The sequence below is a fragment of the Martinezella lusitana genome (genome assembly GCF_014207095.1).
Taxonomy (GTDB): Bacteria; Pseudomonadota; Alphaproteobacteria; order Rhizobiales; family Rhizobiaceae; genus Rhizobium; species Rhizobium lusitanum_B.
The window spans coordinates 1-57671 of record NZ_JACHBG010000029.1 but is presented as its reverse complement, the minus strand read 5'-3'; the positions used below and the strand labels follow the sequence as shown (position 1 = coordinate 57671).

Genomic DNA, 57671 nt, shown 5'->3' with positions numbered 1-57671 from the left:
GGCGAGCGGTCGATCTTGCCCGGGCGGATGGCAACGGCGTTCTTCCCCCAGAGGACACCATCCTTCATGCGAACCGGATCGGTGATCTGGCAGAAGGAAATATGGTTCCAGTCGTTGGCTGGATGGCTGAAGCCGAGCTGCTCGTTGGCGGCCTGGGTGATCTTGACGCCGAGGCGCGCGATGTCGCGAGCCTGATCCGGCTGCAGGCTAAGGCCGAGCGAAGCAGCGTCCACGAGCACGAAGCTGTCGCCGCCGTAGGCGGTATCCACCGTGATGGTGCCGATGCCTTCCACTTCGAGCTTGGCATCAAGCTTGTCGGCAAAAGACGGTACGTTGCGCACATGAATGCGCTCGGCCTTGCCATTGCTGCATTCGGCTTTGACTTCGATCAGGCCGCCTGGGGCTTCCAGTACCATGCGGGTGATCGGTTCCTGCATGGGAATGATGCCTGTGTCGAGCAGAACGGTCGACACGCAGATCGAGTTCGATCCGGACATGGGCGGCGTATCCGCCGGCTCCATGATGATCCAGGCCATCTGCGCCTTGGGATCTTTCGGAGGAACCAGCAGGTTCACATGGCGGAAGACGCCGCCGCGCGGCTCGTTGAGAACGAAATTCCGCAGGGTTTCGTCTTCAGCGATCCAGCGTGATTGTTCCCACACGGTAGCGCCTGGAGGTGGGGCAACCCCGCCGACGATCACGTCGCCGACTTCTCCCTCGGCGTGACAGCTGACGACATGGACGACTTTCGATGTACGCATTTCTGCTTCAGTCCCTTTCGAATACGGAGAGGGAGGCGCGAATGGCTACTGCCTGAAGAGCCGACAACTAATGTTCCTCCCTTGAACGTCAAGATCGTATACGTTATCTTGAAATTTCGGATAACGTATACGATTTGCGATGGGCGTCAAGCGCTATTGAGGGGGGGAAAATGCCAATAGTTCCGTTGGTTGCGCAGGCGGCATGTGCTCTTGCGTCACAGAACGAGATCACTGTATTTAGGGGGGATTACGATCTCCAATCCCCTGCCAATCCAACGTCTTATCCCGGGAACGACGACTGAATGCCGCTTAATATTGACCAGATCCCCAACCTGGGTAAGGCGCCGAGCACGTCCGATGTGATCCTGAAATTCATCCGAGATTCCATCGCGGACGGTTCCCTGGACGAAGGCGAGCCTATCCGTCAGGACGACGTTGCGCGCCTGTTCAATGTCAGCAAGATTCCGGTGCGCGAGGCGCTGAAGCGGCTTGAAGCTGAAGGTCTGGTCGAGTTCCATCGCAACAGGGGGGCGATCGTCACCACCGTTTCGGAACCGGAAATCGTGCAGATCTTCGAGGTGCGGGCCATTCTGGAGGCCAGCGCTCTGAAGCTCTCGATTCCTTTCATGACCGAAAAGACCTTTGAGAAGGCCCAGGCCTACTGCGACGCATTTGCGCAGGAGGCCGATGTGGCGCGCTGGTCGGAACTGAACTGGCAATTCCACAGCTGTCTTTATGAGGATGCGCAAAGGCCGTATCTCGTCAGCACCATCCGGTCCATCAACGATCGGCTTGAGCGCTACTTGCGAATTCAGCTCACCTTGTCGCGCGGTCTGGAAACGGCCGATCGCGAACATCGCCAGCTATTGGCGCTCTGCAAGGCTGGCGATGTCGAGAAGGCGGCCGATTTTCTGACCGCACATATGATGCGCGCCTGTCAGTCATTGCTGCATCATCTTCCCGGTAGACGGCTCTAAAAGTCCCAATCGAACGGCTCAGATGATGGTCGAGGCTGCGCGATCGGGCTTAGTTGCCGTCCGTGGGGGCATGCCGGACTGTCACTTCTCCGGCACGCCACGCTTGATCAGCGAAATTATACGCCCGCTATTCTTCTGAGATCATCGATCGCACCGGGCGCGGCAGCGAGCACGACCGATCCCTTGGTCAGGCGCTCGCCTTCGGTCGGGAAGGGATGGTACCAGCCGCCGGCTTCCTTGACGAGGCAATAGCCGGCAAGGCAATCCCAGGCATGCATATAGGGTTCGTAATAGCCGACGAGCCGGCCAGCGGCGACGTAGGCGAGCATCAAGGCGCCGGAGCCGTTGCGGACGAAGTTGCCCTCCGCCTCCAGGATCTGCTGGACCATATTGGCAACGAAGGCCGGCGAAACGTGATTGTTGGCCCCGATGCCGGTGAGGGCATTGCGGATGTTGCGCGTCGAATCCAGTTTCAGCGCCTTGCCGTTAAGCGTAGCACCCTTGCCGAGTGCTGCCACATAGAGTTCATCGTGGCAAGGTGCCGAGATGACGCCGATCACCGGAACGCCGTCATGCAGCACGGCAATGGAGACGCACCAGTTTGGCATGCCGTTGACGAAGGGGCTTGTGCCGTCGATGGGATCGACGACCCAAGTAAAGCCTGAGGTTCCTCCTTCCAGGCCGTATTCTTCTCCGAGGATGCTGTCGGCAGGGTGGGCCTGGTGAATGCGGCTGCGGATCAGGTTTTCGACTTCGCGGTCGGCGATCGAAACGACATCCTGGAGGTCGCGCTTGGTCTCGATGATGAGGGTTTCGCGGCGCTTGAAATAGTCGAGCGCGAGCTTTCCGGCTTCGCGACCCATGGCTTCTGCGAGCGCCAGGCGTGCGACGAGGTCGGCAAGAATGGGGGATGTCATGCAATGGTCCTTTGTGGTCGGATGGTTGACGGCGTTCAGCCGCCAATAACGGCGATGCCGCGATCCTTGAACGAGATCGTGACATCCGTATGAGGAGGGAGCGCGGTATCGACGGTTGCGTCGACGACGAAAAGCGAACCGGCCCCGGTTTGCACTTCATATTCGACATGATCGCCGAGATAGGCGGAATGCGTGATCCGGCCGTGGAAAGGGGCGTTCGCCGTCCTCGGAGTCAGCATGATCGCATTCGGCCGGACGGCAAGTTGTGCCGGGCCGGGCTTGGCCGACCGACCGGCAACCCGATGACGGAGGCCTTCGACTGCGATCATGGCGTTATCGCCATCAATGCCGATGACATCGCAGGGCATGACATTGGCTTCGCCCATGAAGTCGGCGATGAAGGCCGAGGCGGGGGTGTCATAGAGTTCGCGCGGCGCACCTTGCTGGGCAATGCCGCCGTCCTTCATGACGATGATACGGTCTGAAACGGCCAATGCCTCGTCCTGATCGTGGGTCACGTAAACGGCGGTAAAGCCGAGACGCTGTTGCAGTTCGCGGATCTCGGTCCTCACACGCCGGCGAAGGCGGGCGTCGAGGTTGGAAAGAGGCTCATCAAGCAGCAGAACCTGAGGCTCGACGACGAGGGCGCGGGCAACGGCGACACGTTGCTGCTGGCCGCCGGACAATTCCGCAGGAAGGCGAGAACCCATTCCCGCCAAGCCGACGAGCTTCAGTGCTTCCTCTGCCTTTTCACGCGCTTCCTTGCGCTTCATGCCGGAGGATTCAAGGCCGTAAGCGACGTTGTCGAGCGAGGTCATGTGCGGGAAAAGCGCGTAGCTCTGGAAAACCATCGAGACATCGCGCTCATTGGCAGGAAGCATCGTGACATCCTTGCCGCCGATGAGAATGCGCCCCGCCGAGGGATGTTCAAGCCCGGCGAGCATCCGAAGCGTCGTGGTCTTGCCGCAACCGGAAGGGCCGAGCAGAGTCACGAGCGTTCCAGGCTCGATGGTGAGCGACAGGTCCGGAATTGCGTTGAAAGCGCCAAAGGTCTTTCGGACATTCTCGAAGACGACGGAACCGGGAGCTTTCAGGTTCATGCGGTTTTCTCCTGAGCAAGGGATGCGGATGCTGGTGTAGAAGTCTGCGTTGCGACGCGGTTCACCCGCCGCAGCCGCCGCTCTCCGACCAGCAGCTGGAAGCCGGCAATGACGGCAATCATCACGACGATGAGGGCGGAGGAATAGGCAATCGCCACCCCATATTCGCCATTCTCGACGAGGCCGACGATATAGGCGGTGGACATGTTGTACTGAGCGCTGACGAGGAAGATGACGGCGCTGATCGAGGTGATGGCGCGCACGAAGGAATAGACCAGCGCGGCGTTGATGGCCGGCCGCAGTAGCGGCAATATCACCTTGCGGATCGTTCGCAGGCTGTCGGCACGCAGCGTCAGGGACGCCTCGTCGAGGCTCTTGTCGAGCTGGCTCATGGCGGCGACACCGCCGCGAACGCCGACCGGCATGTTGCGGAAGACGAAGCAGGCGACGAGGATCAGGGCAGTGCCCGTCATCTCGAGCGGCGGCAGGTTGAAGGCCATGATGTAGCTGATGCCGATGACTGTGCCGGGAATGGCGAAGCTCATCATCAGTGCGAATTCGAACAGGCCGCGACCGACGAATTTCTGCCGCACGATCAGATAGGCTGTCAGCAGGCCGATGGCGGCCGTCAGCGGCGCCGAGATCAGCGCGATTTCCATTGTCGTCCAGAAGGAATTCCAGGCAACACCGGTCCATGCGAGGCCGCCATCATCCCGCAGGCCGATCGAGAAGGCCTTGACGTAGTGTTCGATGGTCAGCGTGTTGTCGAGGCCCCAGGTGCGCACGAAACCGCCGAAGATGATCATAAGGTAGACGACGATGGTGAATATCATCCACGGAATGACGAGCGCATGAACTGCGATCGAAAGGCCACGTGGCAGCGCGATATGAGCTCCGGAATCGCCCTTGCCGGTAACGGTCGCGAAACTCTTGCCCTGCAGCCAGAGGCGCTGTGCGAGGAAGGCGCTCAAGGTGAAGACGAGGAGAACCATTGCGAGGACGGCGGCGCGAGATGGATCGTTCTGTGCGCCGACAACGCTGAAGAATATCTCGGTCGACAGCACGCCATGGCTGCCGCCCAGAACCATCGGATTGCCGAAATCGGCCATGCTCTCGATGAAGCCGATCAGGAATGCGTTTGCCAGGCCCGGCTTCATCAGCGGCAAGGACACGCGCCAGAAGGTGCGCCAGCGGTTGGCGCGTAGCGTCTGTGAAGCCTCCTCCATGGACGGGCTGACGCCTTCGACGACGCCGATCAGAACGAGGAAGGAAATTGGCGTGAAGGACAGCACCTGCGCGATCCAAATCCCCGTCAGCCCATAGAGCCAACGGCCAGGCTCTGTGCCGAAGAGAGAAGCGAAGGCTTCGGTGACGACACCTGCGCGGCCGAAGAGCAGAGTGAGCGCTAGCCCGACCACGAAGGGCGGCGTGATGATCGGCAGGATCGTCAGGAGGCGCAATCCCTTCTTGAAGGGGAATTGCGTGCGGGTCGCGATGAGTGCGAAACACAAGCCGAGCAGTGTCGAACCGCTGGCTGTCATGATGGCAAGCCAGAGCGTGCGCCAGGCAAGGCCGCAACGGTCGCCGCCCACCACGCAGCTGAGGCTCCAAAGCGAGGGATCCTGAATGTTTGCGATGAAGCCGTCCGGATTGAACGATCCGTCGAAGGACTGGAAGGCGCCGACGAACATGCTGCCAACGGGATAGAAGACGAAGATCGCGACGAGGACGATCAGCAGGGTAATGGCGCTGACCACGAAGGCATCGCCCTTCATGACTCCGCGTTCCGCAAGGCCGAAGGAAAAGAGCAGTACGAAGACGATACCGAGCGTGACGGCGCCGGCGCCCATTGCCTGCTGGCCATCCGCAAGTGCGCCGAAAAGCTTTTCGCCGATCGCCCAGGTCCAACCCGAAGAGGTGATTGCAAGCCCCTGCAGCGCGAGAAAGACAAAGCCCAACGCACCTGCCCATGCCATGAGCGCGCCGCGTCGCATAGGATTGTCGATGAAGCGCGCGACGCCGCCGAGCAGGAAAAGCCCGACGGCGATCGCGAGCCACCATCGGCCATAGCTGAATATTTCCAGGATTCCTGGCGCTGTGGAGGGGTCGCTAGGAAAGCTGCTCAACCAGCTAAAGCCGAAGAAGCCGCCTTCGATGCGATACCATGGGAGTAGTATCACGGCGGCTGTGCCGAAGATGAGCGCAAGATCCAGCCGGCGTTTGCTATGAGTCATGGTCGGACAAGCATCCTGTTCAGCAGAGTTCGTGCAAGGCGCGGACCGGGCTCAGTCGATCCCGATCCGCGGAGATGAAGACGGGCGATCAATTGGCCTTTGCGCCGATTTCCTTGTCCCAGCGGGCAAGCAGAGCCTTGCGGACGGTGGGGTCGCCGTATTTCTTGAAGTCGTAGTCGATCAGCTTGATGTCCTCGAACTTCGGCGCTTCCTTCGGGACGGCAGCCGATTTGTTGGAGGGCAGCTGGTAGGACTTGGCATCCTTCATGTGCGATTGCGCATCGGCGCTGAGTGCCCAATCATACCATTTCTTGGCATTCTCGAGGTTCCGTGCGCCCTTGATGATCGACATGGAGCCGATCTCGTAGCCGGTGCCCTCGCAAGGTGCGACCGCCTTGATGGGGAAGCCTTCGACGGTCTGCGCAACGGCGTCATGCATGAAGACGATGCCGATCGTCGATTCCCCGCGAGCAGCCGCCTTTACGGGAGCGGAGCCGGATTTAGTGTATTGCGACACGTTGGCATTCAGCTTGGAGAGATAGTCGAAGGCCTTGTCTTCGCCCATGATCTGCACGAGCGTCGCAAGGGTGTTGTAGGACGTTCCGGATGAATTCGGATTGGCGATCTGGATTTCACCCTTGTAGGACGTATCAAGCAGATCGGCCCAGCATTTGGGTTCCTTCAGTCCCTTCTTCTTCAGGATATCGGTGTTGTAGCCCCAGCCGAGTGCACCGGCATAAACGCCGACGGTGCGAAATTTGGCGCTTTCGGCCTGCTTCTTCGCCCAGTCCTGCAGCTGGTCGAAGAGCGGAGACTTGTATTCAAGGGTAAGGCCCTCGGTTGCCGCCTGCAGGTGGGGATCGCCGGTTCCTGCCCACCAGATGTCCGTCTTCGGATTGCGTGCTTCCGCACGGATCTTGGCATAGGTTTCGCCGGCAGAAAGCCGAACCATGTTGACCTTGATGTCGCTCTGCTTTTCGAAAAGACCTTTCATCAGGTCGCAGACCTCCGGGTCTGCCGAGCAGATTACGTTGAGATCGCCTGCCGCGTGTGCCGACCAGGCAATAGAAGATATCCCCGCGGCAAGGGCTGCCGCGGCCAAATTGACCAATCTCATGATGTCCTCCTGCTTTTGCGGCGCCTCCACGCCGAGCGCTTTTTGCAAGCGTGTGCAAATGCTGCATTGGTTATCCTGGCTTGTCAACCACGGCTGTCATAAAAGATTCACAAAAGTGATATGATAGGCGTATTGCACGCGCTTGCAAATCATGATGAACTCCGGTGCAACAGGGGGAGGAAACTGTGTCGCAGCGAGATTTTGTCAGCGCGGATGAGGTGGCGCGACGGGCAGGCGTTTCACGCTCGGCCGTGTCGCGGGCCTTTACGCCGGGCGCTAGCGTATCGGACACCACCCGGCAAAAAGTTCTGCAGGCGGCGGAAGAGCTTGGATATCAGGTCAATCATCTTGCGCGTGGATTGATGCGCAATGAGAGCGGCATCGTCTGTCTGATCGTCTCTGATGTTGCGACGCCGTATCGGTCGACCTTGTTGCGCGAATTGACCCTGCAGTTGCAGCTCGCGGGAAAAGTCGCGATGCTGATTAATACGGACCGCTCCGACGGCAGTGTCAACAGGGCGCTCGAACAGGCGATCCGATATCGGGCAGACGCGTCCGTGATCCTTTCAGGATTGCCCGACAAGTCGATCACGGAGCTGTGCCTGCGAAGCGGCCAGCGTCTCGTCCTCATCAATCGTGACGAGGATCAATCGGGCGCGTTCCACATCAACCTCGATGATCGTGAAGCTGCCGGGCGGGTCGTAACGGCATTCGTCCGGGCGGGCTGCTCGAGGCTGGCGTTTGCGAATTCCGAGGCCGGAACGCCGAGCCTCATGGCGCGCGAAGCGGGTTTCATCGCTGCGGCGAAGGAACAGGGGCTGGATGTGATCGTGGAGCGGCACGGCTCGACCGGATACGAGGCCGGCCGGGTGGTGGCGCAGCGTTTGCTGACCAGGAAGGAGCGGCCCGATGCCGTCTTCTGTGCCACCGATTTGCTGGCGTGCGGTCTGATGGATGCTGCCCGGCATCAATTTTCGCTCTCCATTCCGCAGCAGCTTTGCATTGTCGGCTTCGATGATATCGAGCAAGCATCCTGGTCGTCTTACCGGCTGACGACGTTTGCTCAGCCGATCGGCGCGATCGCGCGCGAGGCAGTGGCCTGGCTCTCGCAGGGCGGGGTCGCAGATGGGCGATCGTTGACGTTGCAGGCGGACCTGATTTGGCGTGATTCCGTCAGGGGCGGTTAGCGCTCCGCTCTTTATGACAAAGATATGGATCCGCTATCATGTTGCTATCAAAAGGAAATATCATTTTCAAAACGTTTATATGACAATGCCTCTTGCAAAGAGTATCAAGTGAGTAAAACATAGTCGGCTAACAAGTTTGGCGCATTCTGACTGGGTTGCCCGATCAAGATCGGGCAACGAGTGCTGAGGGAGGAGTACATGGCGGCTACCGGAGAACCCCTCATGGTGAGAGGTCATCATCCATCGCCCTTGCGAGACACGATTGGCTGCACAGGCAGCCACGATTGCAAATAGATGACGAAGAAGACTTATCTCAGACATCTGGCGAGTGAGGCAGACACGCTCTTCAATGGCCAGACAATCGAGCAATATGCCGCTATCTGCTATAGGCGGCAGTCCGACAGTCAGGATGTCGAAGTGCTGTTGATCACGTCGCGCGAAAGCGGCCGATGGGTCATTCCGAAGGGCTGGCCGATGGACAGGAAGCTGCCACACCAGGTTGCCGAACGCGAGGCATGGGAGGAGGCCGGAGTCAAAGGGAAGGCCAGCAAGAAGAGCTTCGGCTACTACACCTATCTGAAATCGCTCGATACCGGCACAACCGTGCCGTCCGTCGTGCAGGTTCACCTTTTGGAAGTTGGTTCCGTCAGCGCGCAGTTTCCGGAGAGCGGCCAAAGGCGGCTAAAATGGTTCGCTCCCAACGAGGCGGCCGCACAGGTGCGGGAGCCTGAATTGAAGGGACTTCTGCGCATGGTCGAGGGCGCGCTCGCGAGGAATACAAAGACAAAGGGAACTGCCACGAAATAAGAGGTCGCCAGACAGACAGGTGGCGACGGTCGCTACGGCCTACGTCGCCGCAATCGTCACCGTGCGCCCGTCATCGTCGAGCTGCGGAAAGATGCGCTCACCCCCTCCGAGCCAGCCGTGCCGCCAATGCGGACCTCACATCTTCCTCTGCCTGATCGAGCAAAATAATCAAGGCCTTGCTTGTAGAGTCCGGATCTCGCGCCGTAATGCTCTCCACCACATCGCGATGTAGCGGCAGGGAATGGTGCTGGCCCTGCGGATTGTCGTCGGTGAGACGGAAGCTGATAACCAGTGCCGTTTCGATCAAGGCGGCAAGAGAGCCGATGAGTTCGTTGCCGGACATGCGCAGGATGGCTTGATGGAAGGCGAGATCCGGTATGGCAAAACGTTCGCCGTCGTCACCGGCCTTTTCCATTTCAACGAGCAAAATCCTCAGTTCGGAAACCTGCTGTTCAGTCGCACGCTGCGCCGCCAAGGCGCCTGCGGTCGGTTCGATCGCGCGACGCAACTCGAACAGGGAGCGTGCCTCTTCGATCGTGGTTCTCGACCCATAACGCCACACCAGCACATCAGGATCGAGGAAGTTCCAATCCTTTCGAGGCCGTACGCGGGTTCCGGTTCTCGGCCGCGATTCTACCATGCCCTTGCCGGCGAGAACCTTGATCGCCTCACGAAGGACGGTGCGGCTGACGCCATAGGAGGCGCTCCAATCATCCGCGTTCGGTAATTGGTCGCCCGGTAGAAACTCGCCGCGCACGATGCTTTGACCAATCTCGTTGAGGACTCTCCCGTGGAGACTGATGCCCGCAGATCCTTCGGCGCGGGGAATGCCCATCAATGTTTTCAACAGCACATCCCCATTCTTCATACTATTCATATTATTGTCACTTCACTCTTCTATTTATCCTATTATTGAACATGCGTTTTACGAGCACGTCAATGCGCGAGAAACCTGTGCGTCAACTATATTTTCGTTGGGAATCCAGGATGAGCAATGTTTGAGAAATATTTATACATAGAACAAAGTAAATATGAGTGAATTTCAAAATAATAATTGCCGAATTTTGCGTATATAAAGGTTTTTATCTAAAGATATGGCAAATGGACAGCTAGATAGAACTTGCACCTATTAGCAGGGCAAGACAGAAAAATTCGCCATAGCGCGCCATCAACAGACGTTTTGAGGCGACTGGATTTCGCCTCCCGGCCCGACATTCGACGGGCCGTCTCTCACTATCGCTGTATGTCGTGCCGCCGATCGTTCCTGCATCGGAGGCATTCGTGCGGCTATTCAAAATTCATGAAAAGGAAGCCCAGAAATGCCTCTGAAGATCAAAGAATGCGTATGCAAGGCGAAGCGCCGGACGGCGCGCCCGCGGAAAGCCGTCGCCACGTCGCTCATTCTGTCGTCGAGCCTTGCGTGCTTGGTGTCAGCTCCGGCCCATGCTGCCGAGCCCTGGATCATGGTCGAAAGGCGAAGCTTTACCGACAATCCAATCCCTTATCGCGGCCAAGGGGTAACAACGGACGGGACGAATTGGTATTTTTCCGGCACGAACGCGCTCGATAAAACCAATGCAAATTTCGAGACCAGCCTGAAGACGTCTTCGGCCATTGCCGCAGTGCTGGCAAACCCGTCTGCCGTGGCTCCCAAGGGCCTCAACCATATCGGCGACATCGATTACGCCAATGGCCTGCTCTACATTTCCCTGGACTCCAGCCGACGCGATCCGGTCACAGGCGCCAAATATAACACGCCGGTCTTTGCGATCTACAATGCGAGCGACCTCAGCTTTACGGGGCAGGCCTTTGCGCTGAACCCGCCGCATGGCAAGCAGGATATTGCCAGCTGGGTGGCTGTCGACGCTAAAAACGGCGTCGGCTACGGCATGGCTTACGACAATGCCAAGGAGATTGCGGTCTACAATCTCTCAGACTGGACCTTCAAGAAATATATCCCTCTGTCGCAGACAATCGATCAGGCCCAGGGCGGGAAGATCCTCGATGGCTGGATGTATTTCTCCACCGACAACGACTCGAAGACCATCTATCGCGCCAATCTTGCTACCGGTCAGGTGGAAGTATTGGGGAACCTCAAGATCGAGGGCGAGCAGGAAGTCGAGGGTCTGTCGTTCGGCCAGAGCAAGGACGGATGGTCGCTCTACATCTTGAACAGAGAAGCAATCGGTACAACCGGTACCGACGGAATCGGTTTCTACCGTTACCTGCGCCCCTACGGAAACGCTCTGTCCGGCGAAATTCACGCCAGCGTCAAAGGCACGTTCATAACCGATAGCGCCTACCTGCGCGATGCCGTCAGCAACCGCATCCGCTCTGCTTTCGACAACGTCGGTGCCTCATCGTCTATGGTGACGACCTATGACGAAAAGGGCATGCATCAGGCCGCCGGCAGCACCGAAGGCATCGCCATCTGGAGTGAAGCCTTCGGCTCGAAAAGCAAGGCCGACGGCGAGGGATATGCCGCGGGCATAGATCATTCGACGGGAGGATTTCTCGTTGGCGCCGATGCCGCTGCCGGAACATGGCGGTTCGGCTTGGTCGGCGGATACAGCAACACCAGCTTCGACGTCGACGCCCGTTCCTCGTCCGGCTCCGGCGACAACTATCACTTCGGCCTCTATGGCGGATCGCAGTGGGATGCGATCGGTTTCAGAACCGGCGTTTTCTATTCGGCGCACAGCCTGAACACCAAGCGTCATGTCGTTTTCCCCGCGTTCAACGAGACGCTTTCCGCCGACTACGATGCCCGCACGACCCAAGCCTTTGCGGAACTCGGCTACAAGGTCAATCTCAGCGATGTTGCCTTCGAGCCTTTCGCCAACCTCGCTTATGTTCACCTGAAGAGCGACGGCTTTTCGGAAACGGGGGGGACGATTGCCGCACTGTCGAGCGACGGAAACGCGACCAATGCTACCTTCACGACGCTCGGCCTGCGCGCATCCACTGATATTCCCCTGGCTGACACCAAGGTGAAGGCGCGCGGAATGGTTGGTTGGAAGCATGCTTACGGCGACGTGACGCCAAACTCCGAATTTGCTTTCAAATCGGGTGCCAGCTTCGGCATTGACGGTGCGCCGATCGCCCGAGATTCATTGGCCCTGGAAGCGGGGCTCGATTTTGCTCTTTCGCAGAACGCGGCTATCAGCGCTTCCTATACCGGTCAGGTCGCGCGCAATAGCACCGACCATACCTTCAAGCTCAATGTCGGTATGAAGTTCTAAGCAGAGTGGCAGCCTTCGGCTGAGCTGCTTTCAGGAAGCTCACGGGGAGACGGTCGCTCGATGGCGGCCGTCTTTTTGCCGATGTCACTATCGCCCCCGCGCGAACGAACTCTTCATGCTCTCCCCGAGTGGTCTTGAGCGGGCGTCGGGAACCGGGCCATTGCAATCGATGGCGTTTTGCTCTGAAATGGCATTGGGAGGAGGGCCCAATGACCAGTATCCATCAGACGCTGTATCGCGAACGCCTGCGGTCCGCAAAGGAGGCCGTGGCTTTAATCCCGTCAGGCGCGAAGGTCGCAATGCCGATCGCCGCCGGACAGCCGCCGGCCATTCTCGCGGCACTGGCCGAACACGCGCGGGCGGGAGCCATAGACAAGGTGCGGCTGCATTACCTGCTATGCACCGGTGTTGCGGGTACAAGCGTATTCGATTTCGACCTGCGCGATACCATCATTCCCATAAGCTACTTCCACGGCGGGGTGGAGCGCGCGCTGGATAAGAGGCGACTGGCCGAGGCGCTGCCGGCCGTCGACCTGGTCCCCTGCCACTTCAGCCAGGTTCCGCGTTCGCTGGTCGAGCATGTCGGGGTCGACACCCTGATTGCAACCGTTTCGCCCATGGATACTGAAGGCAATTTCAGCCTCGGCGCCAGCACCGACTACGCGCTGACGGTGTCTCGGAAACCGGGAATCCGGATCATCCTCGAAGTCAATGCCAAGATGCCTTATGTGCGCGGCGACTGCATGATCCCGCTATCGAGCGTGACGGCGGTTGTGGAGAACGATGTCGGCCTGCCAATTCTGCCGGTGGCGCCGCGCAACGAAGTCGACGATGCCATCGGTGCGATCGTTGCTGGTCTCGTGGAGGATGGCGATTGCCTGCAGATGGGTATCGGCGCCTTGCCGGATGCGGTTTGCTCGCGGCTTTCGCACCATCGCCATGTCGGCATCCACACGGAAATGATGACCACCGGCCTTGCCAATCTGGTTAAGGCGGGCGTGGTCGACAACAGCCGCAAGCAGACCCATGTCGGACGTTCGATCTTCACGTTCGCACTGGGGGATCAGGCTCTCTATGATTTTCTGGATAATAATCCGGATATCGAAGCGCACCCCGTCGACTATGTGAACAATCCCTTCGTGATTTCTCGCAATGACCGGGCTGTGTCGGTCAACGCCACCATGCAGATAGACCTCAACGGCGCCTGCAACTCGGAATTCGTCAACGGAAGACAGTTCAGTGCATCCGGTGGCCAGGTGGATTTCGTGCGCGGCGCCTATGCCTCGCGTGGGGGGCGATCGATCATCGCCTGTCATTCGACGGCGGCGAAGGGGACATTGTCCCGCATCGTTCCGGTTCTGTCGGGACCAGTGACGACATCGCGCAACGACACGCACATCGTTGTCACCGAATATGGATGGGCCAATCTCAAAGGAAAGTCCGTGGCCGAGCGCGCAAAGGCGCTTATCTCGCTGGCACATCCGGATTTCCGGGAGGAGCTCGACCGGGCAGCCCATAGGGCGGGACTTTACGCCCCAAGCTGACGACTTGAATGAAGGTCCTGCCGGGCGCATTCGCCAGAGAGTGGAAAGCCCGGCAGATCTTGAAAGACCGCTCTCGCAACTGACAGGATATTGACGGATCATTCCGTTCCCGAGAGGGCGCCCTGTCCGCACGTTCAATTTAAGCGGGGCACGATTGCAGGGAAAATCATTTCTTTAATGCACTAATTTTATAGATAATATCAAAATAACAAATATGCAGTTGCGCTGGCCCTTCGCCTCAAATTGACGATGAGCAGGTGCCCTTGTCTGGAGCTTTTATGGACACTGTTCTCTATCTCGCCTCTCTTGCGACCCGACCTGCCGCGGCAACGGGCCGGCGCCTCTGGCCGACCGTTCAACATTTGCTGGCGGGCCTGATGGTGTTCGTCTCGTTCCTCCTGCTCGTGCATGCCATCTGTGGAGCTTGAGCTTATCGGAGCGTTGCTTTCGGACCGATCCGTTCGACAAGAGGAGAGTTGAATGACGAGAATATACAACAGCTTCTCGGAGCTCATTGGCAATACGCCGCTTCTGGAGCTGCATAACTACCGCAGGAAACGCCGCCTCGACGCTCGCATCCTTGCCAAGGTTGAATATTTCAATCCTGCAGGAAGCGTAAAGGACCGGATTGCCTGGGGAATCATCAAGGAAGCCGAGGACGCGGGCAAGATCCGTCCCGGCGATCTGCTTGTCGATGTCACGAGCGGCAATACGGGAATTGGATTGGCTGCCGTGGCCGCATCGCGCGGCTACCGGACGAAATTCTATCTGAGTGACAATATCAGCGAGGACAAAGTGAAGCTGCTCCGTCTGTTCGGCGCAGAGCTTGTCATCGTGAAGAATGAGTTCTTCCTGGATCCGGAGGCGCTGGACAAGATCACCGCTCGCGTGCGGGATGAGAATCCAACCGCATTCTTCACGGATCAGCTCGCCAATCCGGTCAATCCGCGCACCCATTTCGAGACGACCGGTCCCGAAATCTGGCGCGATACGGAAGGGACCGTGGACATATTTGTTGGTGGCGTCGGCACCGGCGGCACGATCTCTGGTGTCGGCAAGTTTCTGCGATCGAAGAAACCGGATATAAAAATCATTATCGCAGAACCTGCGCTGGAATCGTTGCCGACGGAGGAAAATCCATATCCGGATGAGATCGACGGCGTTCATAAAGTGAGCGAAGTACCGGCCGAACAGCTGCCACGCAATTTCGACACGACAATTGCCGATGAGGTCATCTCGCTCAATACCGCCGACGCGCGGGCAACGGCGCGGGCTCTTGCTGCGGAAGAAGGGATATTTGCCGGAACATCGTCGGGAGCGGTGCTCTGGGTTGCGACGCAGCTCGCCGCGAGACCGGAAAATGCCGGCAAGGTCATCGTTGCTGTCTTGCCCGATACCGGCGAGCGGTATCTGTCAACTGCGGCAACGGGAGAGATTTCGTGAGCGAGATAAACGATCGGCCGAACGCAAATGGCCCCAATACGCAGCTCGTCCGGGCGGGGTATGATCCTTTCGATTATCATGGCTTCATCAATCCGCCCACCGTACATGCTTCGACCGTTCTGTTTCCAGACGCGCAGACGATGGCTCGGCACGGGCAAAAATATACCTATGCGACGCGCGGAACGCCGACCACCGACGCACTCTGCAATGCTATCAACGAGTTGGAGGGAGCGGCTGGCACCATCCTCGTGCCCTCCGGACTTGCTGCGGTCACCATCGCGTTCCTCGCCTATCTCTCGCCGGGCGACCATGCACTCGTCGTCGATTCCGTTTACGGCAACGTCCGGCATTTCTGCGATACGATGCTTGCGCGGTTCGGAATTGAGGCCGAGTACTACGATCCGGCCATCGGCGCTGATATCGAGACTTTGTTCCGCGGCAACACCAGGCTCGTGCATACGGAAGCGCCTGGTTCGAACACGTTCGAGATACAGGATATTCCGGCGATTGCGGAAGTGGCTCACCGGCATGATGCAGTGGTGACAATGGACAATACCTGGGCGACGCCGCTCTATTTCAAGCCTCTGGATTTCGGCGTCGATGTCTCCATTCAGGCTTCGACGAAGTATCCGGCGGGTCATGCGGATGTGTTGATGGGGACCATATCCGCCAATGCCAAACATTGGCGGCAATTGAAGCACGCCAACGGAGCACTCGGCCTTTGCGGAACGCCTGATGATGCCTATCAGGTTCTTCGCGGCCTTCGTACGATGGGCATCCGGCTGGAGCGGCACCAGGCAAATGCATTGGCCGTGGCTAGATGGCTGGAACAACGATGCGATGTCGTACGGGTTCTCTTTCCGGCACTGGAGAGCTTTCCTGGCCATGAAATCTGGAAGCGCGATTTCAAGGGGGCCGGCGGGGTCCTCTCATTCGTGCTTGCCACGGACGGCCGGGAGGATTTCAGCCTGAGAGCGCAGAAGTTTCTCGACGGTCTCTCCCTTTTTGGTCTCGGCTACTCCTGGGGTGGATATCAGAGCCTCGCACTGGTGGTGGATCTTGGCGATCGTCGCGTTCTGCGACCTCCGCAGGAGGGGCCATTGGTGCGGCTGCAGATCGGGCTTGAAGATGTCGGCGATCTCATCGCCGATCTTGACCGCGCTTTTGCCGCAAGCGCGGCGGCTTGAGCGAAAGGCTCGACTGCACGGAGGCGGCTAATGCTGCCCCCCCGTGCCTGCCACCCGGCATCTCATCATGAGAGGGCGCACGTGATGGCCGTACCGCGTTCGGAGGCGGGAAATCACCCATATAAGTACCCGCGAAGCCATTGCCTTCGCTCCGGATTCTTCGATCTGGTCCGGGGAAAGTAAATCGGTTATCCTTTAGCTTGATCGCTGCAACGCGTGCTCAACCGGAACGGAGGCTTGCCGATGACGTTTGACTGCTCCGGTTTGCGCGAGAATGGTCGAGACGGACAGGGCCAGTTTCCTGCAGGCTGGATGATGGAAGATATCCAGCCGGACGAAGATCTTGCTCCGCAATGTCCTTCGTCGCCGCAGCACTTGTCCGCGCGACCCTACCGCTCTACATCGCCTTCGATAGAGACTATTCTCTCCATGCAGAAGACGATCTGTTGGCAGCAAGACATTCGCAGAGGCGTTTTCCCATGATGCGTCGGAGCTAGCGCTATCGAAGTTTCTGTCGATCCATCCCTGAAAAGTTGAGTCCGTCGTCATGATAAAACGCATGATCATCATGCTGATCATCATAGGCCTGATCCTTGGCGGGATCTTCGGCTTCCAGGCATTCAAGAACCGTATGATCGCGGCCTATCTGGCCAATCTCAAGTCGCCGCCCCAGACCATCTCGACAATTACCGCAGCGATGAGCCCATGGCAGACGACGTTGCAATCCATAGGCAGCTTCAATGCCGTCGAAGGCGCCAATCTTTCGGCACAGGTCCAGGGTATCGTCCAGAAGATCGGCTTCGAGGATGGTCAAGACGTCAAGAAGGGCGATCTCATCGTGCAGCTGCTCGCCGACCAGCAGATTGCGACGCTGGAGCAATACAAGGCGACGATGGCGAATACTCAGATTGCCTATGACCGCGATTCCAAGCTGATCAAGGCAAATACCATTGCGCAAAGCCAGGTCGATAGCGATCTGGCGAACTGGAAGGCGGCACAGGCGCAGGTCGCGTCGCAACAGGCATTGGTCGATCAGTATTCAATCCGCGCTCCCTTCGACGGCCACCTCGGCATCAGGCTGGTCAGCCTCGGCCAGTATCTGTCGGCTGGCACCGCCGTCGTGACCCTGCAGTCGCTCGATCCAATCCAGTTCGATTTCTCGATGCCGCAGCAGGCTCTGTCGCAACTGAAGGTCGACCAAGCGGTGACGGCAACGGTTGACGCCTATGGAAACCAGACGTTCGACGGCAAGGTCACGGCGATCAGCCCGCTGGTCGACACCCAGAGCCGCAACATCACCATCCGGGCGACTTTCCCCAATCCTGACCGCAAGTTGCTGCCCGGCATGTTCGGCAATGTTGTCGTGGTGGTCGGCGAGCCGAAGGATTATATTTCCCTTCCGCAGACAGCCGTCACCATCAATCCCTACGGTAACGTCGTGTATGTGGTGACCGACAAGGGCAGCGGGCCGGATGGAAAGCCGCAACTCGTCGCCAATCAGAAGTTCGTCAGCACCGGTCAGGCGAGGGGCGATCAGATCTCGGTGACCAAGGGGTTGAACGCGGGCGAGGTGGTGGTGACCTCCGGCCAGCTGAAACTCAACAATGGTTCGCCTGTCATCATCAACAATGCGGTGCAGCCGTCAAACGATCCCAACGCGGCGCCGGCAAACCCAAATTGAGGTGTGGAGATGAATATCACCGATATTTTCATCCGCCGCCCCGTTCTTGCCCTTGTGGTGAGCGCGCTGATTATCGTGATCGGCTATCAGTCGTTTCGCACGCTGACCGTGCGTCAATATCCGCAGACGCAGAATGCCGTTGTCACGGTGACGACGACTTATCCCGGCGCAGCGCCTGACGTCATCGCAGGCTTCATCACGACGCCGCTGGAAAATGCCATCGCGCAGGCCAACGGCATCGATTACATGACGTCGTCGAGCACCAGCGGTACGTCGATCATCACGGTCAACCTGCGGCTCAACTACAGCGCCGACGCGGCGATGACGGAAATCAACGCGAAGGTATCCTCGGTTCTCAATCAGCTGCCGACCGGCACGCAGCAGCCAATCATGTCGGTTTCGATCGGCCAGTCGATCGATGCCATGTATATCGGCTTCCGCAGCGACGTTCTGGCCAGCAACCAGATCACCGACTATCTGACGCGCGTCGTTCAGCCCAAATTGCAGGCGGTCAACGGGGTTCAGACGGCGGAAATCCTCGGGGCACGAACCTTCGCGCTGAGAGCGTGGTTGGAACCCAACAAGCTCGCCGCCTACGGCTTGACGGCTGGTAATGTTTCGACTGCGCTCGCAAGCAACAACTATATCTCCGGCATCGGCACCACGCGCAGCCAGATGACGCAAACCGTGCTGACGGCCCAGACCGACCTGCATTCGGCTGATGAGTTCAGGGATATGGTCGTCAAGCAGATCGGCAGCACGATCGTCCGCCTTAAGGATGTCGCGACCGTCGCGCTCGGCTCACAGAACCCCGACGTCCAGATCGGCTTCGATGGGCAGGACGGCGTGTTCATGGGTATCCAGATCGCGCCGACGGCCAATCTGCTCGACGTGATCGCGGGCGTACGTGCGGTATTTCCGGGCATTCAGGCACAGCTGCCGCAGGGGCTTGAGGGCTATATCGTCTATGACTCCAGCACCTTCGTAACGACGTCGATCGATGAAGTCGTGAAGAGCCTTGTCGAGGCGCTGGTCATCGTCATCTTCGTGGTGTTCGCCTTTCTCGGCTCGCCGAGGTCGGTTGCCATTCCCATCGTTGCCATTCCGCTCTCGCTGGTGGGCACCTTCGCGATGATGCTGCTCCTCGGCTTCTCGATCAATCTTCTGACATTGCTTGCCCTGGTGCTGGCGATCGGTCTTGTGGTCGACGACGCCATCATCGTGGTGGAGAATGTCAACCGGCATATAGAAGAGGGCTCTGCGCCGATGAGGGCGGCGCTGGATGCCGCACACGAACTGGTCGGGCCTATCCTGGCCATGACCGTCGTGCTGATCGCCGTCTACGTGCCGATAGGCTTCCAGGGTGGCCTGACCGGCGCGCTGTTTACGGAATTCGCCTTCACGCTGGTTGGTGCCGTGACCGTTTCCATGATTATCGCGTTGACGCTGACGCCGATGATGTGTTCGCGCATCCTCAAGCCGCATCTGACCGATCGCAGCGGTTGGGAGGAGCGTGTCTCGGACTTCATCGACCGTCGCTTCTCGGAGATCCATCGACCCTACGTGCGCATGCTGCACGGCAGCCTGAACACGGTGCCCGTGGCGTTGGTCTTTGCCGTTATCGTGCTCGGCAGCATCTATTTCCTCTATACCAGCGCCAAGAATGAGCTGGCGCCCAACGAGGACCAAGGCTTCCTGGCCGCGCAGGTGACGAATCCCCCCAATGCAACGCTTCAGCAAAAGCTCCTGAATTCCGATCAGGTCACAAAGATCTTTCACAGTTTCCCGGAAACGGACAAGACGCTGCAGGTCGAGGTGCCGGGGACCTCTTTCGAGGGCATGGTGCTGAAGCCGTGGGATCAACGTGCGAGAACGGCGGATCAGTTGCAGCCGCTCGTGCAGGCCGACCTGGCGAAGATTGCCGGCGGACAATCCGTGGTGTTCCAGATACCACCGCTGCCTGGCGCCAGCGGCTTGCCGGTGCAGTTCGCCATCGGTAGCACCGGCGGTTTCGATCAGCTGAACGAAGTTTCCAGTTCCTTCCTGCAGGAAGCACAGAAATCCGGCCAGTTTATCTTCCTGATGAAGGATCTCTACGTCGATAATCCGCAGTATTCGATCCAGATCGATCGCAGCAAGGCTTCCGCGCTGGGTCTGTCCATGAACAATGTCGGCTCGGCGCTCGCCTCCATGTTGGGCGGCGGCTATGTCAACTATTTCAGTATCGACAACCGTTCGTATCAGGTCATTCCGCAGGTGGAGCAACGCTCACGCCAGACCATTGACCAGATCCTGAATTATCCGATCGCCAATGTGAACGGCTCGAAAATCCCGCTTTCGGCGATCGCGACGGCGAAGCTCCAGGCAACCCCGCGCTCGGTCGCGCACTTTCAGCAATTGAACTCGGCTACGATCGCCGGCGTGCCGGCACCGGGCGTCGCCGTCGGCAATGCGCTGGAGACTCTCAAGTCGATCGCGGCACGCACCTTGCCGCAGGGGTACTCCGTCGACTATGGCGGTCAGTCGCGTCAGTACGTGCAGGAATCGAGTGGGATGGCGACCACGTTTGCGCTCGCGCTCATCATCGTGTTCCTTGCGCTGTCGGCGCAATTCAACAGCTTCCGCGATCCGCTGATCATCCTCGTATCCGTGCCGATGTCGATCGCGGGTGCGCTCGCCTTCATCAGTCTCGGCATCGGCGGCGCGACGATGAACATCTATACGCAGGTCGGCCTGGTAACGCTGATGGGGCTGATCAGCAAGCACGGCATTCTGATCGTCGAAGTGGCGAACACCTTACAGGCAGAGGGCAAAACCAAACGCGAGGCAATCGAAGGGGCCTGCGGCATCCGCTTGCGCCCGATCCTGATGACGACGGGTGCCATGGTTTTGGGCGTGGTGCCGCTGATCCTGGCAACCGGTGCCGGTGCCGCCGCCCGCTTCAATATGGGTCTGGTGATCGCCGCCGGCCTTGCCATCGGGACGCTGTTTACGCTCTTCGTGGTGCCTGCCGTCTACATGCTGCTGGCTGCAGATCACCACAAGCGGAAGGCGCTGGAAGCGGAACCGGCGCCGGCACGCTGACACGGAACCCGTTGAAACTTTCGCCTCTATGACAGAGAGATGTTGGAGAGACAGGCATGGACTCAACATGTGGGTCTTGTCGACGACTGTGGCCGTAGCTTATGTCCTCTCAAGAGGAACCAAGGGCGGATGCGCCGCGCTTATACTGCCGGCAGTGGGAGAAATGACTTCATGACACAGAACCATCTCGGTAAGTCGATCGCGCAGCTGTCGGTGCTGATCCAGTCCGGCAATCTCGACCCGGTAGAGCTGGTCGAAGAGAGCCTGGATGCGATCCGCGCGCACAGGGATCAGGCAATTTTCACGAGGCTGCTCGATGATCGCGCGAAAGACGAGGCTGCGGCTTCATCAAAAAGGTTGCGGGAGGGGCGTTCGCGAGGGCTGCTCGAAGGCATTCCCGTCGCCTGGAAAGACCTTTTCGACATCGCCGGCCTGCCAACGACGGCAGGATCGGTCGTGCTCGCCGACGCCACGCCCGCACAAGCGGATGCGGATGTCGTCAAGGCGCTGAAGGCCGCGGGCATGATTGCCATCGGTCGGGTCAATATGAGCGAGTTTGCCTTTTCCGGCCTCGGTCTCAACCCGCACTATGGCACGCCGCTCAATCCGAGAGCCTCGGATGAGCCCCGGATACCGGGAGGCTCTTCCTCCGGGTCTGCCGTCGCGGTCGCGTCCGGGCTGGTGCCGGTATCGATCGGCACCGACACTGGCGGTTCGGTGCGCATTCCGTCGGCCTTCAATGGACTCGTCGGCTACAAGGCAAGCCGTGGCCGCTACAGCATGGCCGGCGTCTTTCCCCTGGCGACCAGCCTCGATTCGCTTGGGCCTCTTACCCGCACCGTTCAGGATGCGATTTGGGTCGATGCGGCGATGCGCGGCGGTATAATGTCCGATGTCGCACGGGTCGCCGCCTCCGGGTTCTCACTTGTCGTGCCGACCACGATCGTCATGGATGATGCCGAGGAAGGGGTGATCCGGGCTTTCGAGGCGGCGCTTGCCCGATTGAGCGCTGCGGGCGTCAAGGTGCGGCGCGCAGCTTTTCCGGCTTTCGATGCCCTCTTCCAGGTGATGGCGGAGCATGGACCACTCGTGACGGCTGAGGCTTTTGCGTTGCATCATCGCCGGTTGGCCGGTCCTGAAGCACAAGCCATGGATCGACGGGTTGTCGCCCGCACGCGTCTCGGAGAGAAGATCACGCTGGTTGGCTACCTCGAAATCCTGAAGGTGCGCGAGCAACTGATCAAGGACGTTCAGACCACGCTCGGGCCAAACGAGCTCATCGCCTATCCCTCGGTAGCTCACGTTGCACCGACACTTGCGCCTTTGGAAGCGGATGATGATCTGTTCGTCAAGATCAATTTCAAGACATTGCGCAACACTTTGATCGGCAATTTCCTCGATTGGTGCGGTGTTTCCCTGCCCTGCGGCAACGGCGGCGCCGGCATGCCGGTCGGGTTCCTGCTGTCGGCTCCAAAGGGGCAGGATGAGCGGTTGTTGACGGCTGCGCTGGCTCTTGAGGAGATTGTCGCCGCGTAGCGGTCCGTCTCTCGGTGACTCCAATCGATGCGCGGTTCTGAATGGAACCAAATCCTGGCGCCATTGTTCAACTGCTTGGGGGGCTGTGTCATCGATTGGAGGAGGGTACCGTGCCCACACCGGCGATTGAACTCATGGTTTTGAACCTCAGCTGGCTGGACATCGTATTGCGCCTCCTGCTGGTAACCGCCGCCGGGGCACTGATCGGCATCAATCGGGAGAGAGGCGGTCATGCCGCGGGATTTCGTACCACCATTCTGGTTGGACTTGCCGCCTGTCTGATGATGATCCAGGCCAACTTGTTGCTTCCTACCTTGGGCAAGTCGTCCCAGTCCTTCGCCGTGATGGATACATTGCGTTTTCCGCTCGGTGTGTTGACCGGGGTTGGCTTTATCGGCGGCGGCGCCATTCTCCGGCGCGGCGATCTGGTCACCGGCGTCACCACGGCGGCGACCTTATGGATCATGACGGCGATTGGCCTGTGCATTGGCGGCGGCCAGCTTGTCGTCGGCTGCGCCGGTGCGATCATTACCTTTGTCGTGCTTTCACCCTTCAAAGGGTTCGACCGGCGTATAGCGCGCCGCTGCAAGGCACGCGTGGTCATCGAGGTTCCTCACGATTCCGGCATCGTCGCTCCTGCGATAGAGGTGCCGCGCGACTGGGTAGGTTGCTTTTTCGTATTTGTCGGAAAGGCGGCCGGATCGGCGCCAGCCGTCGACCACATCTCCTACGATGTGCGGTGGCGGCATGCGGGTCATGATAGCGGTGGGGCGCGGCTGCTCGCCTTTCTTCAAGAGCGATACACAGTCGTCTCCTTCGAGGTGGAGATGAACGGGGCCTGACAATGGGCCATTCTTGATCGGCAGAGGGCTGGCGAAAAACCGATCTATGCGATCCTATCATCGATGCGACGGATGATTCTTCCAGAGAACCGTAAGGAACCAGTATGGCCGACGTAGCCTGGCGTGCAGATCCGCTTACCTGGGGGCATGGTCCTCGCACTTTTGAAGTTTTCCTGGAGCCGACTTGCCCCTTCTCGGTCAGGGCGTTCAACAAGCTCGACGCTCTTCTCGATCGGGTTGGTGACGACAAGATTACCATTAAGATCCGGCTGCAGTCGCAGCCTTGGCACATGTATTCGGGCGTCTTGGTGCGATGCATTCTGGCCGCATCGACGCTCGCCGGTGGCAAGGAAACCGCGAAGATGCTGATGGCCGCCATCGCGGCACATCGCGAGGAGTTCGAGTTTACCCATCACGCCGGCGGTCCCAATATGGATGTAACGCCCAATCAATTGATCGAGCGTCTGGAACGCTACAGCGGCGTTGAACTCAAGGGTGCTTTTACGATTCCCGATCTCGATCGCGAGATCAAGTGGCACAGCAAATATGCGCGGCAGAACGGCATTCACGTTTCGCCGACTTTCATGCTCGACGGTCTGGTCCAGGCCGACATGAGCAGCGGCGACGAGGTCGAAGTATGGGCCAAGAAACTGGCCGCCGTCTGACACCACTGCTCGTTTCCGTCTATAAATATCCGCGCTGGTCCAAGTGGCTTTGCCGCTTGATGAGGCTCACTCGGCGGGCTGACGAAAATCCACCTGGCGGGCGGCCGACAGCAAGCGCCGTTGCGCACGGATTGCGCTCCATTGCTGGTCGATCAGCACGCCGATCAGGATGACGCCGCCCATGACGGCGAAGTTGAGCGAGGAGGGGATGCCGAGAAGGTTGACGAGGTTCTGCAGTTCCTGCAGCAGGATCGTGCCGAGTACGACGCCGATCAGAGACCCTTCGCCGCCACGCAGCGAAAAGCCGCCAAGCACGGCTGCGGCAATGGCGTAGAGTTCATAGAACTGCCCATGGCTCGCTGGCGAAATGGAGCGCGTGTACATCGCGAAATAGATCGCGGAAAGCGCGGTCAGTACGCCGCATATGACGTAGGAAATCATCATCATCTTCGAGGTGCGGATGCCGGAATACTTGGCGGCTTCCTCGTTCTTACCGATGGCATAGAGATACCGACCATAAACGGAGCGATGCAGGACGATCCACATGATGGCTGCGATGATCACAAGCGCTATGAATGTGTTCGGTACGCCGTAGAGGCGGCCTGCAGTCAGGAATTCCAGGGAAGGGAAGTTCTGACCGAAGGCAAAGCCTGCCGTGCCGTCCGCAGTATAGAACCGCGCCGCTCCGCGATAGATCAGCAAGCCGCAAAGGGTGACGACGAAGGGCTGAAGATTGAGCCGGGTGATCAGCCAGCCGTGGATTGCGCCAAAGGCGCCGCCGAGAACGAGGATCAGGGGCAAGGCGACAGCCCAAGGCATGTTCTGGACGGCGATGAAATCGATAAACAGCACGCCGAGCAAGGCGACCAGAGAGCCGACCGACAATTCGATGCCGCCGGTGATGATGACGAAGGCCTGCCCGATCGACAATATCCCGAAGAGGCCGATCAGATTGGATGTATTGGCCAGATTGATCGGCAGAAGGAAGCGTGGGTTGATGATCGTCACCACAATGCCGACGACGATGATCAGCAGAAGCAGGCCTAGGTCTTTCTTACTCATCGATTTCAATTCCTGTTGGCGGCAGCCGTTGGAGCAGTTCCGGGGAAAAGGACGCGGCGGCCTTCGGTTCGGAACTGGGTAGAAACAATAAGACAGAACGGTTCGGAACTTCCGTGAAAAAGCCGACCCGCACTAATGTAGCGCCTTGCCGACGGCCAGCAAAAGCACGTTTTCCTGACTGAACTGACCCTTATCGAGAATGCCGGCAATCTGCCCCTCATGCATGACCGCGATGCGGTCGGAAACGCCGATGACCTCTTCCATGTCGCTTGAGATCATCAGGATCGCGACGCCGGCATCGGCGAGTTTGCGCATCAGGCTGTAGATCTCGTTCTTCGCGCCGATGTCGATGCCTCGCGTCGGCTCATCAAAGATCAAAACCTTGGGGCGCATCGACAGCCATTTGGCGAGAACGACTTTCTGCTGGTTGCCGCCTGAAAGCGTACCGGTGCGGGTCGAGATGGAGGGTGCCTTGATGCTGAGCGCTCTCCGTTGGGCTTCGGCGGCGGCGTCTTCCAACTGAGAGGTTACCATGAACCGCCGCGCGTATGCTGGTAGATTGGGCAGGGATATGTTCTGCACGATCGGCATGTCGAGGAGAATGCCGTTGAGTTTGCGATCCTCGGGAATGAGAAAGATGCCATTGGCGACTGCTTCTCGGGCAGAGCTCAGTTTCAGGTCTCTCCCGTCAAGCGTCGTCGTGCCGTCGCCATAACTTTGGTCGATTCCGAAGAGGACGCGCGCAAGCTCTGTTCGACCGGATCCGACAAGGCCCGCAAGTCCGAGGATTTCGCCGTACTTGATGTCTAGATCGACCGGTCGGGTAGGATAGGCGGCAGTTCGGACAGCGGAGACTTTGAGCGCAACATTACCTGGGGGGCGTGCCGGTTCGATATCGCGTGCGCTCAAGGCGCGGCCGATCATCAACTTGACCATGCGGTCATGGTCGATCGAGTCCTTGGCCAATGTCCCGACGAGCGTGCCGTCACGAAGCACGATGACGCGATCGGCCACGCGCTCGACTTCGTGCAGGCGATGGGAAATGAAGATGACGCTGATACCTTCCGCCTTGAGCGATGATATGACGGTCAGGAGCTTCTCTGTTTCTGCAAGTGGCAGGCTGGATGTCGGCTCATCGAGAATGACGAGGCGCGCGTTGATGGAGAGCGCCTTGGCGATCTCGACCATCTGCTGCTGCGCGAGAGACAACGAGGCTACGGGCGTATCCGGTGAAAAATTGGCGCCGACCCGCTTGAGCAACGGGGCCACCATGTCGCGCAGGCGGTTTCGATCGACCAGCTTGAGAATGCCGCCGCGCAGCGGCTCGCGGCCAAGGAAGATATTGGCCGCTACATCGAGATTGTCGAACAGGTTGAGCTCTTGGTGGACGAAGGCGATGCCCGACGCGATGCTGCTCTCCACGGTAAAGCCGCCGTGCTCTGCTCCGTCGAGCCGAATGGATCCACGATCGGGCTTGACGACGCCGCCGAGGATTTTCATGAGCGTCGATTTGCCCGCGCCGTTCTCGCCGACAAGGCCGATGACCTCGCCAGGGTTTACATCCATCGAGAAATTGTCGAGCGCGACGACGCCCGGATAGGTCTTGCCAATCCCCGAGAGGCTTAGAAAAGGTAATGTGGCCTGCGTTGCTGCCAGTGTATCGGATCTTTGATTCATACGAAGATTGCGCCTGTACGATGTGACTTTGAAAGTCGCTGCGTCGTGTGCAATTGCATTCGAGCAGCGCCGGTCCCCGCCAACCGGCGCTGCTGCGGGCTGGCTTACTTGCCAGCCATAGCCTTCAGATTGGCGGCATAGGCGTCCACGTCATCCTTGCCGATGATCTTCGTCGGGATGATGATCAGCTTGTTGGTAGGAACGCCTGATTTGTCGCCCTTCAGATAGGACGCCATTAGCTTCATGCCCTGGTAAGCCCAGAGATAGGGCTGCTGCACGACCGTGGCAGCAATCGTTCCTTCCTTGACACCGCCAAGGGTGATCGGATCGTCATCGAAGCCGACGACGGTGATCTGGCCGAGCTTGCCCGCTTCGCGCAGCGCCTCATAGATGCGGGGCGTGTTGTAGGAATAGAAGCCCACCATGCATGTGACGTCGGGGCTCGCGACGAGCGCGTCTTCGACGTTCTTCTTGGCTCTGGTCTGGTCGATGTCGTCGCCGCGCACATCGGTCAGTACGATCTTCGTGCCCGCCAGGCCATCCTTCATGCCCTGGATGCGTTCTTTGGCATTGTCAGCGCCGAGCAGCCCCACGAAGCCAATGCATTTGCCCCCATTTGGCATGGCTTTCTTGGCGATTTCGGCGGCCTGCTTGCCGGCGTCGACGTTGGAGGAGCCGATATAGGCGACACGATTCGTATCCGGCGCATCGCTATCGGTGGTGAACAGCGCGGTTTCGGAGCCGATCTTGTTCAGGCCGTCGGTAGAGGTTTTGGGATCGACAGCGGAAACCATGATGCCTTTGACGCCCGCGGAGACCAGATCTTCCATCAGTCGCTGCTGAATTGCGACGGAGGACTGCTCGGGATACTTCAGTTCCATGTTGAAGTCCGGCAGCTCTGCCTGCGCCTTCTTCACGCCGGCTTCGGCAGCCTTCCAGAAGTCGGAAGCGCCGTTGACGACGAATGCCAGCGTCGGCTTGTCGGCGGCGTAGGCGGCTGTTGCAAAGCTAAGCATCAGCCCTGCCGTGAAGACGGCAGCGCCCCTTGTTAGGTGCTTCATGATAATCCTCCCATAGATCCGCTGTCGGGATCTGGTTGAAACTCGCGGCAGATCGTCCAGCACCCCCTCCTAGGGCCTCTCGTCAAGCGAGACGCGGCACGTTCAACCACGAAAGCGACGGTATATGACTAATTTCGATTAGTAAATAGAATTAGTAATACAATAAAGGGCGGTTCTGCGGTGGAAATGGCGGAATTGCGGGTATCTCCAACCTTTGCAGGAACTTGCCATTGACATGCTGTGGATGGAGATCGCGGCTATCTCGGAAACAGTTGTCGAGATCGCGCCGATGATGGTAATAAGTATTAGCGCGCGGTGACGGCAGTGGGGATTTGGCCGGCTCCGCATCAGGGAGATGAGACATCATTATGAAGAAAATACCGGCCGCAACCGGCAAGCTGACGGCCGCCGACAGCAAGGCATCGAAGCGGAACGGCCGGCGCCAAGGCAGCAGGGTGACGATGACCGATATTGCCAAGGCTGCCGGATGCTCGCAGACCGCGGTTTCGTTTGTCCTCAACAATACGCCGGGAATGCGCCTGTCGCCACAAACACGGGAGAGGGTGATCGAAGCGGCTCGCCAGCTCGGCTATGTTGCCCCCGTGCTATCCACGCCGCCTGCACTTTTGTCACCTGCAAAGCTGGACGGCATTATCGGTTTTGCCGTCGATCAGCTCGCGACCAGCCCGGAGGCCGTTGTCGCCATCGAAGGCGCACGGCAGGCATCGTGGAACGCAGGTAACGTTCTGCTGGTCGCGCAGACAATGAGCGATCCGATCATGGAGCCGCGAACGATCAAGGCGCTCAGCAGCAGCGGGATCTCAGCCCTCATCTATATGACCATATTCACCCGCGAGGTCGAAATCCCGGATTATCTCTATAATCTCAACATCCCGATCGTCCTGCTCAATTGCTACACTTCGGACTATGCATTTCCGGCTGTGGTGCCCAGCGAGATAGCCGGCGGTCAGACGGCCACCCGGCATCTCATTTCTCACGGACATCACCGGATCGCGACGATTACCGGCGAGCCCTGGATGCAGGCTGCCCAGGATCGATTGACCGGTTACCGTCGCGCCTTGGCCACGGCCGACATTCCCTTCGATCCGGAGTTGGTCATAGAAGGCGACTGGTCGGCGAGCGCCGGCTATTCCGCGACGATGAAGCTGCTTTCATTACCTGAACGTCCGACCGCGATCTTTTGCCAGAATGACCGCACCGCTATCGGCTGCTATGAGGCGCTAAAGGAAGCGGGACTTCACATTCCGGAGGACATGTCGGTCATGGGCTATGACGATGAGGACATCTGCCGCCATCTCGTGCCGCCTTTGACGACATCTGTTCTCCCGCACATGGCGATGGGCCAATGGGCGATCGAACATCTGGAAACGGCGGCTTTGCCACGAGAGCGCCGTTATCAAATTACCAAGCTCGAATGCTCGCTCGTCAAGCGAGCGTCCGTTGCCGCTCCTGCCGGAGCAAAGGTCGGGAGCCGAAGGGCTCACAAGGCTTAGCGCGATCTCGCAGGTTCGGTTTACTCAATGCTCGCTGTCAACTTTGAGGCGATCGAAGGCGGGCCTTGGCGACGAACCTCTCCAGCACCGAATTTCGATTGGCCGGCGGCCAGAAGAGGGCAAGCCGGTGGCTGCAAAGCGCAGGCTCGGTCTTTTTCAGCACGAGCTCGCTCAGGATGGGGTTTGCACCTTCCGACAGGAGGCATGCTCCGACGCCGGCAGCGGTCAACGCCATCTGCGACTGCGTCGTCGCCACATCGGCATGAACGATCCGCGGCACGATGCCGAGTGCGCACAGCGCTTCGAGCTGATGATCGTAATGTGCCCGATGATATTCGCGGGGGGCAAGGACGATGTCCAATTGCTCAAGGTCTTCGGGATGAAGCACCGGCTTGGCGGCGAAGGGATGGCGCTTCGGCAGGCAGATGAGGTAGGGAGCCTCCCATATCGGCAGGGATTGCATTTCATCCAGCAGGCGATCGGGCGTCGGGAGAGATAGGAAGCCGGCATCGATCTCGCCTTGATTGAGCTTGTCGCTCATCTGCTCCGCCGTCATCTCGATCAGGAAAAGCTGCACATCCTTGGCGGTCTCGCGAAACGATGCCAGTAGTTCGGTGACGGCCGGATAGGACATGTAGCTTGGTATGCCGATCCGGAGCTCCTTTCGTTCGTCCCGGCTGTCGAGAAGATCGATGGTTTCGTCCAGAAGCCCGAGGATCCGGCTTGCCCGGCCTGCAACCAGCTCTCCCTCCGCAGTCAGCCGAAGCAGCCGCGCGCCGCGTTCGACCAGTGTCACGCCAAGCGTCGCTTCGAGCTGTGCGATTTGATGGCTGAGCGTCGGCTGGCTGATGGCCAGGGCCTGAGCAGCGCGGCCAAAGCCACCGCAGCGCTTCAGCTCCACGAGGTAGATGAGTTGGCGCAGGCTGATCCGGCGCAAACGCTGCGTGGCCAGCGAGGAATTGGTAGGCTTGGCTATGGCTTTTCTCCTGATCGGACCCAGGAGCTCTCATAGATGGTTTCTATGAGAGCCGTGTGAAAACAATCGAACTGTCACGATACGGTTATCGTAGGTCCATAGAGGCCCCTTGCGTAATTGAGGATGCAAGTTTGGCTGTGGCAAGCGGATCGTTGACAGTGTTGGGTTCGTCGGGTGGATTCCCGATCTCCGGGTTTGCCTGTTCAGGCTATCTTGCCCGCATTGCCGGCCAGAGCTTGCTGCTGGATTGCGGCCCGGGCATTGCCGGCGCGCTCATCGGCGCCGACGCGAAGGCCGGCATCGATGGCGTTGTCATAAGTCATCTACACTCGGACCATGTGCTCGATCTCATTCCACTCGGCTACGCCTTGATGACGGAATGGTTGACGGACGGGCGCACCCAGCCGGTACCGCTCTATTTGCCGCCGGGTGGGTTGGAATTCCTGCAGAGCTTCTCGGATCTCTTCGGTCATCGCAATTGGCGTTTCACGGAAGAGGGGCGCAATGCTGGATACCAGGCGCTTGGCGCAGCGCTTGCTCGCGGCCGGGACTGGCTGCTGACGGTTTTTGATGCGCGCGAATACGAGCCGGGCGAGGATATTGCCTTTGGTACAACGACCATCGCGACTTTTCCGGTCGATCACCGTGTTCCGACGGCGGCGATGCGCCTCAGGCTCGGAGCAATGGATTTCGTCTATTCCGCCGATACGCGCTTTCTGCCGGCACTTGGCCATTTTGCTGCCGGCACTGACCTTTTCCTCGTCGACGCTCATTTTTCGGGCCCGAAGGCTCCAGGCGGCCTGCATATGACGCCGGCGGATGCCGGGCGGTTGGCGGCGATTGCCAAAGCAAAGAGGCTGGTCCTGTGCCATCTCGGCGCGCCGGAAGATGGTGCTTCGGCGCGGCAGACAGCGGCTGCTCATTTCGACGGCGAAATCCACGTGGCATTCGACACGCGGGAGTACCGGTTATGATGCAGTCAAACGCCCACCTACTGACGCCGATCGCAGCGCCGGCGCCCGGTATCGGCGAGCGCGCCGCCCCCTTTATGCTGGTAGGGCCGATGCTGGCGCTGCTTGTCATTTTCACCATTCTGCCCTGCCTGTTGACACTCATTCTGGCTTTCTTCGAAATGGACATTCTTGCCGGTACCATCAGGTTCGTCGGTTTTTCGAATTTCACCAAGGCCTTTGCGCGGGGCGATCTGGTCAACAGCATCGGCGTGACGCTGCTCTACATGGCATTGACCGTGCCCACCTCAATGATCTTCGGTCTGCTGGTCGCGCTCGGTATCAACAGCCTTGGCCATGGTCGAGTGTTCTGGCGTGCAGTCTACTTTCTGCCGGTTGCGGCAACCCTGGTCGCCATGTCCATCGTCTGGCGTTGGATGTTTGTCGGCCGCCGCGGCCTGATCGACCACATGCTCGGGCCCATGACCGGCATAACCGACTGGCTGAATTCGCCGGCGCTCGCACTGCCAGCTGTCGCTGTTGTCGGCAATTGGCAGCAGATCGGTTTCATCGCCATTCTCTATCTTGCCGCGCTGGCTGCGGTGCCGCGTCATCAGCTGGAGGCGGCGCGTGTCGATGGCGCCAATGGCTGGCATCGCTTCTGGCATGTCACTTGGCCAGCCATCGGACCGACCACCGTCTTTGCGGGCATCATCACATCGGTCAACGCCATGCGTGTCTTCGACAGCGTATCGACCATGACCGGTGGCGGCCCGTCGCGTCATTCCCAAGCGCTTGCCCATCTGATGTGGGAACGCGGCATATATTTCTTCGATATTGGCGGCGGTTCTGTCGTCACCCTGGTGCTGGTGGCGCTGGCGCTTATCGCCACCTTCCTCCAGCGCGTTTTGACGGCTCGGCTCGAAAAGGCAGGCTCCCGATGATCCTTACCTCCTCTCGCAGCCGCTATTTCGTGCAACAGGGCACCATTCATCTGGCCCTTGCCATCGGGGCGGTGTTCATGCTGCTGCCGTTCTGGCTGATGCTGCGCACATCCTTCACGCCGCCCGACGATATTTTCCGCGGCAACCTGCTCGCCCTGCCTGCATTTACGCTGGAAAATTATGTGCGCGTCTTCGAGGACGTGCCGATCCTGCGCTACTATTTCAACGGTGTCGTCGTGGTTGTCGCGATCTTCATCGGGCAGGTCGCCGTCTGCGTGCCCGCAGCCTATGCTTTGTCCCGGCTTCGGTTTGCGGGACAGGCTCTGAGCCTCTGGCTGGTGCTCGCAGCGATGATGGTGCCTTATCAGGTCACGGCAATTCCGGTCTATGTGCTGCTGTCGCAGTTTGGCCTCGTCAACAGCTACGGCGCGCTGATCCTGCCCTTCCTCAGTTCCGCGTTCAGCGTGTTCCTCTTGCGGCAGTTCTTCCTGTCGATCCCGCAATCGGTGTTCGAATCTGCTCGGCTCGACGGCGCGTCGCCTTTTCGCATCCTCTGGCACATCGTCTTTCCAATGGCGCGGCCGGCGATCACGACGTTCGGAATCTTCAGCTTCGTGTCGCATTGGAACGACTACTTCTGGCCGTCCTTCGTGCTGCGCAACGACACCGCGGCAACCGTACCCTTCGGCATCGTCCGCTTTCTCGATCAGGAGCTTGGATCGGAATACGGGCCGCAGATGGCCGCCGCGACGCTCACCGTTCTTCCATTGCTGCTCGGCTTCCTCTTGGCGCAGCGGCAATTCATTGCCGGAATGTCGATGACATCCGGCCAGGTCGACTGAAAATTCCCTTTTACTCTGGAGTGCTATCAATGATCCGCCTGATCTCGGCCACTGCCATCGCCACCATTTCACTCGCACTTCTTCCCGCATTCTCGGCTGCGGCCGGAGAGCTTCGCTTCGTCTCGGGTCAGGAGAAGCAGAACGGTGCGGTGTTGAAACAGATTTTCGAAGCCTACAACGGCACAAAGCCGTCCTCTCCGGTGAAGCTCGAACTCGACAACAAATCTGACCTCGACACGACGCAGAAGGTGCTTGCCGATATCGTTGCCGGCACGACGCCGGACGCCGTGCGTGTCACGGGAGCGGTGCTGCGTCCCTACGTCGATTCCGGCCGCGCACAGCCGCTCGACGATTGCCTGGCGTCAGCGCCGGATCTCGCCGCGCAGCTGGACAAGGGGTTGCTCGACGATTTCCGTGTCAACGGCAAGCTCTATGCCATGCCGTGGTATGTCACTCTGCCGGCATTGTTCATCAACACCGATGCTTTCAAGGTAGCCGGCCTCGATCCGGCAAAGCCCCCGAGAAACTGGACGGAGCTTGAGGCGGCTGCGGCCAAGCTCAGCGACAAGGCCAACAACAAGTTCGGTGTGCTGATGTACATGCCCAACACCTACATGTTTGAGGGCCAGCTCGCATCCGCCGGTGGCGCCATGATCGGTGTGGGCGGCAAGTCCGGTGTCGGTGGTGCGGCCGGCGTCGAGGTTATGGGCTATATGCGCGGGCTGGTCGAGAAAGGCTACATGCCGGCCGTTTCGCCCGGCACGTTCTGGGGTGAGGCGGGCCGCATGTTTCAGGCCGGCGAGGTGGCGATGCTGCTGAGCTCTTCCTCCGGCTATACCAGCCTGGTTTCCAAGGCTTCATTCAAGGTGGCGCTGGCGCCGATGCCGGCAAAGGATGGTGCAGCACCCGTGACCATGGCGTCGGGCAACGGCTTCGTCATGCTGGCGACCGACCCGGCTCGCAAGGAAGCGACCTGCAAGGCGCTGCTGTCGCTCGTAACACCTGAAAGCGTTGCGCTGACCGTCAAGGCAACTGCGTCTTCGCCGATCAACACGACGGCAGTGGCAAAACCGGAACTGCTTGGAGATTTCTATAAGCAGAACCCGGACCTGAAGGTCATCAATACGCAGGGGAGCCAGAATTGGTACACGTTGCCGGGCAAGGCCAACAACGAGTTCCAATCCAACTTCGGCGACATCCAATACGAAATCCTGACGGGTGCGACCTCTGCAAAGGACGGCATGAAGCGCCTCTCGGGCATCATGGACGACCTGACCGGCACGAAGTGAGGACAAGTTCATGACCATTGCCATGACAGCGAGGGCAACAACTGCCCTCGCACCACAGGCCGTTACCGTCCATGGCTTGACGAAACTCTGGGCGGGCGCCGAGCGCCCGGTCTTTGACCGGCTGGATGTCAATTGTCCGGCAGGCGGCGTTACCGTGATCGTTGGCCCCTCCGGATGCGGTAAGACCACGCTGCTGCGCTGCCTCTGCGGGCTCGAAACGGCGACCTCCGGCACCATTCGTTTCGGCAAGCGCGATGTTACCCATATCGATCCGCAGCACCGCGGGGTGGCGATGGTTTTTCAGAACTATGCGCTTTATCCTGCCAAGACGGTGTTCGAGAATATCGCCTTCCCGCTGCGAATGGCTGGCATTGCGAAGTCAGAAATCGAGAAACGTGTGCTCGCAGCCGCGCAGCTTGCCCGCATAGACGCGCTGTTGGAACGTCTTCCGGCGCAGCTTTCCGGCGGCCAGCGTCAACGCGTCGGCATCGCCCGCGCCATCGTGCGCGGACCAGGCGTGCTTCTGATGGATGAGCCACTGTCCAATCTCGACACAAAATTGCGGATCGAGATGCGCGCCGAGCTTTCAGCCCTGCAGCGGGAAATTGGCGCAACGACCATCTATGTCACACATGACCAGACAGAGGCGCTTGCGCTTGCCGACCATCTGGTGGTGATGCGAGATGGGCATATCGAGCAACAGGGCAGGCCGGAAGCCATCTTTTCGCAGCCAGCTAATAGCTTCGTCGCCGATTTCCTCGGCTCCATGAACCTGGCGCCGGTCGAGATCGAGGAAACCGGGGTGAAGATTGGCGGTGATCAAGCGATCCATCTGCCGAGATCCACGGATCTGCCAGGCAAGTTTATCCTCGGTTTTCGCGCCGAGGATGTCACGCTTGGCGTCCAGGGCGAGGGGCTGCACCTCACAGCTTTTGTTCGGCGCTCCGAACTGATGGGGGTCGAGCGGCTCATCCATCTGGACTGTGGCAGCTGGCGCTTTCGCGCGCGTCTTGCCGAGGCGCTGGAACCCGGCAGCACGGTGGAGCTATTCGTTGCCGCCGAGCGCCTTCACTATTTCGACACCGATGGCCGCCGCATGGAGATGGGACATTGATAGACAAGCACGTCATCTGGGACTGGAACGGCACCCTTCTCGACGACTTTACGATCACGGCGCGGATCACCATCGACGCGCTTGGCGATCTCGGTCGCCTGGGCGTGACGGAGGACGATATCCGCCATCACTATCAACGGCCACTCGCTAGATATTTCGATGCTCTCCTCGGTCGCACGGCCTTGTCTCACGAGTTGAAGCATCTCGGCGACAGCTATGTCACCCGTTACGACGCAGTGATGCGTGACCAGCCGTTGACCGTCGACGCCATTCGCGCGCTTGAGGACATCGCCCCTTTTGCCAGCCAGTCATTGCTGTCGATGGCGCCGCATCCGCAGATCGCGACGCTGATCGAACATCATCGTCTCGGCGAGCATTTCAGACTGATCCAGGGTTTTACAGGCTCCGGACATCCTTCGAAACGTGACAGCCTCGTCGCTCACTGCGAGGCGCTCGGCGTTGCGACCGACCGCTGCTGGATGATCGGTGACACTGTCGACGATTTCGACGCGGCAAGCCCGCTTGGTATTCGCACCGTTCTGGTGACCACGGGCATGCAGGCGCGCGCAGCACTGGTGGCGACCGGAGCACCCGTCGTCGACACATTGGCTGACGCTTCCCGATTGATCCTCGAAAACAGATAGAAGCAGATGGAAATGCAGCACAATGACTTGATCGCCCGGCTCGAAGCCGAATTCATGGCCCATGACGATGGAAGTGACGCAAGTCATGACATCAATCATGCCCGACGGGTGATGCGCGCCGCGCTGCAGATTGCGGCCACCGAGGGCGGCGGCGACGAAGGCGTCATCATCGCTGCAGCTTATCTGCACGATTGGGTGAACCTGCCGAAGAACGATCCCAATCGGTCACGCGCCTCGGAGTTCTCGGCCGAGGCCGCAAGGCCAATCCTGGCCTCGCTCGGCTTTGCGCCGGACCGCATCGAGGCCACCTGCCACGCCATTCTCACGCACAGCTTCTCGGCCAATATTCCGCCGCGGACGCTGGAGGCGCGGGCATTACAGGACGCAGACCGGCTGGAGGCCCTGGGGGCTATCGGCCTGGCACGGGTTTTCGCGATCGCCGGCCAGCTTGGCTCCTCCCTGTTTGACGGAGAGGATCCATTTGCCAAAAGCCGTCCGTTGGACGATCGCCGCTATGCGGTCGACCATTTTGAGGTGAAGCTCCTGCGTCTGCCCGAAACCATGCAGACGGCGACTGGCCGGAACATGGCGGAAGAGCGCGCGGAGGTGATGCGGCGCTTTCTGCGCAGCCTAGCCGAGGAGCTTGGCCACGCAATGCCCTGGTGATCGACCGTTGTCGACCACAGTCGTTGCGTCAATCGACGACGTCGGGAACGATCGGAGCTGCACCACGTAGCGGCCGACGGAAGATTTCGGCGCTGGCGACACCGATCAAGGCAAGCCCGCCGCCTATGATATGGTAGCTGTGCACGGGCTCACCGAGCATCGTTATGGCGGCGAGCGCCGTAAAGACCGGCAGAAGGTTGATGACGGCGGCGCAGCGGCTTGGCCCGAGGATCTGGACGCCTCGAATCCACAGAAACGGCAGGACGACTGATGCCATGCCGCCGGCATAGGCGATGAGCGGCAGTGTTTCGGCATTCAATGACCGCATCGGCGCAGGGGTCGCCAGGAATGCAGGGAACATCATCGTCAGGGCGCAGATCGCCTGCATATAGGTCGACTGCCAACCTGCGACAGGAAGATTCCAGCGTTTCAGCAAAACGCCGTACAGCGCATAGACCATTGCCGCTGTGAGCATAAGCGGATCGCCAAGATGAATACCGTTTTCCACGATGCTGGACGGGTTGCCGCCGCTGACCAGATAGATGAGCCCGACAAGCGAGAGGATGCCGCCGCCGACCATACCGACGGTCGGAGTATCCTTCAGCACAATGGCACTCAGCGCGACAGTCAGCAACGGCGCCAACGCCGTGAAGATCGCCATGTTGGTTGCCGTGGTGGTTTCGGCGGCCAGATAGGACAGGCTTTGGAACAGGCACATCGCCAGGAAACCGAGAATGGCGAATTTTCCGATGTGGGGCCAGATGATGGCGCGATTTCGCCACGCGGGAACGGCGACGAAGGTGCTCATCAGAAGAACGGCAAACAGCAGACGATAGAAAGTGATCGCCTCGGGTCCGATCGTGTGTGCGGACATTCTGGAAACGATCACATTTCCGGACCAGAGGATGATGGCGAAGAGAGGATAGAGAAATGCGAGTTTGTTTTTCATGATCGATAACCGTGAACTTTCATTGAGGCCCACGGTTACCGTTTCCAGTTTGGTCCGTATCGCTCTATACTGAACACAATTGTAGGGATTGGGACATGCAGGACGATCCGACCCGAAAGCATCTCGACTTTCACGATACGCATCGCGCAATGGCGGCGATGGATATCAATTATCCTGACGGGTCTTCGACGGGATGGCATTCGCATCCGCGCGGCCAGCTTCTCTATGCGATAGAGGGCGTGATGATCGTGCAGTCGGCGGAAGGGTCATGGGTTGTACCGCCGAGCCGGGCATTGTGGCTGGCCGCAGGCATAGAGCATGAGGTGAAGATGTGGGGCGAGGTCAAGATCCGCACCGTCTTCATCGATGCGACCGCGATCCGACATCTGCCTGAACGAAGCTGCGTCATCGAGGTTTCGTCGCTGCTGCGCGAGCTCGTTGTCGCTGCCGTTCACGTGCCGCGCGATTATGAGGAGGGCAGCCGGGACGATCGTCTTATGCGGCTGGTTGCCGATGAAGTGCGGGTTTCCGACATATTGCCCGTCCATCTTCCCATGCCGGCAGATGCCCGCATCAAACTGATTTGCGAGGCGGTCAACGAAGACCCTTCGGATAGCTCGACGGTCGAGCAGTGGGCCGAACGGCTCGGCGTGACCGCTAAAACCGTCCATCGGCTGTTCAGCAAGGAAACGGGTATGAGCTTCGGGAGATGGCGCGAGCAAGCGAGGCTGTTATTTGCCTTGCAGCGGCTCGCGAGCGGCAGGCGCGTGATCGATATAGCCTTCGATTGCGGTTATGCCAGCCAGAGCGCCTTTACGGCGATGTTTCGCCGGCACTTCGGAAAGCCGCCATCCGATTTCTATCGCCAGATCAAATGAACAGCACTGCTATCGCCGTGCATAGGGGTGGATACCGTTCAGTCCCTTTTGATCAACAGTCCATCGAGAAAAGTACGGAAAGCTGCGACTGCCCGTTTCGAGGTAGCCTCCGGATCGTCCGAGTTGGCGATCCACTGCGCTGCGCTGCTGCTTGCCGCATTGATGAGGCGAGCTCCGGCTTCCGGGTCGATATCGACGATAGTTCCTTCCTCGCGAAGGCTGCGAAGACTTTGGGTAATGGTGGTGATACAGCCGTTCGCGCTTGGCCATCCAGAGGGGTCGCCTAGCACCGCGGGCCCATCCCGAAACATGATGCGCTGGATCTCGGGCTCCAGTGCCATCTCTACGTAACCGACGTTCTCGTCCACAAAGCCTTGCCAGCGCGATGACGCTTGGGCTGAAATGCCGCAAAGCCTTCCTGCCATTTCGGCATCGATTTCGTTGATAACAGCCTGCAGCAATCCTTTCTTGTCGCCGAAGTGATGGTAGAGCGCGCCGCGCGTCAGTCCGGCGGCAGCCGTGAAATCGTCCATGGATGCTTCCGCGTAACCAACGCTTCCAAATGCCTCGCGGCCGGCGGCCAGCAATTTGGCCCGCGTCTCGGCAATCATCTCGCTGCGGGGCTTGCGCATCCTGTCTCCGTTCATGCTTCCCAATTAATTCGCATACGTGGCGTATGATAGTTGACATACGTGGCGTATGCAATTATCTCACTCTCATACGCCACGTATGTATTAGGCGCCTTCGTTCAGTCAAGGAGCATTACGATGTCCAATCCGTATAAAGAGATTTTCCAGGTTCCGGGCGCCAAGGGTTTTGCGGCCGCCGGCTTCTTCGCCCGCCTTCCATTTGCGATGGCTCCCATCGGCATCATCGCCATGCTTTCGCAGACGCGCGGGGAGTATTGGCTTGCCGGGGCCGTCTCGGCGACCTTTGCGCTCACCAATGCGCTCGTTTCACCGCAGATTTCCAGGCTTGTCGATCGGCTCGGCCAACGCGCCGTCGTTGCGCCCGCCACGCTCGTCTCCGTGATCGCCTTTGCCATTCTCATCATTGCTGCAAGGCAGGGCTGGCCGGCCTGGACACTATTCGTTGCGGCCTTCCTCTCGGCTGTCATGCCCAGCATGCCGGCGATGGTGCGCGCCCGCTGGACGGAGATCTTTCGCGGCCGGCCGGAGCTGAACACGGCCTTCGCTTTCGAATCCGCAGCCGATGAGCTTGTCTATATTGCAGGTGCGTCTCTTTCGGTCGGCCTTGCCGTTTCGCTGTTTCCGGAAGCAGGAATGGTCGTTAGTACCGCGTCCCTTGCGCTTGGGACGATCGCGTTTCTGCTGCAGCGGTCGACCGAGCCCAAGGTGCGTGTATCGGGCTCCGAAGGTCGCCAGCGTTCGGCAATCTGGCTTCGCCCGGTCCAGATCATCACGGCAGCCCTGATTTTCGTGGGTGCGACCTTCGCGACTGCGGAAGTCAGCGCTGTCGCCATAACCAAGGAACTGGGCCAGCCCGAAGCGGCGAGCATCGTGATCGGCGTCTACGCCATCGGCTCCTTCCTCGTCGGTCTGGCGATCGGCGCATTGAATCTCAGCATGCCGCTCCAGCGTCAGCTGTTGATCGCCGTCACTGTGCTTGCATTGACTGCCCTACCGCTTCTTGTCGCTGGTTCGTCGGTCGCTCTGCTTGCCTCTGCAGTTTTCCTGAGCGGCGTCGCGATCTCGCCGACCTTCATCACCGCCTTTGGCCTGATCGAGCGCCGTGTGCCGGAATCGATGCTCACCGAAGGCGTGACCTGGGTGATGACTGGCATCGGTATCGGCATGGCGCTTGGTGCTTTCGTCTCCGGTCTGGTGGTCGACAGTTTCGGTCCGACCAATGGTTTTTGGGTCTCGGTCGCAGCCAGCCTCATCACCGTTCTCATCGTGGCGCTTGGGCAAACTATCCTTGGGGGTGAGCGTTTGCCGTCCGATGAGGCACCCGTCACCCAAGCGGCGGAGTGAAGGCCTTCGCTTTGAAATCAGGCCTCGCCGATGAGCGGGGCCTTTCTCGAAGACCCAGCCGGTCAAGCTTTCGGCTGATGACGGTGGCTCTTGCGGGCCATGCTCGATATAGACTGAAATCGATATATCGTTCGGGAGGGCTGACGTGCCTGAGATCAGTGAAAAGGAGCATTGGATCGAAAGCCCGGGAGGGCGGCTTTTTGCCAAATCCTGGACGCCGCGCGAACCGGGTTCGCCGATGCCGCTGATCCTGTTTCACGACTCGCTCGGATGCGTCGCACTTTGGCGGCAGTTTCCGCGATTGCTGGCGAAGGCCCTCAATCGGCAAGTCATCGCCTACGATCGTTTGGGTTTCGGTCATTCGGATCGCCGCACCGACATACTGAGCAAGGATTTCGTTGCGGTGGAAGCGGAACAATATGTTCCGCTCGTTTGCGAGAGCCTGTCGATCAACGAGTTCATCGTCTGCGGACATAGTGTCGGCGGCGGCATGGCCGTTTGGGCTGGGGCAAGTTTGCCACGGCAATGCAAGGCCGTCATCACCATAGCTGCGCAAGCCTTCGTGGAAGACCGGACCTTGGCGGGGATCAAAGTTGCGGAGAAGGAATTCGAAACGCCCGAGAGCATGAGCCGATTGACCAGGTATCATGGCGACAAGGCCGAATGGGTTCTTCACGCCTGGATCGACACATGGCTGGCTCCTGCCTTTGCCGACTGGAGCCTCGATGCTGGACTTCTGGCGCTTCGTTGTCCGCAGCTGACGATCCATGGCGAGCATGACGAGTTCGGCTCCCTCGAGCATCCTCGTCGGATAGCGGGGACGCATGGAGAGTGCCGCGTTCTTCCCGGCATCGGGCACAATCCGCATAGAGAATGTCCGGAATTGTTGGTGGAGGTAATCGAGCGTTGGCTGTCTTCGCCAGGCTCGGCCTCGGCGTAGAAGGCGGGCGATCGCTGAGGTCCGGAAGACCCAGCGATCGATCTGTCAAAGCAATTCCGAGGGTGCCGTCGCCCCCCTCTTGCTGGAACTCCCTAGCAATCCGGAGCCTGCGGCAGCTGCACCGGTTCGGTAAATGTGCGCTGCAGCTTGCCCCAGCCGGGATCGTGCATGTGTGCGTGCAGGCCGGCGCGATCGGCAAGGGCAAGCGCTTCCCGCTGGCCGAAATCGAGCGCGGCATCCACGTCAGTGGTTAGCACTTTGCCGCCTTCCATCAGGATCTTGCCGTCAACGATCACCGTGTCGACGTCGCTGCCGAGCACCTGGTGGATCAGGCGATGAATCGGCATCCAGTTCGGCATCAGATGCGGCTTGCGCATGTCGATAATGGCGATGTCAGCCTTCTTGCCCACTTCCAATGAGCCGATCTCATGCTCCATGCCGAGTACCCTTGCGGCATCGATGGTAATCATCTCGAAGACCTTACCCGGCGGCAAGAGATACCGGTCGTGATTATGCAGGATATGCTGCGTGGATTGAAATAGCCGGGCGGTTTGCAGCATGTCGAAATGGCGGCTCGGAGAAACGCCGTCTGTCGTGATGGCCAGCGATATGCCTCTTGCCATCATTTCCAGCACCGGTGTCGATCGACCCGGCGGCGCGTGGGTAACATGCGTACCCGTCTCGGCCAGAATATCCATCTCCTCATGCGAGATACCCCAGCAATGCTGCAGATGGATATCCGGTCCGAGAAGCGCGTTCTCCTTGTCCTGAAACGCCATGCGGATCTGGCCGGCGAAGGCGTCGGAATGGATGCGCACGCCCCATTTGCGTGCCGTTTCGCGGACCCGGCGCGCCTGCATGCGGTCACCCCCGGTCAGGTTGACGGCCTGGTCCGGCGTCGATGCGTTGGATGGCTCCACGGACGGCACGATGGTAAAGGGCGTTAGGAAAACGCTGATACGTCCGTCGCCGCTGCCGTTCACTGCCTCGATCACCGCTTCCGAGCCCTCGATCATCTCTTCGAAGGTGATGTTTCGCCGTTCGGGCTTGCCGCTTTCCCAGCGAGTGACCGGATGCGGCCAGGGAAGGCCGGAGGGGCCGACGCAGATGATCTCCCTCAATCCAAGCTCGGTATAGGCGCGTGCATGGTTGATGGCGAAGATCGGGTCGTCGGCGCGGGGCATGGAGGTGATGATGCTCGCAGCCGTCGTCACGCCGGCGCGCAACCGTTCCAGACCTGAGACGAGGCCGTCTGCGTACCAGAAGTCGCGGGTGACGTAGTGATAATAGGTCGGCGTGACCACGCGCATCCACAGGGCGTTGGTATCGGCTGCGATGCTGCGGATCAATGTATGGCCTGCGTGACCGTGTGCGTCGATGAGGCCCGGGATGATCATCTTGCCACGGCAATCGATCACCTTCTTGTCGGCATGACGTGGCGCCAGTTCGGCAGCAGTGCCGATCTCGACGATCCGGCCTCCCGAAATTGCCAGCGCGCCATCCTCGATAATCCGGCGCTCCGTGTCGACCGTTACGATCGTTCCGTGCAGTAGAAGCAGATCTTCCATATTTTCCTCCCATGTTTCAGTCGCGCAGCTTGGCGCCGATCGAGCCGATTTTTGCGTACGATAATTGTCAACAATTTAATTGACAATAGTGGGGAGCGCATCAATACTCTCGGCCAATTGAGGCGAGCCTTCGGACTGGTCCGCCTGCAAATAACCGAGGGGAGAAACAATGCTTGGTTTGAAGAAGATCATCATCGCCGCATTGGCAACGGCCGCACTGGCCGCGCCGGTCGATGCCGCAACATTGCGCTGGGGTAGCCGGGCGGACATTTATTCGCTGGATCCGGATTCCGTTCCGTCCACGTCGAACCTTGCCTTCCTCAACCACATCTACGAGGGTCTGGTTCGCTATGACGCGAACTTCAAGATCGAGCCCGCGCTCGCCACAGAATGGAAACTTGTCGACAACAAGCATTGGCGCTTCAGCCTGCGCAAAGGCGTGAAATTCCATGATGGCGCCGATTTTACAGCCGACGATGTGGTCGCTTCGTTCAAGCGCGCCTCGGATCCGGCTTCGCCGCTGCGCGGCAACATTCCGCTCTATGCCGGCATCCAGAAGGTCGACGACTACACTGTCGATATCGAAGTTTCCGCACCTACCTCGTTGTTTCTCAACGACATCACCAATATTTTCATGTTCAACGCCAAGTGGCTGAAGGACAACAACAGCGAGAAGCCGACGGATTTCGCATCGAAGGTCGAAGGCTACACGACCATGCACACCAACGGCACCGGGCCGTTCAAGCTCGACAGCCGTGTGCCCGATGCTAAAACGGTGCTGGTCGCTAATACCGGCTGGTGGGATCATAAGAAACACAATCTCGATCGTATCGAGTTCGTGCCAATCGCGTCGGCCGCCACGCGCGTCGCGGCCCTTCTGTCGGGCGAGATCGACTTCATCGATTCCGCACCGATCCAGGATTTGCCGCGTCTTGAGTCCACACCCAATATCGCCGTGAAGAAGCGCACCGAACTGCGCACCGTCTTCGTTGCCTTCAATCGCAAGGAAAAGCTGGAAGACGGCCGCCCCAATCCATTCAACGATCTTCGCGTACGCCAGGCTTTCGAAGCCTCCATCGACCGCGATCTGATCAATAAGAAGGTAATGCGCGGCCTGGCTCGTCCATCGGGCTCGCTGATCGCCCCGGAAATCTCTGGCTACGTCAAGGATCTCGACACCTACAAGCCTGCCGATCCCAAGGCCGCGCAGAAGCTTCTGGAAGACGCCGGCCAGAAGAATCTCGCCTTCACCTACACCTGCATGAACGACGAAAGCATCAACGAGGAAGATGTCTGCTCGGGCATCGCCAATATGCTGAAGCGCAGCGGTTTCCAGCCGAGCATCGATATCGGCCCGCGCGCGGTGCAGACACCGAAGCGCAGCAACGGCAAGGCCGATATCTTCAATCTGAGCTGGGCCAATGAGCCCACGCTCGATGCCTACTCGCTGCTGTCGCAGGTTCTGTCCACGCGCAAGGGCGCCATGGGTGTATCCAACTACGGCGGCTGGTCGAATCCCGATCTCGACAAGCTGGTGCAACAGGCGGCTCAGGAACCGGACGCAGAAAAGCGGCTGGCCATCGAGGCCCAGGCACTGAAGATCGCCAAGGATCAGGTTATGCTCATCCCGCTCCATCAGCAGCCGATCGCCTGGGCGGTGCTGAACAAGGTCAAGAGCATCGACTTCCGTGCCGACAACAAGCCGCGCATGTGGCTGACGCAAATGGCTGACTAACGGTTGAGCCGCGTTAGTACCGCAACATGAGAGGGCGCCTTGCGGGATCGCAAGGCGCTCTTTCCATTTATGATCTTCTGTCCGACATTAATGTCCAATATTGTCTACAATCACGTTGACAACTTCGGATTATCTGCGTTAATGGCTGCCAAAGGGAGTGAAGGAGGAGGTTCGCAGCGAGCGATGCTCGTGCTGCGACGACCGTCGAGACCGACGGTTTGAGGCAATGTACGGCCAGGCATTCGAACCAGCCCATCACCGCCGATTTCCCCTCTGCTGCCAAGTTTGAATTTCGCCAGGCACTCAAGCAGGCCTGGCGGAGACCGAAGCGAAGCCTAGAGGTCCTCATGCTGGTTTTCATCATCAAGCGTCTCGGGAATGCGATCCTGGTTATGCTTGCAGTTGCCTTGCTGGCATTCCTGATCTTCCGGCTTGCGGGCGATCCTGTCGAACTCATGGTCGGCGAGCAGACATCTCAGGCGGATCGCGCCGCACTGCGCGAACGGTTGGGTCTCAATGACAGCCTGCCGACGCAGTATGTCCGGTTCGTCGTCAATGCGGCGGAGGGCGATTTCGGCGTCTCCTACCGCAATGGCCAGAAGGTGCTGCCGCTGATCGGCGAGCGTTTTCCTGCGACCCTGGAGCTCGTCTTCGTCGCGACGCTGATCTCGCTGGTGTTCGGCATTCCGCTCGGCGTGCTGACCGCGATCAAGCGCGGCAAATGGTATACGGAGGGGCTGCAGTTTCTCTCTATTGTCGGTGTCTCACTGCCGAGCTTCGTCGTCGGCATCCTGCTCATCCTCGGCTTTTCGGTCAGCTTGGGCTGGTTGCCGGCTTTCGGGCGCGGCGATGTGGTGCAGATCGGCTGGTGGTCGACCGGGTTCCTGACATCGTCCGGCCGCGCAGCGCTCATTCTGCCGTCGATTGCACTTTCACTCTATCAGATCACGCTGGTCATGCGTCTGGTACGCGCCGAAATGCTCGAGGTGCTGCGCTCCGACTATATCAAGTTTGCCCGCGCCCGCGGCATTCCGCGCTGGCGCATCTATTTCCGTCATGCGCTACGCAACTGTCTGATGCCAGTCGTCACCATGACGGCGATGAACGTCGGGGCACTGATCGCCTTCGCACTGATCACCGAGACGGTGTTCCAGTGGCCGGGCATGGGCATGCTGTTCATTCAGGCAGTCACTTTCCTCGATATTCCTGTCATGGCCGCCTATCTTTGCATCATCTCCTTCATCTTTGTCGTTCTCAACACGTTGGTGGACATCGCCTATGCGGTGATCGATCCCCGCCTGCGCACCGCACGCTGATCGAAACCAGGAGCCTGTTCGATGACCATGGAACTGTCCGAAACGTCGAAGCCGGAAAAGTCCGCGCGTCCCTCGCTGTTCAAGCGCCTTCGCAGCGGCGACCTCTGGTGGTCCTTCACCCATAGCAAGACGGCGATCTTTGGCGCGACAATTCTCGCCATATTGATCCTGACGGCGTTGCTGGCGCCGCTGATCGCGCCACAAAATCCCTATGACGGCGCGCAGCTGGATATGTGGAAGGCGGAACTGCCGCCGATCTGGCACGATGGCGGCGAGATGCCCTATCTCTTCGGCACCGATACGCAGGGGCGTGACATGCTGTCTGCCGTCCTTTACGGTACGCGCATTTCCATCGTCATCGGCGTCGCCTCTGTCGTGCTGTCGCTGCTGATCGGACTGATGGCCGGTCTGGTCGCCGGTTTCTTCGGCGGTTTCATCGACAATCTGCTGATGCGCATTGGCGACGTCATGCTGTCCATTCCCACCATCCTCGTTGCGATCCTGGTGTCCACGGTCGTGCGGCAGATGCTGCCGGAAAGCCTGCGGGAGATCGGCGCGTCTGCCGTGCTTGTCTTCGCCATCGCGCTGTCGAGCTGGGTGCAATATGCCCGCACGGTGCGTGCACAGGCGATCGTTGAGGCCGGCAAGGATTATGTACAGGCGGCAAGACTGATCGGTGTGCCCGCTCGACGCATCATGGCAAAGCACATTCTGCCGAATACGCTGACGCCGATCATGGTTGCGGCGACGCTCAATTTCGGCATGGCAATTCTCACCGAAGCCACGCTGTCCTTCCTTGGTATCGGCATGCCGCCGAGCCAGCCTTCGCTCGGCACGCTCATCCGCATCGGTAACCAGTTCCTGTTCGCCGGTTCCTGGTGGATCGTGCTCTTCCCCGTCATCCAGCTTTGCCTGCTTGTCGTGGCCGTCAATTTGCTCGGCGATTGGCTGCGCGATGCCCTTAATCCCAAACTGAGGTAAGTTCATGAACGATCTTCTGCTCCGTAATGTCAGGCCAATGGCTGGAGAGACCTGCGATATCCTCATCCGCGACGGAAAGATTGCAGGCTTTGGAAAGTTCGAAGCCGAGCCGGGCATGCCGGTCGAGGATGGCGGCAATGCGATCGCCGCACCCGGCTTGATCGATGCCCATACCCATCTCGACAAGACCACCTGGGGCATGCCGTGGCATGTCAACAACCGCGCGGCTATCCTGCGCGAGCGGATCGATTTCGAGCGCGAGCACCGTTTGGAAATCGGCATCGATCCGCATCGCCAGTCCATGCGCCATGCTATCGGTCTTGCGGCGCATGGCGGCACGCATATCCGCAGCCACGTCGACATCGATCCCACCCACGGCTTGCGCCTCGTCGAAGGCGTTTGGGAAACCCGCGAGAAGCTCAAGGGCATCATCGATATCGAAATCGTCGCCTTCCCGCAGTCAGGCGTGATGGTCATGCCCGGGACTGTCGAACTGCTCGAGGAGGCTCTGCGCCAGGGTTGCGAAGTCCTGGGCGGCATCGATCCTTGCGGCATCGACCGCGATCCCAAGGGCCAGCTCGACATCCTGTTTGACCTTGCCACCAAGCACGGCGTTCCGATCGACATCCACCTGCACGAAGCCGGCGAGCTCGGCGCCTTCACGATGGAGATGATGTTCGAGCGTATCCGCGCCAACGGCATGCAGGGCAAGGTGGCGATCAGCCATGCCTTCGCACTCGGCATGAACGACTATCTGCGCGTCGGCAAGCTGATCGAGGAAATCGCAAAGCTGGATATTGCAATCCTCACCACCGGCGCACCTTCGGCGGCCGTGCCGTCGATCATGCGCCTTAAGGAAGCCGGCGTGCGCGTCGGCGGCGGCTGTGACGGCATCCGCGACACCTGGGGGCCTTGGGGCCATCCGGACATGCTCGATCGTGCCCAGGTAATCGGCATGAAGAACGGACTGCGCTCTGACCGTGACCTGGAGCACGTCCTCTACGTCGTGTCGCAGGGTGGTGCTGACGTCATGCAGATCGAGAATTACGGTCTGAAGGTTGGCTGCGATGCCGATTTCACCTTGCTGGCCGGTGAAACGCTGGCTCATGCCGTCGTCGATATCGCGCCACGTCCGCTCGTGGTCAAGGGTGGCCGCGTGACCGCGCGTGGTGGTCAAGCATTGGTGGAGATGCCCTGATGGCACATGCAATGGAAAGTCTCTCGCTCGGTCAGCGCCCGGAAGGGCGCACGCTGATCACCGCCAGCTGGGTCGTCGGCCATAAGGAAGGCAGCCATACGCTGCTCCGTAACGGCCAGGTCGTGTTCGAAAACGGCGCCATTCTCTTCGTCGGCCACAACTTCCCGGGCGAAGTCGCGCGTCGCATCGATTTCGGCAATGCCGTGATCAGCCCCGGCTTGATCGACCTCGATGCCCTCTCCGATTTGGACACCACCATCCTTGGCATCGACTGCCATCCCGGCTGGGCCAAGGGACGCGTCTGGCCGCGCAGCTATGTGGAAGCCGGTCCCTACGAGATGTATTCTCAGGAAGAGCTGGCGTTCCAGAAGCGTTTTGCCTTCGGTCAGCTCCTGCTGAACGGCATCACCACTGCGGCTCCGATCGCCTCGCTGTTCTATCGTGAATGGGGCGAGACCGTTGCCGAGTTCGATGCTGCTGCCGATGCCGCCGGCGATCTTGGCCTGCGTGTCTATCTGAGCCCCGCCTATCGTTCGGGCGGCATGGTTCTGGAAGCGCCGGGCAAGATGGTTCCTGTCTTCGACGAAGAGCGCGGCTTTCAGGGCCTGAAGGACGCCGTCGCCTATATTGAGCGGCAGAATGGCCGCCACGGCGATCTCGTTCGTGGCCTCCTGGCACCGGATCGGGTGGAGACGTCTACGCTTGCCCTTCTGCAGCGCACAGATGCTGCCGCGCGCGATCTCGGCTGCAAGTTCCGCCTGCATATGGCGCAGGGTGCGATGGAAGTCGACACCGTGCGCATGCTGCACGGTTCGACCGCTCCTGTCTGGCTGGCCAAGCATAAGCTGCTGAGCGACCGGATGATTGCGCCGCATGCGACGAATGCCACGGAAGAAGATCTTGGGCTCTATGCCGAGAATGGCGTTTCCATCGTGCATTGTCCGTTGGTTTCGGCCCGCAGCGGCTCGATCCTCAATTCCTTCTCCAGCTGCCGCAAGCGCGGCATCAACATCGCCATGGGCACCGATACGACGCCGCCGGACATGCTGATGAACCTGCTTACAGGCCTCATCACCTGCCGTATCAGCGATCATGCGCCGGACCGGGTGCGCTCCGCTGATCTGTTCGACGCAGCAACGCTCGGCGGGGCCAAGGCACTGGGTCGCTCGGATCTCGGCCACCTGTCGGCCGGAGCCCGTGCGGACATCGCCGTTTTCAGCCTGGACGACGCGATCATGGCGCCATCGGTCGACCCGATCACGACACTGGTCGTTGGCGGTTCCGGCAAGGTGACGCGCGCTGTCTTCGTTGATGGTCGCGTCTCGATGCTGGATCGGCAATTGGCCGGCTTCGACATGGAAAAGGCGCGCGTCCAGGCGCAAGCGCAATATGACGGGCTGATCGCCAAATATCCCGAGCGCAGCTGGAACCATCCGCCTGTGTCGGAGATCTTCCCGCCAAGCTATCCGATCGAGGTGGAGAGCAATGGTTGAGGCGCAACAACCGGTCATCGACGTCCGTAATCTCAAGGTCGAGTTTCCGAACCGGCGGGGTACGGTCACGGCGCTGTCGGACATAAGCCTGTCCATCCGGGCCGGCGAAATCCTCGGCGTCGTTGGGGAGTCCGGCGCGGGCAAATCCATGACCGGGCTTGCCATTCAGGGGCTTCTCGAGCGCCCGGGGCGTATCGCCGGCGGCGAAATCTGGCTCGGCAAACAGCGGATCGACACGCTCGATGACCGGGCGATGGAGCGCGTGCGCGGCCGCGAAATCGGTGCGATCTTCCAGGATCCCCTGACATCGCTGAACCCGTTGTTCACCGTCGGTGCGCAGCTTTCGGAAACGATCCGGCAGCATCTGTCGCTCGGCAAAGCCGAGGCAAAGGCACGCGCCGTCCAGCTATTGCGGGATGTCGGCATTCCCTCGCCGGAAGAGCGGGTCAATCACTATCCGCACCAGTTCTCCGGCGGTATGCGCCAGCGTGTGGTGATTGCGCTTGCGCTTGCCGCCTCGCCGAAACTGATCATCGCCGACGAGCCGACGACGGCGCTCGACGTGTCGATCCAGGCGCAGATCATCTCGCTGCTTCGCCGGCTGTGCAAGGAGAAGCAGGCGGCCGTGATGCTGGTGACGCACGATATGGGCGTCATCGCCGAGGCGGCGGACCGTGTGGCGGTATTGTACGCCGGTCGGCTGATCGAGATTGGTCCGGTGGAACAGGTGCTTCACGCGCCGCGCCATCCCTACACGCAAGGCCTGATGGCCTCGATCCCATCGCTCGGCGCGCGCGTGGCAAAGCTTAATCAGATCGATGGCTCGATGCCCCGGCTGGATGCTCTTCCGCAAGGATGCGCCTTCAATCCACGCTGCAAATCCGCTGGTCCGCGCTGTCGGCGCGAGCGGCCAGAACTGATCCCCGCCGGCGATGGCGCAAACGCCTGCTGGCTCAACGCGGGAGGCACCGCATGACGACATCAGCTCAAAAGGTCGTGGCACTGACCGTCGATGGACTGGTCAAGACGTTCGATGTGTCTGCCCCCTGGCTCAACCGCGTCGTGGAACGCAAGCCGCGCCAGTTTCTTCAGGCGGTCAACGATATCAGCTTTACCGTGCCTGCCGGCGGTTGCCTCAGCATCGTTGGCGAAAGCGGTTGCGGCAAATCGACGGTGGCAAGGCTTGTGACCGGGCTTTACGCGCCGACGGGCGGCGAAATCCGCTTTGCGCCGGGGCGCAGCGGCGCGCCGCTGTCGGCCCAGATGATCTTTCAGGATCCTTATGCCTCGCTCAATCCACGCTGGCGGGTGAAGAACATCATCGCCGAACCGCTGCGCGAGCTGAAGCTGCGCAATACGGCGGCCGAGATTACCGAGCGGGTCGAGGAGTTGCTGCTGACCGTCGGTCTTTCCGTTTCGGACGGCGAGAAGTTCCCGCATGAGTTTTCCGGCGGGCAGCGCCAGCGCATTTCCATTGCGCGCGCGCTTGCCAGCGAGCCGGAGTTTCTGGTTTGCGACGAACCGACATCCGCGCTCGACGTCTCGGTGCAGGCGCAGGTCCTGAACCTCATGCGCCGGCTGCAGGATGAATTGGGCCTGACCTATCTCTTCATCAGCCATGATATGAGCGTCGTGCGGCACATGTCGGACCGTATCGCCGTCATGTATCTGGGACGGATCGTCGAAGAGGGGGATACGGAAGAACTCTTTGCTCACCCGCGCCACCCCTACACCCAGCTTCTGCTGCAAACCATCCCCAGCATCGACGCCCCCAAACGCGATCAGGAACTGGTGGGCGGCGAGGTACCTAGCCCCCTGAAGCCACCATCGGGCTGCACCTTCCATCCGAGGTGCCCGCTGGCCACCGTGAGGTGTTCGGCGGAGGTGCCTGAGATTCGCAGGCTCTCGAATGGAACGAGGGTGGCGTGCCATCTCGTGACAGACGCGTGATCGAGGCGGATGCCTCGGCCGCCTCAGGCCAGGGCGGCACGCAGGTCGTGGGAGAGGTCGCGGATTTCGGTCAGGTCGAGCTCCGATTCGACATGTTCGAGGTGATGGGCCATCAGATGGGTGGCCCTGTCCGCATCGTTGCCGACAATGGCCTCGACGATTTCGGCATGTTCGTCGGGACCGCAATTGAAACGGTTGGTATTGCGGTAGACGGCCGTGATCAGCGAGGAGCGGGCAATCAGGTCGCGCATGGTGGCAAACAGGAAATCCGAGCCGACCGTCTCCGCCAGCAACAGGTGAAAGCCACCGGAAAGCTTGATGATGTCGGTGGTGATGTCCTGGGTGTTGGCGATACGCTCCTTGGCGACATGGTCGCGCAGGCGCTTGATGTCGGCCTTGGAGACCCCTTTGCAAAGTCGCTCGACTACGCAGCGCTCGACGGTGCGACGAACGAAGAAGACGTCGCGGGCCTCCTCAACGGAAGGCTTGCACACGAAGGCGCCGCGATTGGGGATGATGGCGACGAGACCGTCGCGCTGCAGCAGCGCCAGGGCCTGGCGAATGCGCGCGCGGCTGACGTTGAAGATGGTGGCCATCTGCTCTTCCTTGAGCTGGACACCGGGTCTCAGCCGTCGCTCGGCGATCGACAGCCAGACTTTCTCGACAATCTGCTGAACAGAGACCCCTGTTTGGTCGCTCATGAATCTCACTCCTCGTTGCGGTTAGAGAAGCGTGAAGCGAAGGGAAAAGTCAATCACAACAATCGGTTTTTGATTGCAAAATTGTCGACAATATGGAATGACATTGTCAATCATAATGAACCCGCAGGATGGCGCAATGGAATTCGACTTTGCCGAGCTTGAGCCTCAGAGCCGTTATCGGCTTCTGACGAACTTCATCGGACCCCGTCCGATCGCGCTGGTCACGACGCGTTCTCCGGCCGGTCACAACAATGCGGCGCCGATGAGCTTCTTCAATGTGTTCTCGCATGATCCGCCGATCGTGGTGCTGGGCATACAGCCGCGCCTGAATGGCGAGGAGAAGGATACGCTTGCCAACATCAGGCGGACTCAGGAATTCGTGGTCAACATGGTCGACATGGGGATTTCGCAGCAGATGTTGGTCTGCGGCCTGGGTTTCGACAGCGAATTCGATGAGCTCGCCATGGCCGGCCTCACGCCGAATGCCTGCCGCAAGATCGATGCGTCCTTCGTCCAGGAAGCACCATGCGTCTTCGAATGCCGCGTCGAGCGCCTCATCGATTATCCGCGCCGTACGCTGGTGCTGGGCGAAGTCGTCCACATGCATGTGCGGCGCAACTGCCTCGATGCCGAGGGTCACTATGTGGACCCGGAACATTATCAGCCGATTGCCCGCCTGCATGCCGACAACTACATCGTTTCGGATCGCCAGTTCGTCCTTAAGGCTCCGCCAATCACCGATTTCATCAAGCCGTCGCGCGACTAAGGATGGATGAAAGGTCCTTCTCATGCATATTCGTCTCATCAATCCCAATTCCACGGCTTCCATGACGTCCCAGGCGCTGGACAGCGCCTTGCGGGTCAAGCAGCAGGACACCAAAGTATCGGCGGTGAACCCGCTCGACACGCCCGTCAGCATCGAGGGCGGCGCGGACGAGGCCGCTGCCGTGCCGGGAATGCTCGCGGAGATCCTCAAGGGCGAGATGCTCGGGGTCGATGCCTATGTCGTTGCCTGCTTCGACGATCCCGGCCTTCATGCCGCCCGTGAAGTGGCGCGCGGGCCCGTCATCGGCATCTGCCAGGCGGCGGTACAGGTGGCCATGACCATCAGCCGTCGCTTCTCGATCATCACCACGCTGCCGCGCTCCATCCCGATCATCGAGGATCTGGTGAGCGACTATGGCGCGGAACGCCACTGCCGCAATGTTCGCGCCATCGACCTGCCGGTTCTTGGTCTGGAGGAAGACCCGGTCGAAGCGGAGCGGCTGCTGGTCGCCGAGATCGAAAGAGCCAAGCGCGAAGATCGCGCCGAAGCCATCATTCTCGGCTGCGCCGGCATGTCATCCCTCTGCGATCGGCTGCAGGCCACTACTGGCGTGCCGGTCATCGACGGCGTGACAGCTGCCATCAAGCTTGCCGAAGCGCTCGTCGGCGCAGGCTATACGACGTCGAAGGTTAACGCCTATGATTATCCTCGCGTCAAGGAGATGCCACGTCGCAACTGCGCTTAGCCGATCGACAACGAGGAGTTTTCATTCCGAATGAACCGAGTCCGGGATATTCGTTTTGCACCGCCGTCGCTCTTTGCCAGTCTTGTGCCTGGCAGGCGGATGCAGCGGCACATGTCGATGGCTTTGATCGCGATATGGCTCCTCGTTGCGGGTCTCCACCTTCCTCTCCTTGCTAATGGTAATTCCATGGATACTCGATTGCACAATGCGGCTGCGGCGGACGATGTCGCAGCGATCCATCGGCTTCTCGCGAGCGGTGCTAGTATCGATACACGGGACGAAAGCGGCGCCACTGCCTTGCTCGTCGCCACGCATGGCGACAAGGTAAATGCTGCCCGCGCACTGATCGAGGCCGGCGCCGACGTCAATGCCAAGGACGATATTCAGGACAGCCCCTATCTCTATTCGGGCGCCAGGGGTCACCTGGAAATTCTCAAGCTGACGCTCGCCCATGGCGCCGATCTTAAAAGCGTAAACCGCTATGGCGGTACGGCGCTCATTCCTGCATCAGAGCGCGGCCATGTCGAGACGGTCGATACGCTGATCAAGGCCGGGGTCAATCTCGATCACGTCAATCGGCTGGGCTGGACGGCGCTGTTGGAGGCGATCATTCTCAGCGACGGCGGCCCGCGCCATGTGCGAATCGTTGAGTTGCTGATCAATGCCGGAGCAAATGTCAATATCGCTGATCATGAAGGTGTGACACCGTTGCAGCATGCTCGTGGCCGCAGTTACGACAAGATCGAGGCATTGTTGGAAAAAGCGGGAGCGAAGTGACGCGGTATTAAGGCTTTACGGCCATCCAATAGTGCGATGGAGGTAAATGCTGGCGCCTCCCGGGAAATACTGAGAACGAAGGGCGAGACGATGCAAAGAATCTATTATTCCTCTCTTGGTGGCCATCCGCCGCAAAGCGACCTGCTGACGGGACGAGCCGTTTTCACCGAGGCCTATGCGGTCATTCCCAAAGGTGTCATGCAGGATATCGTCACCAGCTTCCTGCCCTTCTGGAACGATACGCGCTGCTGGGTGATTGCCCGGCCGCTCTCCGGCTTTGCCGAGACCTTTTCCCAATATGTCATGGAAGTGGCGCCTGGCGGCGGCAGCGATCGGCCGGAGTTGGATCCGGAAGCCGAAGGCGTGCTCTTCGTCGTCGACGGCGAGGTCGAGTTGACGTTGCCGAGCGGCAAGCATGTGCTTCAGCCGGGCGGTTATGCCTTCCTGCCGCCGGGCCTGAAGTGGTCGCTCCACAACCGTTCGGGCGCGCATGCGCGGTTCCATTGGATCCGCAAGGCCTATGAAGCTGTCGAAGGATTGGCTCATCCGGAGCCGCTGATTCTCAACGAGAAGGACATTACCCCGTCGGTCATGCCTGACACGGAGGGACGTTGGGCTACGACGCGTTTCGTCGATCCGTCGGATCTGCGCCATGACATGCATGTAACCATCGTCACCCTTCAGCCCGGCGCCGTCATTCCCTTTGCCGAGACCCATGTGATGGAACATGGCCTCTACGTACTGCAGGGCAAGGCTGTCTATCGGCTGAACCAGGATTGGGTCGAGGTCGAAGCCGGCGACTTCATGTGGCTGCGCGCCTTCTGCCCGCAGGCGTGCTATGCCGGTGGCCCGGGACCGTTCCGTTACCTGCTCTACAAGGACGTCAATCGCCATATGACGCTCCGCCCCTTCGGCTCGCGCCGCTGAGCAGAGCAGGCTCAAACGGGATAGTTCCTCCAAGCTCGCGCCCTGCCGGCGCGGGCTTTTTTCATTCAGAAGCGAAAACCGCTGCAAACAGTCCCGGAAATGCTTGAGTTCAAGGCGCGCCGCGCTGCCCGTCCGATCAAAGCGCCGTGAGCCACGGATGGTTGGGGTGGGCGACATCGAGCCAGCGTCGAAGTGTGTCCCTCTCGGCGAAAGTAAGTTTGACCAGGGCGCGCTCGAAGTCCACCTCGTCTTTTTCCCGAAGGTGTCTGGCCTTGAACAGCAAAACAGCAGCCGGAGCCAAATAGGGTATTCCGGCATCGTTGGTCCGGATGATCTCTGAGCGCAGCACCTGAAGCGTCGGGTCGCGTTTGTAATGCCAGGTAGAAGGCGTTCCTTTTTCCAGCATCATGTCGACACGCCAGCAGGCGCTTCGGGCATCGAGGCCCCACAATTGCGACACATGCGTCGGCGGCGCTTCCGTCTGAGGGAGATGCTCGATTACGCCGGAATGAACAGTGAAGAAATCCAGGTCTTGCAATATCTTGCGAAACTCCTGGACGTTCTCGGGCAGGACCGCAAACTCCAAATCCTCGTGCTCGCGCGTCTGGCTGCCGTGCCAAAGGTCAAGCGCCCATCCGCCGACGACATACCAAACGCCGGACGCGTGCTTTAATCGGTCTGCGAGGTCGGAGGGTCGCCAAGGCAGCCAAGCATCTTCGGGGATCGGGTTCATTGGCGGTTCGCTTCGTGTCGCAGCATAGGGTGCCGTTCGCCGGGAATACTCCTGGGAGTTGCTATGGACAAGCAGATATCTCCGTTGCTTGACAGCCGAAAGCCGGCTGCTTTCTGATCTTCGCTTGTGCGCTGGCGTTCGTTGACACTTGCTCTCAGCTGAAAGATAGAGACATCATGATGGAAGCCGTATGCGACATGCACTTAAAGACGCTCAGGCCAAGCATCCGCGGCCACAGGGAGGCCGCCGGGTATTTCTGAGCCATGATCGATCTCGCAGCCTATTTCGGACTGTTCCTGGCGGCACTTGCGGCCGCAACGATCCTGCCAATGCAATCCGAAGCCGTGCTTGTCGGTATGCTGCTGACGGAGACCTATTCCACCTTCATGATCGTTGCCGTCGCGAGCTTCGGCAACGTGCTTGGTTCATTGATCAATTGGGCCCTGGGGCGATGGATTGAGCGCTTCCGCAATCGCTGCTGGTTTCCGGTCGGCGACAGTGCCATGGAGCGAGCGCAGGGCTGGTATCGCCGCTATGGGCGATGGTCGCTGCTGGCGAGCTGGCTTCCCATTGTTGGAGATCCGATCACGGTCGTCGCAGGCACTCTACGAGAACCACTGCCGACGTTTCTCTTGCTCGTCGCCATCGCCAAGATCAGTCGCTATGTCGTGCTGGCATTTGCGACCACGAGCCTGGTGTCCTGACGCACCGGTCGCTCGAGCGCCTGTAGCAATCTAAGGGGCATACGGGCCAATTTCACCAAACGAAAGGTGCTCCCCGATGTCGGTTGGTTGTCTAACGGTAGAAGTTCGATTCTTTATATATTCCTTGTCGACAAATTGAATACAAGGCTGTATTGGTATTGCTGAGAGGGTGACGAGGGGCCGAGATTGGGCCTGGCATCGTTGCCGATGCATTCCAAGCCCAAAAGGCCAAGCCCCAAGAGGACAGACAGAT

The 57671-nt window shown here is 59.7% G+C and carries 51 protein-coding genes (1 of these 51 running past the window's edge); 36 read left to right on the top strand and 15 right to left on the bottom strand.

The window, feature by feature from the left end:
- Positions 1-761 carry the 5' portion of a trans-3-hydroxy-L-proline dehydratase gene (locus GGD46_RS30560; RefSeq protein ID WP_184710892.1) on the bottom strand. It extends 268 nt beyond the left edge of the window, so 761 of the gene's 1029 nt are visible here — the first part of the coding sequence; the start codon lies at positions 759-761; its stop codon lies beyond the left edge, outside the window.
- Positions 762-1063: 302 nt separating this feature from the next.
- On the opposite strand from GGD46_RS30560, the gene GGD46_RS30555 reads away from it, so the two are divergent.
- Entirely contained in the window at positions 1064-1738 is a 675-nt protein-coding gene (locus GGD46_RS30555) for a GntR family transcriptional regulator (RefSeq protein WP_184710890.1), read from the top strand.
- Between the two features lie 116 nt (positions 1739-1854).
- Here the strand turns inward: GGD46_RS30555 and GGD46_RS30550 are convergent, their stop codons facing one another.
- The 4 genes from GGD46_RS30550 to GGD46_RS30535 all read right to left on the bottom strand — a co-directional run bounded on the left by GGD46_RS30550 (position 1855) and on the right by GGD46_RS30535 (position 7106).
- Positions 1855-2655 (bottom strand): inositol monophosphatase family protein, encoded by an 801-nt coding sequence (locus tag GGD46_RS30550; protein ID WP_184710888.1) that lies wholly within the window; start codon positions 2653-2655, stop codon positions 1855-1857.
- A 35-nt stretch (positions 2656-2690) separates the two neighbouring features.
- Positions 2691-3755 (bottom strand): ABC transporter ATP-binding protein, encoded by a 1065-nt coding sequence (locus GGD46_RS30545; protein ID WP_184710886.1) that lies wholly within the window; start codon positions 3753-3755, stop codon positions 2691-2693.
- Positions 3752-5989 carry an ABC transporter permease gene (locus tag GGD46_RS30540; protein ID WP_184710884.1) on the bottom strand — a complete coding sequence of 746 codons (2238 nt, stop codon included), beginning with the start codon at positions 5987-5989 and terminating at the stop codon, positions 3752-3754. Before GGD46_RS30540 ends, GGD46_RS30545 begins: the two co-directional genes overlap by 4 nt.
- Before the next feature lie 88 nt (positions 5990-6077).
- Complete coding sequence (locus tag GGD46_RS30535) at positions 6078-7106, bottom strand: ABC transporter substrate-binding protein (RefSeq protein ID WP_184710882.1); 1029 nt, start codon at positions 7104-7106, stop codon at positions 6078-6080.
- Between the two features lie 185 nt (positions 7107-7291).
- Here GGD46_RS30535 and GGD46_RS30530 point away from each other — a divergent pair, with 185 nt between their 5' ends.
- Together GGD46_RS30530 and GGD46_RS30525 are read left to right on the top strand one after the other, a co-directional pair.
- Positions 7292-8293 (top strand): LacI family DNA-binding transcriptional regulator, encoded by a 1002-nt coding sequence (locus tag GGD46_RS30530; protein WP_184710880.1) that lies wholly within the window; start codon positions 7292-7294, stop codon positions 8291-8293.
- A gap of 294 nt (positions 8294-8587) precedes the next feature.
- Positions 8588-9100 (top strand): NUDIX hydrolase, encoded by a 513-nt coding sequence (locus GGD46_RS30525; RefSeq protein ID WP_184710878.1) that lies wholly within the window; start codon positions 8588-8590, stop codon positions 9098-9100.
- 97 nt (positions 9101-9197) lie between these two features.
- On the opposite strand, the gene GGD46_RS30520 is transcribed toward GGD46_RS30525, so the two are convergent.
- Positions 9198-9977, bottom strand: a complete 780-nt coding sequence (locus GGD46_RS30520; RefSeq protein WP_246806514.1) for a FadR/GntR family transcriptional regulator — start codon at positions 9975-9977, stop codon at positions 9198-9200.
- Positions 9978-10419: 442 nt separating this feature from the next.
- Between GGD46_RS30520 and GGD46_RS30515 the strand changes: the two genes are divergently transcribed.
- The 10 genes from GGD46_RS30515 to GGD46_RS30470 all read left to right on the top strand — a co-directional run bounded on the left by GGD46_RS30515 (position 10420) and on the right by GGD46_RS30470 (position 24324).
- Positions 10420-12342: an autotransporter domain-containing protein gene (locus GGD46_RS30515; RefSeq protein ID WP_184710876.1), complete on the top strand. Its 1923-nt coding sequence runs from the start codon at positions 10420-10422 to the stop codon at positions 12340-12342.
- Positions 12343-12551: 209 nt separating this feature from the next.
- Positions 12552-13886 (top strand): acetyl-CoA hydrolase/transferase family protein, encoded by a 1335-nt coding sequence (locus GGD46_RS30510; RefSeq protein WP_184710874.1) that lies wholly within the window; start codon positions 12552-12554, stop codon positions 13884-13886.
- A gap of 278 nt (positions 13887-14164) precedes the next feature.
- A complete protein-coding gene (locus GGD46_RS30505) occupies positions 14165-14314 on the top strand; it encodes a hypothetical protein (RefSeq protein ID WP_184710872.1) in 150 nt (49 codons plus the stop codon).
- 52 nt (positions 14315-14366) lie between these two features.
- Positions 14367-15329 carry a PLP-dependent cysteine synthase family protein gene (locus tag GGD46_RS30500; RefSeq protein WP_184710870.1) on the top strand — a complete coding sequence of 321 codons (963 nt, stop codon included), beginning with the start codon at positions 14367-14369 and terminating at the stop codon, positions 15327-15329.
- Positions 15326-16516: a cystathionine beta-lyase gene (locus GGD46_RS30495; RefSeq protein WP_184710868.1), complete on the top strand. Its 1191-nt coding sequence runs from the start codon at positions 15326-15328 to the stop codon at positions 16514-16516. The genes GGD46_RS30500 and GGD46_RS30495 overlap by 4 nt, the downstream gene beginning before the upstream one ends.
- A gap of 547 nt (positions 16517-17063) precedes the next feature.
- Positions 17064-18197 carry an efflux RND transporter periplasmic adaptor subunit gene (locus tag GGD46_RS30490; protein ID WP_184710866.1) on the top strand — a complete coding sequence of 378 codons (1134 nt, stop codon included), beginning with the start codon at positions 17064-17066 and terminating at the stop codon, positions 18195-18197.
- A gap of 9 nt (positions 18198-18206) precedes the next feature.
- Complete coding sequence (locus GGD46_RS30485) at positions 18207-21281, top strand: efflux RND transporter permease subunit (protein WP_184710864.1); 3075 nt, start codon at positions 18207-18209, stop codon at positions 21279-21281.
- A 171-nt stretch (positions 21282-21452) separates the two neighbouring features.
- Positions 21453-22817 (top strand): amidase, encoded by a 1365-nt coding sequence (locus tag GGD46_RS30480; RefSeq protein WP_184710862.1) that lies wholly within the window; start codon positions 21453-21455, stop codon positions 22815-22817.
- 110 nt (positions 22818-22927) lie between these two features.
- Complete coding sequence (locus tag GGD46_RS30475; RefSeq protein ID WP_409527723.1) at positions 22928-23659, top strand: MgtC/SapB family protein; 732 nt, start codon at positions 22928-22930, stop codon at positions 23657-23659.
- A 104-nt stretch (positions 23660-23763) separates the two neighbouring features.
- Positions 23764-24324, top strand: coding sequence for a thioredoxin domain-containing protein (locus GGD46_RS30470; protein ID WP_184710860.1), 561 nt, complete (start codon positions 23764-23766; stop codon positions 24322-24324).
- Between the two features lie 66 nt (positions 24325-24390).
- Here GGD46_RS30470 and GGD46_RS30465 read toward each other — a convergent pair whose 3' ends face one another.
- From GGD46_RS30465 to GGD46_RS30455, 3 genes are all read right to left on the bottom strand, one after another.
- Positions 24391-25386 carry an ABC transporter permease gene (locus GGD46_RS30465; RefSeq protein WP_184710858.1) on the bottom strand — a complete coding sequence of 332 codons (996 nt, stop codon included), beginning with the start codon at positions 25384-25386 and terminating at the stop codon, positions 24391-24393.
- A 132-nt stretch (positions 25387-25518) separates the two neighbouring features.
- Positions 25519-27063, bottom strand: coding sequence for a sugar ABC transporter ATP-binding protein (locus tag GGD46_RS30460; RefSeq protein WP_184710856.1), 1545 nt, complete (start codon positions 27061-27063; stop codon positions 25519-25521).
- Between the two features lie 104 nt (positions 27064-27167).
- On the bottom strand, positions 27168-28124 hold the full coding sequence (locus GGD46_RS30455; protein WP_184710854.1) for a sugar-binding protein: 957 nt from the start codon (positions 28122-28124) through the stop codon (positions 27168-27170).
- Between the two features lie 461 nt (positions 28125-28585).
- On the opposite strand from GGD46_RS30455, the gene GGD46_RS30450 reads away from it, so the two are divergent.
- Positions 28586-29638, top strand: coding sequence for a LacI family DNA-binding transcriptional regulator (locus GGD46_RS30450; protein ID WP_184710923.1), 1053 nt, complete (start codon positions 28586-28588; stop codon positions 29636-29638).
- 37 nt (positions 29639-29675) lie between these two features.
- Here GGD46_RS30450 and GGD46_RS30445 read toward each other — a convergent pair whose 3' ends face one another.
- Positions 29676-30575, bottom strand: a complete 900-nt coding sequence (locus GGD46_RS30445; protein ID WP_184710852.1) for a LysR family transcriptional regulator — start codon at positions 30573-30575, stop codon at positions 29676-29678.
- Between the two features lie 176 nt (positions 30576-30751).
- Between GGD46_RS30445 and GGD46_RS30440 the strand changes: the two genes are divergently transcribed.
- From GGD46_RS30440 to GGD46_RS30410, 7 genes are read left to right on the top strand one after another with little or no spacing between them, the layout of a single operon-like run.
- Entirely contained in the window at positions 30752-31588 is an 837-nt protein-coding gene (locus GGD46_RS30440; RefSeq protein ID WP_313206346.1) for an MBL fold metallo-hydrolase, read from the top strand.
- The gene (locus GGD46_RS30435; protein ID WP_184710848.1) at positions 31585-32508 is read left to right on the top strand and encodes a carbohydrate ABC transporter permease; all 924 of its coding nucleotides are present in this window, start codon (positions 31585-31587) and stop codon (positions 32506-32508) included. Before GGD46_RS30440 ends, GGD46_RS30435 begins: the two co-directional genes overlap by 4 nt.
- Positions 32505-33350: a carbohydrate ABC transporter permease gene (locus tag GGD46_RS30430; protein ID WP_184710846.1), complete on the top strand. Its 846-nt coding sequence runs from the start codon at positions 32505-32507 to the stop codon at positions 33348-33350. The genes GGD46_RS30435 and GGD46_RS30430 overlap by 4 nt, the downstream gene beginning before the upstream one ends.
- A 29-nt stretch (positions 33351-33379) precedes the next feature.
- On the top strand, positions 33380-34639 hold the full coding sequence (locus tag GGD46_RS30425; protein WP_184710844.1) for an extracellular solute-binding protein: 1260 nt from the start codon (positions 33380-33382) through the stop codon (positions 34637-34639).
- 10 nt (positions 34640-34649) lie between these two features.
- Positions 34650-35753, top strand: a complete 1104-nt coding sequence (locus GGD46_RS30420; protein ID WP_184710842.1) for an ABC transporter ATP-binding protein — start codon at positions 34650-34652, stop codon at positions 35751-35753.
- Positions 35750-36397, top strand: coding sequence for an HAD family hydrolase (locus tag GGD46_RS30415; protein ID WP_184710840.1), 648 nt, complete (start codon positions 35750-35752; stop codon positions 36395-36397). Before GGD46_RS30420 ends, GGD46_RS30415 begins: the two co-directional genes overlap by 4 nt.
- A gap of 12 nt (positions 36398-36409) precedes the next feature.
- Entirely contained in the window at positions 36410-37063 is a 654-nt protein-coding gene (locus GGD46_RS30410) for an HD domain-containing protein (protein WP_184710839.1), read from the top strand.
- A 28-nt stretch (positions 37064-37091) separates the two neighbouring features.
- On the opposite strand, the gene GGD46_RS30405 is transcribed toward GGD46_RS30410, so the two are convergent.
- Positions 37092-38012, bottom strand: coding sequence for a DMT family transporter (locus tag GGD46_RS30405; RefSeq protein WP_184710837.1), 921 nt, complete (start codon positions 38010-38012; stop codon positions 37092-37094).
- A 95-nt stretch (positions 38013-38107) separates the two neighbouring features.
- Here GGD46_RS30405 and GGD46_RS30400 point away from each other — a divergent pair, with 95 nt between their 5' ends.
- Complete coding sequence (locus GGD46_RS30400; RefSeq protein ID WP_184710834.1) at positions 38108-38890, top strand: helix-turn-helix domain-containing protein; 783 nt, start codon at positions 38108-38110, stop codon at positions 38888-38890.
- Positions 38891-38928: 38 nt separating this feature from the next.
- On the opposite strand, the gene GGD46_RS30395 is transcribed toward GGD46_RS30400, so the two are convergent.
- On the bottom strand, positions 38929-39522 hold the full coding sequence (locus tag GGD46_RS30395) for a TetR/AcrR family transcriptional regulator (protein ID WP_184710832.1): 594 nt from the start codon (positions 39520-39522) through the stop codon (positions 38929-38931).
- 135 nt (positions 39523-39657) lie between these two features.
- On the opposite strand from GGD46_RS30395, the gene GGD46_RS30390 reads away from it, so the two are divergent.
- Together GGD46_RS30390 and GGD46_RS30385 are read left to right on the top strand one after the other, a co-directional pair.
- On the top strand, positions 39658-40884 hold the full coding sequence (locus tag GGD46_RS30390; RefSeq protein ID WP_184710830.1) for an MFS transporter: 1227 nt from the start codon (positions 39658-39660) through the stop codon (positions 40882-40884).
- A 145-nt stretch (positions 40885-41029) separates the two neighbouring features.
- Positions 41030-41824 carry an alpha/beta fold hydrolase gene (locus tag GGD46_RS30385; RefSeq protein ID WP_184710828.1) on the top strand — a complete coding sequence of 265 codons (795 nt, stop codon included), beginning with the start codon at positions 41030-41032 and terminating at the stop codon, positions 41822-41824.
- A gap of 92 nt (positions 41825-41916) precedes the next feature.
- Here the strand turns inward: GGD46_RS30385 and GGD46_RS30380 are convergent, their stop codons facing one another.
- Positions 41917-43392 carry an amidohydrolase family protein gene (locus tag GGD46_RS30380; RefSeq protein WP_184710826.1) on the bottom strand — a complete coding sequence of 492 codons (1476 nt, stop codon included), beginning with the start codon at positions 43390-43392 and terminating at the stop codon, positions 41917-41919.
- A gap of 169 nt (positions 43393-43561) precedes the next feature.
- Between GGD46_RS30380 and GGD46_RS30375 the strand changes: the two genes are divergently transcribed.
- The 7 genes from GGD46_RS30375 (at position 43562) to GGD46_RS30345 (ending at position 52065) form a co-directional block, all read left to right on the top strand.
- Positions 43562-45127, top strand: coding sequence for an ABC transporter substrate-binding protein (locus GGD46_RS30375; RefSeq protein ID WP_184710823.1), 1566 nt, complete (start codon positions 43562-43564; stop codon positions 45125-45127).
- A 347-nt stretch (positions 45128-45474) separates the two neighbouring features.
- Entirely contained in the window at positions 45475-46443 is a 969-nt protein-coding gene (locus tag GGD46_RS30370; protein ID WP_184710821.1) for an ABC transporter permease, read from the top strand.
- A gap of 27 nt (positions 46444-46470) precedes the next feature.
- Positions 46471-47424: an ABC transporter permease gene (locus GGD46_RS30365; protein WP_409527724.1), complete on the top strand. Its 954-nt coding sequence runs from the start codon at positions 46471-46473 to the stop codon at positions 47422-47424.
- A gap of 4 nt (positions 47425-47428) precedes the next feature.
- Complete coding sequence (locus GGD46_RS30360; protein WP_184710816.1) at positions 47429-48622, top strand: amidohydrolase family protein; 1194 nt, start codon at positions 47429-47431, stop codon at positions 48620-48622.
- A complete protein-coding gene (locus GGD46_RS30355) occupies positions 48622-50115 on the top strand; it encodes an amidohydrolase family protein (protein WP_184710813.1) in 1494 nt (497 codons plus the stop codon). The genes GGD46_RS30360 and GGD46_RS30355 overlap by 1 nt, the downstream gene beginning before the upstream one ends.
- The gene (locus GGD46_RS30350; protein ID WP_184710811.1) at positions 50108-51091 is read left to right on the top strand and encodes an ABC transporter ATP-binding protein; all 984 of its coding nucleotides are present in this window, start codon (positions 50108-50110) and stop codon (positions 51089-51091) included. The genes GGD46_RS30355 and GGD46_RS30350 overlap by 8 nt, the downstream gene beginning before the upstream one ends.
- On the top strand, positions 51088-52065 hold the full coding sequence (locus tag GGD46_RS30345; protein WP_184710808.1) for an ABC transporter ATP-binding protein: 978 nt from the start codon (positions 51088-51090) through the stop codon (positions 52063-52065). Before GGD46_RS30350 ends, GGD46_RS30345 begins: the two co-directional genes overlap by 4 nt.
- Before the next feature lie 23 nt (positions 52066-52088).
- On the opposite strand, the gene GGD46_RS30340 is transcribed toward GGD46_RS30345, so the two are convergent.
- On the bottom strand, positions 52089-52766 hold the full coding sequence (locus GGD46_RS30340) for a GntR family transcriptional regulator (RefSeq protein ID WP_184710805.1): 678 nt from the start codon (positions 52764-52766) through the stop codon (positions 52089-52091).
- Positions 52767-52902: 136 nt separating this feature from the next.
- Here GGD46_RS30340 and GGD46_RS30335 point away from each other — a divergent pair, with 136 nt between their 5' ends.
- From GGD46_RS30335 to GGD46_RS30320, 4 genes are all read left to right on the top strand, one after another.
- Entirely contained in the window at positions 52903-53532 is a 630-nt protein-coding gene (locus GGD46_RS30335) for a flavin reductase family protein (RefSeq protein WP_184710803.1), read from the top strand.
- 22 nt (positions 53533-53554) lie between these two features.
- Complete coding sequence (locus GGD46_RS30330; RefSeq protein WP_184710800.1) at positions 53555-54277, top strand: aspartate/glutamate racemase family protein; 723 nt, start codon at positions 53555-53557, stop codon at positions 54275-54277.
- 186 nt (positions 54278-54463) lie between these two features.
- Positions 54464-55054, top strand: coding sequence for an ankyrin repeat domain-containing protein (locus GGD46_RS30325; protein ID WP_184710798.1), 591 nt, complete (start codon positions 54464-54466; stop codon positions 55052-55054).
- 90 nt (positions 55055-55144) lie between these two features.
- On the top strand, positions 55145-55981 hold the full coding sequence (locus GGD46_RS30320) for a bifunctional allantoicase/(S)-ureidoglycine aminohydrolase (protein ID WP_184710796.1): 837 nt from the start codon (positions 55145-55147) through the stop codon (positions 55979-55981).
- Positions 55982-56117: 136 nt separating this feature from the next.
- On the opposite strand, the gene GGD46_RS30315 is transcribed toward GGD46_RS30320, so the two are convergent.
- The gene (locus GGD46_RS30315; RefSeq protein ID WP_184710792.1) at positions 56118-56714 is read right to left on the bottom strand and encodes a nucleotidyltransferase domain-containing protein; all 597 of its coding nucleotides are present in this window, start codon (positions 56712-56714) and stop codon (positions 56118-56120) included.
- 263 nt (positions 56715-56977) lie between these two features.
- Here GGD46_RS30315 and GGD46_RS30310 point away from each other — a divergent pair, with 263 nt between their 5' ends.
- The gene (locus GGD46_RS30310) at positions 56978-57418 is read left to right on the top strand and encodes a YqaA family protein (RefSeq protein ID WP_184710790.1); all 441 of its coding nucleotides are present in this window, start codon (positions 56978-56980) and stop codon (positions 57416-57418) included.
- Positions 57419-57671 lie beyond the last annotated feature (253 nt).

What these genes read in the sequence shown, in the direction of transcription:
- GGD46_RS30460 (WP_184710856.1), bottom strand. Translation starts at nt 27,063, where the DNA reads ATGAATCAAAGATCCGATACACTGGCAGCAACGCAGGCCACATTACCT.
- GGD46_RS30310 (WP_184710790.1), top strand. Translation starts at nt 56,978, where the DNA reads ATGATCGATCTCGCAGCCTATTTCGGACTGTTCCTGGCGGCACTTGCG.
- GGD46_RS30410 (WP_184710839.1), top strand. Translation starts at nt 36,410, where the DNA reads ATGCAGCACAATGACTTGATCGCCCGGCTCGAAGCCGAATTCATGGCC.
- GGD46_RS30525 (WP_184710878.1), top strand. Translation starts at nt 8,588, where the DNA reads ATGACGAAGAAGACTTATCTCAGACATCTGGCGAGTGAGGCAGACACG.
- GGD46_RS30380 (WP_184710826.1), bottom strand. Translation starts at nt 43,392, where the DNA reads ATGGAAGATCTGCTTCTACTGCACGGAACGATCGTAACGGTCGACACG.
- GGD46_RS30545 (WP_184710886.1), bottom strand. Translation starts at nt 3,755, where the DNA reads ATGAACCTGAAAGCTCCCGGTTCCGTCGTCTTCGAGAATGTCCGAAAG.
- GGD46_RS30450 (WP_184710923.1), top strand. Translation starts at nt 28,586, where the DNA reads ATGACCGATATTGCCAAGGCTGCCGGATGCTCGCAGACCGCGGTTTCG.
- GGD46_RS30315 (WP_184710792.1), bottom strand. Translation starts at nt 56,714, where the DNA reads ATGAACCCGATCCCCGAAGATGCTTGGCTGCCTTGGCGACCCTCCGAC.
- GGD46_RS30420 (WP_184710842.1), top strand. Translation starts at nt 34,650, where the DNA reads ATGACCATTGCCATGACAGCGAGGGCAACAACTGCCCTCGCACCACAG.
- GGD46_RS30485 (WP_184710864.1), top strand. Translation starts at nt 18,207, where the DNA reads ATGAATATCACCGATATTTTCATCCGCCGCCCCGTTCTTGCCCTTGTG.
- GGD46_RS30540 (WP_184710884.1), bottom strand. Translation starts at nt 5,989, where the DNA reads ATGACTCATAGCAAACGCCGGCTGGATCTTGCGCTCATCTTCGGCACA.
- GGD46_RS30435 (WP_184710848.1), top strand. Translation starts at nt 31,585, where the DNA reads ATGATGCAGTCAAACGCCCACCTACTGACGCCGATCGCAGCGCCGGCG.
- GGD46_RS30365 (WP_409527724.1), top strand. Translation starts at nt 46,471, where the DNA reads ATGGAACTGTCCGAAACGTCGAAGCCGGAAAAGTCCGCGCGTCCCTCG.
- GGD46_RS30320 (WP_184710796.1), top strand. Translation starts at nt 55,145, where the DNA reads ATGCAAAGAATCTATTATTCCTCTCTTGGTGGCCATCCGCCGCAAAGC.
- GGD46_RS30515 (WP_184710876.1), top strand. Translation starts at nt 10,420, where the DNA reads ATGCCTCTGAAGATCAAAGAATGCGTATGCAAGGCGAAGCGCCGGACG.
- GGD46_RS30480 (WP_184710862.1), top strand. Translation starts at nt 21,453, where the DNA reads ATGACACAGAACCATCTCGGTAAGTCGATCGCGCAGCTGTCGGTGCTG.
- GGD46_RS30390 (WP_184710830.1), top strand. Translation starts at nt 39,658, where the DNA reads ATGTCCAATCCGTATAAAGAGATTTTCCAGGTTCCGGGCGCCAAGGGT.
- GGD46_RS30470 (WP_184710860.1), top strand. Translation starts at nt 23,764, where the DNA reads ATGGCCGACGTAGCCTGGCGTGCAGATCCGCTTACCTGGGGGCATGGT.
- GGD46_RS30350 (WP_184710811.1), top strand. Translation starts at nt 50,108, where the DNA reads ATGGTTGAGGCGCAACAACCGGTCATCGACGTCCGTAATCTCAAGGTC.
- GGD46_RS30345 (WP_184710808.1), top strand. Translation starts at nt 51,088, where the DNA reads ATGACGACATCAGCTCAAAAGGTCGTGGCACTGACCGTCGATGGACTG.
- GGD46_RS30335 (WP_184710803.1), top strand. Translation starts at nt 52,903, where the DNA reads ATGGAATTCGACTTTGCCGAGCTTGAGCCTCAGAGCCGTTATCGGCTT.
- GGD46_RS30535 (WP_184710882.1), bottom strand. Translation starts at nt 7,106, where the DNA reads ATGAGATTGGTCAATTTGGCCGCGGCAGCCCTTGCCGCGGGGATATCT.
- GGD46_RS30490 (WP_184710866.1), top strand. Translation starts at nt 17,064, where the DNA reads ATGATAAAACGCATGATCATCATGCTGATCATCATAGGCCTGATCCTT.
- GGD46_RS30360 (WP_184710816.1), top strand. Translation starts at nt 47,429, where the DNA reads ATGAACGATCTTCTGCTCCGTAATGTCAGGCCAATGGCTGGAGAGACC.
- GGD46_RS30425 (WP_184710844.1), top strand. Translation starts at nt 33,380, where the DNA reads ATGATCCGCCTGATCTCGGCCACTGCCATCGCCACCATTTCACTCGCA.
- GGD46_RS30340 (WP_184710805.1), bottom strand. Translation starts at nt 52,766, where the DNA reads ATGAGCGACCAAACAGGGGTCTCTGTTCAGCAGATTGTCGAGAAAGTC.
- GGD46_RS30505 (WP_184710872.1), top strand. Translation starts at nt 14,165, where the DNA reads ATGGACACTGTTCTCTATCTCGCCTCTCTTGCGACCCGACCTGCCGCG.
- GGD46_RS30325 (WP_184710798.1), top strand. Translation starts at nt 54,464, where the DNA reads ATGGATACTCGATTGCACAATGCGGCTGCGGCGGACGATGTCGCAGCG.
- GGD46_RS30355 (WP_184710813.1), top strand. Translation starts at nt 48,622, where the DNA reads ATGGCACATGCAATGGAAAGTCTCTCGCTCGGTCAGCGCCCGGAAGGG.
- GGD46_RS30465 (WP_184710858.1), bottom strand. Translation starts at nt 25,386, where the DNA reads ATGAGTAAGAAAGACCTAGGCCTGCTTCTGCTGATCATCGTCGTCGGC.
- GGD46_RS30395 (WP_184710832.1), bottom strand. Translation starts at nt 39,522, where the DNA reads ATGCGCAAGCCCCGCAGCGAGATGATTGCCGAGACGCGGGCCAAATTG.
- GGD46_RS30550 (WP_184710888.1), bottom strand. Translation starts at nt 2,655, where the DNA reads ATGACATCCCCCATTCTTGCCGACCTCGTCGCACGCCTGGCGCTCGCA.
- GGD46_RS30400 (WP_184710834.1), top strand. Translation starts at nt 38,108, where the DNA reads ATGCAGGACGATCCGACCCGAAAGCATCTCGACTTTCACGATACGCAT.
- GGD46_RS30405 (WP_184710837.1), bottom strand. Translation starts at nt 38,012, where the DNA reads ATGAAAAACAAACTCGCATTTCTCTATCCTCTCTTCGCCATCATCCTC.
- GGD46_RS30510 (WP_184710874.1), top strand. Translation starts at nt 12,552, where the DNA reads ATGACCAGTATCCATCAGACGCTGTATCGCGAACGCCTGCGGTCCGCA.
- GGD46_RS30330 (WP_184710800.1), top strand. Translation starts at nt 53,555, where the DNA reads ATGCATATTCGTCTCATCAATCCCAATTCCACGGCTTCCATGACGTCC.
- GGD46_RS30500 (WP_184710870.1), top strand. Translation starts at nt 14,367, where the DNA reads ATGACGAGAATATACAACAGCTTCTCGGAGCTCATTGGCAATACGCCG.
- GGD46_RS30370 (WP_184710821.1), top strand. Translation starts at nt 45,475, where the DNA reads ATGCTGGTTTTCATCATCAAGCGTCTCGGGAATGCGATCCTGGTTATG.
- GGD46_RS30555 (WP_184710890.1), top strand. Translation starts at nt 1,064, where the DNA reads ATGCCGCTTAATATTGACCAGATCCCCAACCTGGGTAAGGCGCCGAGC.
- GGD46_RS30375 (WP_184710823.1), top strand. Translation starts at nt 43,562, where the DNA reads ATGCTTGGTTTGAAGAAGATCATCATCGCCGCATTGGCAACGGCCGCA.
- GGD46_RS30520 (WP_246806514.1), bottom strand. Translation starts at nt 9,977, where the DNA reads ATGAATAGTATGAAGAATGGGGATGTGCTGTTGAAAACATTGATGGGC.
- GGD46_RS30455 (WP_184710854.1), bottom strand. Translation starts at nt 28,124, where the DNA reads ATGAAGCACCTAACAAGGGGCGCTGCCGTCTTCACGGCAGGGCTGATG.
- GGD46_RS30430 (WP_184710846.1), top strand. Translation starts at nt 32,505, where the DNA reads ATGATCCTTACCTCCTCTCGCAGCCGCTATTTCGTGCAACAGGGCACC.